Source organism: Trichocoleus sp. FACHB-6 (assembly GCF_014695815.1).
Classification (GTDB): domain Bacteria; phylum Cyanobacteriota; class Cyanobacteriia; order Cyanobacteriales; family FACHB-T130; genus Funiculus; species Funiculus sociatus.
On the sequence record NZ_JACJOY010000096.1, the window covers coordinates 57,672 to 108,124 of the forward strand.

Annotated in this window: 41 protein-coding genes, 3 pseudogenes and 1 riboswitch (1 of these 45 only partly in view); of the genes and pseudogenes, 23 read left to right on the forward strand and 21 right to left on the reverse strand. The window is 44.6% G+C overall.

All coding sequences use genetic code 11. The features are described 5' to 3' along the window. The 4 genes from H6F66_RS18605 to H6F66_RS18620 all read right to left on the reverse strand — a co-directional run. A protein-coding gene (locus H6F66_RS18605; RefSeq protein WP_190424035.1) for a PAS domain S-box protein crosses the window boundary here: on the reverse strand, positions 1-2,503 show its 5' portion. It extends 1,907 nt beyond the left edge of the window; 2,503 of the gene's 4,410 nt are visible here — the first part of the coding sequence; the start codon lies at positions 2,501-2,503; its stop codon lies off the left edge, out of view. 435 nt (positions 2,504-2,938) lie between these two features. Further along, complete coding sequence (locus tag H6F66_RS18610) at positions 2,939-4,465, reverse strand: HAMP domain-containing sensor histidine kinase (protein ID WP_190424114.1); 1,527 nt, start codon at positions 4,463-4,465, stop codon at positions 2,939-2,941. Positions 4,466-4,621: 156 nt separating this feature from the next. Continuing rightward, positions 4,622-6,115, reverse strand: coding sequence for an ATP-binding protein (locus H6F66_RS18615; RefSeq protein WP_190424037.1), 1,494 nt, complete (start codon positions 6,113-6,115; stop codon positions 4,622-4,624). Between the two features lie 294 nt (positions 6,116-6,409). After that, complete coding sequence (locus H6F66_RS18620) at positions 6,410-7,507, reverse strand: GGDEF domain-containing protein (protein WP_199295268.1); 1,098 nt, start codon at positions 7,505-7,507, stop codon at positions 6,410-6,412. A gap of 292 nt (positions 7,508-7,799) precedes the next feature. Here H6F66_RS18620 and H6F66_RS18625 point away from each other — a divergent pair, with 292 nt between their 5' ends. The 7 genes and pseudogenes from H6F66_RS18625 (at position 7,800) to H6F66_RS18655 (ending at position 15,236) form a co-directional block, all read left to right on the forward strand. Beyond that, complete coding sequence (locus tag H6F66_RS18625) at positions 7,800-8,810, forward strand: permease (protein ID WP_190424039.1); 1,011 nt, start codon at positions 7,800-7,802, stop codon at positions 8,808-8,810. A 97-nt stretch (positions 8,811-8,907) separates the two neighbouring features. After that, a complete protein-coding gene (locus H6F66_RS18630; protein WP_190424041.1) occupies positions 8,908-9,690 on the forward strand; it encodes a TIGR03943 family protein in 783 nt (260 codons plus the stop codon). A gap of 123 nt (positions 9,691-9,813) precedes the next feature. Further along, positions 9,814-11,343 (forward strand): Ig-like domain-containing protein, encoded by a 1,530-nt coding sequence (locus H6F66_RS18635; RefSeq protein ID WP_190424043.1) that lies wholly within the window; start codon positions 9,814-9,816, stop codon positions 11,341-11,343. A gap of 295 nt (positions 11,344-11,638) precedes the next feature. Continuing rightward, a complete protein-coding gene (locus H6F66_RS18640) occupies positions 11,639-13,396 on the forward strand; it encodes a pentapeptide repeat-containing protein (protein WP_190424045.1) in 1,758 nt (585 codons plus the stop codon). Between the two features lie 177 nt (positions 13,397-13,573). After that, the gene (locus tag H6F66_RS18645; protein ID WP_347269405.1) at positions 13,574-14,425 is read left to right on the forward strand and encodes a lysophospholipid acyltransferase family protein; all 852 of its coding nucleotides are present in this window, start codon (positions 13,574-13,576) and stop codon (positions 14,423-14,425) included. 144 nt (positions 14,426-14,569) lie between these two features. Next, positions 14,570-14,874 (forward strand): annotated as a pseudogene (locus H6F66_RS29445) (hypothetical protein). Beyond that, positions 14,871-15,236, forward strand: a complete 366-nt coding sequence (locus tag H6F66_RS18655) for an aspartyl protease (protein ID WP_190424047.1) — start codon at positions 14,871-14,873, stop codon at positions 15,234-15,236. Before H6F66_RS29445 ends, H6F66_RS18655 begins: the two are co-directional and overlap by 4 nt. Before the next feature lie 111 nt (positions 15,237-15,347). Here H6F66_RS18655 and sipA read toward each other — a convergent pair whose 3' ends face one another. Both sipA and H6F66_RS18665 read right to left on the reverse strand, forming a co-directional pair. Then, positions 15,348-15,659, reverse strand: coding sequence for a regulatory protein SipA (gene sipA, locus H6F66_RS18660; RefSeq protein WP_190424049.1), 312 nt, complete (start codon positions 15,657-15,659; stop codon positions 15,348-15,350). An 82-nt stretch (positions 15,660-15,741) separates the two neighbouring features. Then, entirely contained in the window at positions 15,742-16,728 is a 987-nt protein-coding gene (locus H6F66_RS18665) for a sirohydrochlorin chelatase (protein ID WP_190424051.1), read from the reverse strand. Between the two features lie 36 nt (positions 16,729-16,764). After that, a riboswitch (cobalamin riboswitch) is annotated at positions 16,765-16,895 on the reverse strand. 141 nt (positions 16,896-17,036) lie between these two features. Here H6F66_RS18665 and H6F66_RS18670 point away from each other — a divergent pair. Then, positions 17,037-17,678, forward strand: coding sequence for a uracil-DNA glycosylase (locus H6F66_RS18670; RefSeq protein ID WP_190424053.1), 642 nt, complete (start codon positions 17,037-17,039; stop codon positions 17,676-17,678). Between the two features lie 285 nt (positions 17,679-17,963). Here the strand turns inward: H6F66_RS18670 and H6F66_RS18675 are convergent, their stop codons facing one another. Together H6F66_RS18675 and H6F66_RS18680 are read right to left on the reverse strand one after the other, a co-directional pair. Further along, a complete protein-coding gene (locus tag H6F66_RS18675; RefSeq protein WP_190424055.1) occupies positions 17,964-18,386 on the reverse strand; it encodes a P pilus assembly/Cpx signaling pathway, periplasmic inhibitor/zinc-resistance associated protein in 423 nt (140 codons plus the stop codon). A gap of 111 nt (positions 18,387-18,497) precedes the next feature. Next, the gene (locus tag H6F66_RS18680) at positions 18,498-19,223 is read right to left on the reverse strand and encodes a PEP-CTERM sorting domain-containing protein (protein ID WP_190424057.1); all 726 of its coding nucleotides are present in this window, start codon (positions 19,221-19,223) and stop codon (positions 18,498-18,500) included. 399 nt (positions 19,224-19,622) lie between these two features. Between H6F66_RS18680 and H6F66_RS29450 the strand changes: the two are divergent. Further along, positions 19,623-19,814 (forward strand): annotated as a pseudogene (locus tag H6F66_RS29450) (LuxR C-terminal-related transcriptional regulator); the annotation flags it as partial. 9 nt (positions 19,815-19,823) lie between these two features. Here H6F66_RS29450 and H6F66_RS18685 read toward each other — a convergent pair. Then, the gene (locus H6F66_RS18685; protein ID WP_190424059.1) at positions 19,824-20,252 is read right to left on the reverse strand and encodes a nucleoside deaminase; all 429 of its coding nucleotides are present in this window, start codon (positions 20,250-20,252) and stop codon (positions 19,824-19,826) included. A 211-nt stretch (positions 20,253-20,463) separates the two neighbouring features. Between H6F66_RS18685 and H6F66_RS18690 the strand changes: the two genes are divergently transcribed. Next, positions 20,464-21,576 (forward strand): heparan-alpha-glucosaminide N-acetyltransferase domain-containing protein, encoded by a 1,113-nt coding sequence (locus H6F66_RS18690; RefSeq protein WP_190424060.1) that lies wholly within the window; start codon positions 20,464-20,466, stop codon positions 21,574-21,576. A gap of 134 nt (positions 21,577-21,710) precedes the next feature. After that, on the forward strand, positions 21,711-21,920 hold the full coding sequence (locus H6F66_RS18695; protein ID WP_199295270.1) for a hypothetical protein: 210 nt from the start codon (positions 21,711-21,713) through the stop codon (positions 21,918-21,920). A 412-nt stretch (positions 21,921-22,332) separates the two neighbouring features. On the opposite strand, the gene H6F66_RS18700 is transcribed toward H6F66_RS18695, so the two are convergent. Continuing rightward, the gene (locus H6F66_RS18700) at positions 22,333-23,913 is read right to left on the reverse strand and encodes a response regulator (RefSeq protein ID WP_190424062.1); all 1,581 of its coding nucleotides are present in this window, start codon (positions 23,911-23,913) and stop codon (positions 22,333-22,335) included. Beyond that, positions 23,910-29,927 carry a hybrid sensor histidine kinase/response regulator gene (locus H6F66_RS18705; protein ID WP_190424064.1) on the reverse strand — a complete coding sequence of 2,006 codons (6,018 nt, stop codon included), beginning with the start codon at positions 29,925-29,927 and terminating at the stop codon, positions 23,910-23,912. The genes H6F66_RS18700 and H6F66_RS18705 overlap by 4 nt, the downstream gene beginning before the upstream one ends. A 1,004-nt stretch (positions 29,928-30,931) precedes the next feature. Here H6F66_RS18705 and H6F66_RS18710 point away from each other — a divergent pair. Both H6F66_RS18710 and H6F66_RS18715 read left to right on the forward strand, forming a co-directional pair. Next, on the forward strand, positions 30,932-33,976 hold the full coding sequence (locus H6F66_RS18710) for a valine--tRNA ligase (RefSeq protein ID WP_190424066.1): 3,045 nt from the start codon (positions 30,932-30,934) through the stop codon (positions 33,974-33,976). A gap of 141 nt (positions 33,977-34,117) precedes the next feature. Beyond that, positions 34,118-34,576 carry a hypothetical protein gene (locus H6F66_RS18715; RefSeq protein ID WP_190424068.1) on the forward strand — a complete coding sequence of 153 codons (459 nt, stop codon included), beginning with the start codon at positions 34,118-34,120 and terminating at the stop codon, positions 34,574-34,576. Here the strand turns inward: H6F66_RS18715 and H6F66_RS18720 are convergent. From H6F66_RS18720 to H6F66_RS18750, 7 genes are all read right to left on the reverse strand, one after another. Further along, positions 34,573-34,818, reverse strand: coding sequence for a hypothetical protein (locus tag H6F66_RS18720; RefSeq protein WP_190424070.1), 246 nt, complete (start codon positions 34,816-34,818; stop codon positions 34,573-34,575). The genes H6F66_RS18715 and H6F66_RS18720 overlap by 4 nt on opposite strands. A gap of 19 nt (positions 34,819-34,837) precedes the next feature. Then, a complete protein-coding gene (locus H6F66_RS18725; protein WP_190424072.1) occupies positions 34,838-36,976 on the reverse strand; it encodes a cation:proton antiporter in 2,139 nt (712 codons plus the stop codon). Positions 36,977-37,191: 215 nt separating this feature from the next. Next, entirely contained in the window at positions 37,192-37,860 is a 669-nt protein-coding gene (locus H6F66_RS18730) for an HAS-barrel domain-containing protein (protein WP_190424074.1), read from the reverse strand. Positions 37,861-37,933: 73 nt separating this feature from the next. Continuing rightward, positions 37,934-38,131: an NAD(P)H dehydrogenase subunit NdhS gene (locus H6F66_RS18735; protein WP_190424076.1), complete on the reverse strand. Its 198-nt coding sequence runs from the start codon at positions 38,129-38,131 to the stop codon at positions 37,934-37,936. Between the two features lie 212 nt (positions 38,132-38,343). Continuing rightward, complete coding sequence (rodA, locus tag H6F66_RS18740) at positions 38,344-39,597, reverse strand: rod shape-determining protein RodA (protein ID WP_190424078.1); 1,254 nt, start codon at positions 39,595-39,597, stop codon at positions 38,344-38,346. A 76-nt stretch (positions 39,598-39,673) separates the two neighbouring features. Further along, entirely contained in the window at positions 39,674-40,738 is a 1,065-nt protein-coding gene (locus tag H6F66_RS18745) for an Mrp/NBP35 family ATP-binding protein (protein ID WP_190424080.1), read from the reverse strand. Positions 40,739-40,907: 169 nt separating this feature from the next. Beyond that, on the reverse strand, positions 40,908-41,399 hold the full coding sequence (locus H6F66_RS18750; protein ID WP_190424082.1) for an SRPBCC family protein: 492 nt from the start codon (positions 41,397-41,399) through the stop codon (positions 40,908-40,910). A 396-nt stretch (positions 41,400-41,795) separates the two neighbouring features. Here H6F66_RS18750 and H6F66_RS18760 point away from each other — a divergent pair, with 396 nt between their 5' ends. Further along, positions 41,796-42,509: a hypothetical protein gene (locus tag H6F66_RS18760; protein WP_190424083.1), complete on the forward strand. Its 714-nt coding sequence runs from the start codon at positions 41,796-41,798 to the stop codon at positions 42,507-42,509. 103 nt (positions 42,510-42,612) lie between these two features. Here the strand turns inward: H6F66_RS18760 and H6F66_RS18765 are convergent, their stop codons facing one another. After that, entirely contained in the window at positions 42,613-42,825 is a 213-nt protein-coding gene (locus H6F66_RS18765; protein ID WP_190424086.1) for a hypothetical protein, read from the reverse strand. A gap of 15 nt (positions 42,826-42,840) precedes the next feature. Between H6F66_RS18765 and hemF the strand changes: the two genes are divergently transcribed. The 3 genes from hemF to H6F66_RS18780 all read left to right on the forward strand — a co-directional run bounded on the left by hemF (position 42,841) and on the right by H6F66_RS18780 (position 44,987). Then, a complete protein-coding gene (hemF, locus tag H6F66_RS18770; RefSeq protein ID WP_190424088.1) occupies positions 42,841-43,884 on the forward strand; it encodes an oxygen-dependent coproporphyrinogen oxidase in 1,044 nt (347 codons plus the stop codon). 72 nt (positions 43,885-43,956) lie between these two features. After that, positions 43,957-44,376, forward strand: a complete 420-nt coding sequence (locus tag H6F66_RS18775) for an anti-sigma factor antagonist (RefSeq protein ID WP_190424090.1) — start codon at positions 43,957-43,959, stop codon at positions 44,374-44,376. Between the two features lie 242 nt (positions 44,377-44,618). After that, positions 44,619-44,987: an STAS domain-containing protein gene (locus tag H6F66_RS18780; RefSeq protein ID WP_190411700.1), complete on the forward strand. Its 369-nt coding sequence runs from the start codon at positions 44,619-44,621 to the stop codon at positions 44,985-44,987. 108 nt (positions 44,988-45,095) lie between these two features. Here the strand turns inward: H6F66_RS18780 and H6F66_RS18785 are convergent, their stop codons facing one another. Then, the gene (locus tag H6F66_RS18785; RefSeq protein WP_190424092.1) at positions 45,096-45,707 is read right to left on the reverse strand and encodes a chromophore lyase CpcT/CpeT; all 612 of its coding nucleotides are present in this window, start codon (positions 45,705-45,707) and stop codon (positions 45,096-45,098) included. Positions 45,708-45,877: 170 nt separating this feature from the next. On the opposite strand from H6F66_RS18785, the gene psb29 reads away from it, so the two are divergent. Continuing rightward, on the forward strand, positions 45,878-46,582 hold the full coding sequence (psb29, locus tag H6F66_RS18790; RefSeq protein ID WP_190424094.1) for a photosystem II biogenesis protein Psp29: 705 nt from the start codon (positions 45,878-45,880) through the stop codon (positions 46,580-46,582). Between the two features lie 326 nt (positions 46,583-46,908). Here psb29 and trxA read toward each other — a convergent pair whose 3' ends face one another. After that, entirely contained in the window at positions 46,909-47,226 is a 318-nt protein-coding gene (gene trxA, locus H6F66_RS18795) for a thioredoxin (RefSeq protein WP_190424097.1), read from the reverse strand. Positions 47,227-47,374: 148 nt separating this feature from the next. On the opposite strand from trxA, the gene fabG reads away from it, so the two are divergent. The 5 genes and pseudogenes from fabG to H6F66_RS29460 all read left to right on the forward strand — a co-directional run bounded on the left by fabG (position 47,375) and on the right by H6F66_RS29460 (position 50,391). Next, positions 47,375-48,142, forward strand: coding sequence for a 3-oxoacyl-[acyl-carrier-protein] reductase (gene fabG / locus H6F66_RS18800; RefSeq protein ID WP_347269404.1), 768 nt, complete (start codon positions 47,375-47,377; stop codon positions 48,140-48,142). Between the two features lie 249 nt (positions 48,143-48,391). Beyond that, positions 48,392-48,901 carry a hypothetical protein gene (locus tag H6F66_RS18805; RefSeq protein WP_199295271.1) on the forward strand — a complete coding sequence of 170 codons (510 nt, stop codon included), beginning with the start codon at positions 48,392-48,394 and terminating at the stop codon, positions 48,899-48,901. A gap of 29 nt (positions 48,902-48,930) precedes the next feature. Further along, positions 48,931-49,632 (forward strand): hypothetical protein, encoded by a 702-nt coding sequence (locus H6F66_RS18810; protein WP_190424099.1) that lies wholly within the window; start codon positions 48,931-48,933, stop codon positions 49,630-49,632. Positions 49,633-49,833: 201 nt separating this feature from the next. Continuing rightward, a pseudogene (locus H6F66_RS29455) lies at positions 49,834-50,129 on the forward strand (BrnT family toxin). Continuing rightward, positions 50,119-50,391 carry a hypothetical protein gene (locus H6F66_RS29460; protein ID WP_190424101.1) on the forward strand — a complete coding sequence of 91 codons (273 nt, stop codon included), beginning with the start codon at positions 50,119-50,121 and terminating at the stop codon, positions 50,389-50,391. Before H6F66_RS29455 ends, H6F66_RS29460 begins: the two are co-directional and overlap by 11 nt. Positions 50,392-50,453: the final 62 nt, after the last annotated feature.

Consider the following 50,453-nt stretch of genomic DNA (forward strand, 5'->3'; position numbering starts at 1 on the left):
GTTGTTTATCAAACCGGGTAATAATATCAGGGGCGTTTTCAGCTAACGCTCTAAATTCTTGTTCGCGTCGGTGTAACGCTTCTTCTACTTGCTTACGTTCGGTGATATCGCGGATAATAGCTAAAACTTCCTCTTCCCGACCTTGAGAACAGGTGACGATTCTAGCTTCACATTCGCGCACGCTGTCGTTAATGATAATCTGACATTCCCAAGTTTGAATTTCGCCAGACGAGAGCGATCGCTCTATATAAGTCATCCCTTCTTGTGCTACCTCTGGCGGCAAAAAATCCCACAGGGTTCTACCAACCAATGCCTCTGGAACGACTAACATAAAAATGTCTTTCGCTGCTTTGCATTCCAAAATTTGGCCTTTCTTACTAACGCGCATCATTAAATCTGGTAGAGCATCGAGAAGGGCGCGATTTTTAGCTTCGCTTGCTCTCAAGAATTCTTCTACTTGCTTGCGTTCCGTGATGTCAAAACACGAGCCAATATAACCCTCGAAGCTTCCATCTCTCCTAAAGCGAGGAACACCTTTATCCACAACCCAACGATACTTTCCATCTGCACGTTTTATGCGGTATTCTATCTGGAAGCACTGACGTGCAGCAAAAGCTGACAGGTACGTATCCAGCCGAATTTCTCTATCTTCCGGATGTACGTTTAGAACCCAATTATTGCCTAGTTCCTGTTCCAGGGTGCGTCCAGTAAACTCCAGCCAACCTTCATTGAAAAAGTCACACAATCCATTGGTGTCAGATGTCCACAATAACAAAGGCGCGCTATTGAGAAGCGATCGCAAGCGCTCTTCACTTTCCCGCAAAGCCTGCTCCATAGCTTTGCGCTCGGTGATGTCAGAATAGGCGATAGCAACTCCATAATTTTTTAGAATAATAGGAGTAGCCGTAACATTGATCCAGGTGATTTCTTTATTATTTTTTACAACCCCCATTTCTATATTTTCAACAGTTCGATTTTCAGTTAATGCTTTCACAATAGCAAATTCGTTTGTTGGCATTGGCGTACCATCAGGACGAACAATTTTCCATTCTTCGCAGTCATAAGTTCGATTGGTATGTTCTACAGAAGATATACATAAAATCTTTTCAGATGCTTTATTGGCTTCAATAATATTTCCAGCTTTATCTGTAATGGAAATTCCCAGAGGAAATGTCTGAAACAGAACTTTGTATTTTTCTTCGCTTTCTTTTAATGCTTCTTCAGTTTGCTTGCGCTCGGTAATATCTCGTCCTACTGACTGGAACTCTACCAATCCCTGCTGGTCAAATATGGCGCGATCGCTCCACTGGTGAGTGCGAATTTCACCATTAGAAAGTATGACTTTATGTTCAATCATCGCCACCGGGTTTTCTCGACTCAAAGCGGCGAAATGCTTTGCTACCCTTTCTCTGTCTTCTTCTAAAATGTATTGCATAAAGTCATCGCCAATTATTTCCTGGCGCGGCTTGCCCAAATAGCGACAGCAAGCCTCGTTGACGAAGGTAAACTTTCCTTCAGGTGAAAGCCTGACAATTAGTTCAGTTTGATCCTCAACAATGTTGCGGTAGCGAACTTCGCTCTCCCGTAGCGCTAACTCAGTTCGCTGGCGATCGCATTCTTCAATTGCCAGAACCACCATTTGCGCGATCGCGCAAGCAAAATTCTGCTCATCTAACGCCCACTCCCGAACCGTCCCCGTCTGTTCATAGCAGATTACCCCATATCCAGAAATCGGCGCATCCAACATGGACGTAATGCCCAGCTCCAGATACGATCCCAACTCAGATGTACGCCGATCGTTACGAGCATCGCTAGCTGCAATCACGCGCTTTTGTTTGATCGCAGCGAAGTAATTAGGATAGTCCGCCGCCGCCAATTTCATCCCGTTTGAATGGCAGTTATTCCCCAATTCATACAAGTCAGCACAGCAAATCTGGGAACAGTCTTGATTGTAAAACCAAACGCTCACCCGCTCTACACCAAGAGTCCGCGCTGCCACCTCTGTAATTTCCCGCAACGCCACTTGTAGTTCCCCATATTTCCGACTTGCCAGTTCCAAAAGTGCTGTCTGTTGGCGTAGGAGCCGATGTTCGCACTCTTGAGAAGCTTGTTCTGCAAGCTTGGCGCGAGTAATGTCGCTTCCATTCACCAATAGCTTTTGGCGACTGCCATCTGGGTTGAAAAGCGGGGTTTTTTTGATATCAAATACCTTTATCTCCCCATCGCCATCTTGAATCACTTGTTCGCTATGGCTGACAGTTCCTTCACGCCAAACTGTCTCATCGCAGGCAGCACAAGCTAAAATAGCGGCCCGACTTTTGTCATCAGTGTATGCAGCTAGTTCTAAGCTTGTCTTACCTTGATAATCTACTCCTAATAACCGAAATAGCTTTATTGTGTAGTTATTTGCCATCAACCAGCGTCCCTGGTTATCTTTAACGACAATAAAGCCGGAAGCAGCGTTAATTAGGTTATAAAGCAAGATGTCTTGGGTTGGCTGCATATATGCCTTATTTTTGATTGATAATGTCTTAAATTGGCAAAGTTTTACCTCTAGTTTTGTCTACTGCCAATATCCAGAAGTAATTAATTTTAAGCAAGTTATTTGCCTGAGTGGAAAAATTGAGATTTATTACAATGACTTCCCAAAAGCCAGAAAAAACTTATAATATAAGCGCCGAAAACTGTAGTTGTTTATTTATATTTTAGTATTAGGATAATTCAGAAAAACTACTACAAGTATAGTTTATGTAATAAATTAAAATAATTGTAGGTGTGGTTGTAGCTTGCTTGGGCGTAGTGGTATGACAGCGCAACCCAACAAATGATTATAGTTGCTGAGTAAGGTTTAGTTAAAATGGTAGAGTACGGAAGCCTCAAACGCCACGCACTACGGGCGCGGTAAACAAAGCAGCACCAGGTAGTCCAACCTACGAAGTTACACTAAGGGCAGCAGAATCTCAAATTCAGTACCGCTGCTTACAGGGGATTCTATGCTTTCATTTCCGGATACTTGTGATTCAGCTTCGTATAGGCGATCGCTAACGGTAGGCGATTTTTCTTGGGAGACCCTGCGCGAACGCATTTTAAATTCTCCGCCGTGCTTTGCTGTCACGATTTCATAACTTAGCGATAAACTGGTTTCTTTAGTAGCACGTTTTTGCACAGAAAAAGATTCAAGAATTTGCTGCTGTAATTCCGGAGACATTCCCGGCCCATTATCAGCAATCAGAATAGAAACCCAGCGAAGATCGCAGATTCCCGGATTAGGATTAGTAAAAGTCCGAGAAAACACCTTTGTAGTGATTTCAATACGAGGCTTTTGTATGGCATCTGCTGCTGGCATTCCCCCTTTAAACTCTTGGGAATACTTCTCTCGCACTGCCTGCTCAATCAACGCATCAATGGCATTTGTGAGAATATTCATAAAAACCTGGTTCAGTTGCCCAATGTAACATTGGACTGGAGGTAAATGTCCATAATTTCTGATAATCTCAATCTCGCTGGTCAGACGACTTTTTAACAACAAAAGAATACTATCTAAATTAGCGTGTAAATCAGCAGGCTTAGGATAAACATCATCAATATGGCAAAAGTTTTGCAACCCAGATACCAATTTTTTTAAGCGTTCTGCTCCTGAGCGGATGCTGCCAATTGCTCTGGGAAAATCTTGTTGGATAAAATCTAACTCAATATCTTCTTTTAGGTCAGCAATTTCTTCAGGCGGAACAGTAAGATACGCTGCATAAGCAGACAGCAATTCTAGTAAATTATCGCTGTAGGTTGAGACATAAGTTAAGTTTCCCCAAATAAAGCTTACTGGATCTAAAATTTCGTGTACTAATCCATCCACCAAACGCCCCAAACTAGCCATTTTTTCACTTTGGATCATCTGCGCTTGGATGCGTTCGTATCGTACTTGAGTTTCTATTCCTCTAATTTGCCAGGAAACAAGGTTCAATTCCTGAACATCTAACAAACGATAGTCAGATGCTCCCACTTGTACCACGATTGGTTCTGCTCGCAGTTCAGGCGATCGCTTCAGTGCCTGCTGCGTTGCTGTCAGAATTGGCGTACTATCGGGAAGCACTAAAACCTCAGAGCGATCATACCTGTAGATAACTTGCAGGGGTTTGTGCAAAAATAACTCTAGCCGATGAGGACGAAGCAGGCACTCCAAGAGCCGTCGCCGCGAAACCATACCTGCAAACTTACCCTGTTCTATCAGGATTGCTCCAGGTAGCAGGGGATGCTTCTCAAAAATGCGGGCGACATCTACACCCTGGCAGGTGGTTTTAACTTGAAAATTGTACAGGGGTAACTCTCTCAGGGCTGATTGTGTAGAGAGATCGCGATCGCTCCCCTGAGACAAGGATGGAGGTGAGATAAATCCATTTGATACCAACACACAACGCCCAAAATGCAGTAGAGAAGCTGGATTCAGCTTATTAACATAGATTATCATCTCCCGCAGCCTTTCACCTGTACTTTGGGCTGATTCCAACTACTTTCGGGAAATATTTTCTCTACAATTATTTTTTGGTACGTTAGTTCTAACCTGGGGCGTTGCATGAGGCCAGGCTTATATGCCTGCGTTACATATAGTTGGCGCTACTGCCGATTAAACAAGCGGCAGCAGGATCTCAAATTCCGTGCCGAAGCTTGGTTGTGAATCTTCCATGCCGATTGCGCTGTTTAGATGCTCTAAGGTCGCTATCTTTGCAGCCACTTTGCTAAGGCCCTCCCCTACAGTATGGGAGGAGACGCTATTAGCAGCGTACAACCGAGACGGGGAGGGGCTATTAGCCGCATTCCAGCGAGGCGATCGCACAAATAATTTACCTCCATGCTTTTGCGTAACAATTTGATTACTTATAGCCAACCCCAGCCCTGTCCCCTTACCTACTGGCTTTGTGGTAAAAAACGTCTCGAAAATCCGCTTTTGAATCTCCGGCTCAATTCCAGGCCCATTATCCGAAATCTTAATTACTACCCATTCAGAATCTTTGGTTTCTAAAACTTCAGTTGTAATTTGGATCTGGGGTTGCCAATCTTTTGCTGGGAGGAAATTGGGATGAGCGTTTTCCTTACTTTTTGCTTCCCCTAAAGCATCAATTGCATTGCTGATAATATTCATAAACACCTGGCTCAGTTGTCCTGAGTAACAACTTACAAGCGGCAAATCCCCATAATTTTTAATCACTTCAATGCCATTTTTTAGGGGATTATTTAAAATTATTAGGGTACTTTCAATACATTCGTGCAAATCAACGGTTTGACGCTTATTTTCATCCAAGTGAGAAAAGTTTTGTAGACCGCTAACGATTTTCGTCAATCGCTCCGCGCTCACTTTCATACTTTCTATTAACTTTGGCAAATCTTCCAAAAGGAAATCTAGTTCAATTTCTTCTTTTATATCAGCAATTTTAGCTGATCTATTTGGTTCTGTTTCATAAGCTGCCACTAACTGCATCAAGTCTTGACAGTAAGTTGACATAAATGCGGAATTACCATTAATGCAGTTAACCGGATTTTTAATTTCATGGGCAATTTCAGCAACCATCCGCCCCAAAGTCGCCATTTTTTCTGCTTGCAACATTTGGGTTTTGGTTTGCTCATCCAAAAGCTGAGTTGTCAGTTCGTGAATCTGAGACTGAGCTACCAGTAATTGATGTACGTCTAATAACCGATACACTCCCGCCAACTCTACTACAATCGGTTCATTTAGTAACTCAGGTGGACGCTGCAAAGACAATTTTGCTGCCGTCACAATTAACGTATCGCCTGGTAGTTTTAAAAAATTTGTTCCTGCAAATTCATATAGCGATTTTAGAGAGCGTTTTAAAAATAGTTCCAGCCCATAAGGGCGGCTCATTTGTTCTAAAAATCGCCCCCGCGAAATCATCCCCATAAATTTATTTTCTGTGGTTAAAATGACTCCCGGCAACAGCTTGTTAACTTCAAACCTCTGAGCAACTTCTTTGCCCTGGCATGAGGCTTCTATTTGAAAATCGTATAGTAACAGCTCTTGAAGGGTTGACTCCAAACTCAGCTTTTTGGTAGCCAATTCCGGTAATATTGATAATTCAGGCTTGGACTTTTGCGAACTAACCATAAGATACCTGAGTTAGTTATTTCAATTTTTTTAATAATATCGTATTTTTACGATAGCACTCAATTTTGCTGATTTGTATTATAAAAATTCTTCTGACAATATTTATTCACTTTTAATGTAGTCTAAAATTTTTCTTAATTAAATCTTAACTTGTAAATCAATTTTATTTTCTGTAGATTAAAATATAAAGTTTTTTCTGAATAAAATTCAAGTCTAACTATCTATATAGTTATTAAATAAAATATTTTTTTGCATTTAATAAATTGGCGATGGCTTAAATAACGCCTGGAAATACTAAAAGCTGCATACGCTAACGCGATCGCGTCCAGTCTGCTTTGCTTTGTACAGCATCTCGTCAGCTGCCGTAACCAGCATTGATGGTGAGAAAGCTGGACTGGGAAAACCGATGGCAACACCTAAACTGACGGTGACGTACTCGCTAACCTCTGAACAAGCATGGGGAATTTTCAAAGCTTTGACTGCCTGTTGAATAGATTCTGCAACATGAACCGCACCAGCAAGCGGCGTGTGCGGCACAATTATGGCAAATTCTTCCCCGCCATAACGTGCTACCAAATCTTCAGGATGCTTCACCGTTTGCTCAATGGCAGCAGCTACCTGCCGTAAACAGTCATCACCTGCTTGATGACCGTAGGTATCGTTATACTTTTTGAAAAAGTCAACATCGCACAGAATCAGGCATAGCCCAGAACTATTTTCCTGCATCTGTTGCCAGCAAGAAAGGAAATACTCATCAAAACGGCGACGGTTGGCAACCCCAGTTAAGCTATCAGAACTTGCCAGGTGTAGTAACTGTTGGTTTGTAATTGCCAGCTGGTTGTAGAGTTGAGTCACCAGCTGGGTTGCCAATTCATGAATTTGCGCCTGAGCTAGCAGTAATTGATGTACATCCAATAAACGGTAAACTTGCGGTGCGACCTCTACCACAATCGGTTCATCAAGTAACTCAGGGCGTCGATCTAAAGACCGACGGGCCGCCGTCACGATCGGTGTTTCCCCTGGAAAAGTTAACATCTCCGTTTGAGCAGCTCGGTATAAACACTCAATCGGTCGCTGAGAAAACAATTCTAACCCGTAGGGACGACTCATGAATTCTAAAAATCGCCGCCGGGAAATCATCCCAGCCAAACGACCTTGCTGGTTTAAGATGATGCCTGGAAGGAGAGGATTAGCTTTGAAAGCCCCAGCCACCTCCCTGCCGATTTTATCGGTTTCAACCTGACCATCGTGCAGTGATAGTTCCTGAAGCGTGGATTGTAAGGATAAATAGCGATCGCTTACCTGGAGTGACAAGGGCGGTGCTCCAAGGGCATTCATGTCAGGTTGCGCTACATAACTGATATCCAGTCTTAAAGCTTGAGCCTGATTCATAAATGTTTTATAAATATCTTACTGTCTTGAGTAAATTTACAGTGTAATCAGAAATACATCATCAGCAAAAATGCTGAAATTACTCAAAATTACCTATAAATTTGTAATCTAGAGAACCAGCATTTCTCTTTGTTTGAGGAAAATACTTATACGTTTGGGATGTTGAAAGAAACAATTGAAACAATTGCAACAATACCTCGTCGAATACCACATTCATCAAATCAACAGTAATTACCGCTAAAATGGCTTGGCAGCCGCAAAAAGCTAGAAAAGGCTACTCACGACCAACAGCATGAATCAACTGCACAACGCTTTCACCTTGTTTTTAAGTTTGCTAGTAGAGGCAATGCCTTTCTTGCTAGTGGGGGTTTTGCTCTCCGGTATACTGCTGTTGTTTATCGATGAGCGGAAGCTGATTGGTGCCATGCCGAAGAACCCAATTTTAGGGGCTTTTGTGGGCAGCTGTGTAGGCTTCTTGTTTCCAGTGTGCGAGTGCGGTAATGTGCCAGTAGCGCGGCGGTTGCTGATGCAAGGGGTGCCATCACCAGTAGCGATTGGGTTTTTGCTGGCAGCGCCAACAATCAATCCGATTGTGATCTGGTCTACCTGGGTGGCATTTCGAGATCAGCCGGAAATTGTCGTGTTGCGGGTAGTATTTTCGTTAGCGATCGCAACCATCATTGCTTCCGTATTCAGCATTCAGAGTAATTTGAAACCAATCCTGCAACCAGCGATCGCTTGCGCCATACCCCGTCCCCAATCAAAATCAAGACAGGAAGATAACACCCCCACCTTGCTACAATCGGGAACGTTTTGGCTGGGACAGTCTGGGCCGGTGCAAATGGATGCCGTTGCTCTTGGCAACACAATGGCGGGTAATATAAGCACAAAACCGCTACCCTACAAGCTGCGGATGTTGCTAGATAATACAGTGCAGGAGCTGCGGGAACTGGGAGGCGTGTTAATTTTGGGAAGTGCGATCGCAGCGGCTATTCAAGTACTCGCACCCCGCGAACTTATCCTAAGTCTTGGTCAAGGGCCAATTACCTCCATCGTCGCCATGATGGTATTGGCTGCACTGGTGTCGATTTGTTCAACCGTAGATTCCTTTTTTGCCCTCTCCTTTGCCTCAGCTTTTACCAGTGGATCTTTACTAGCTTTTCTGGTATTTGGCCCGATGATTGACCTCAAAGGCATCGGATTGATGTTATCAATTCTTAAACCCAGAGCAGTATTCTATCTCTTTGGACTCGCTGCCCAACTGACTTTCATCTTTACCTTGTTGTATACCTACTTTTTCTGATGTCAGGGGGCTGGTTGTACTGGTTGTACTGGCTAAGAGTGCTTCCAACTCCCAATCCCCAATCCCCAATCCCCAATCCCTAGTCCCCCCTTGACCAATGACCAATCAACCAAAGCTTATTTCCCAAAAATTTATCATCCCTAGCTTGGATGTCTTGGCACTCTTGGCGTGGGGAATATTGCTGCTAAAATACCGGATCACAGGGGAATTATACTTACTGATTCACGAAGATTATTTCTGGCTGGTGATTGTAACTGGTATATCTTTGTTAATCTTGGCGGTATTGAAAGCTGTACAACTGCTCCAAGAACTGTTTAATGGTAGGGAGCGAAATCGGACTGTAGCGGTTCTTCAGCATATCACCTTGTTTCCCCCTGGATGGAGTAGCATTTTGCTGCTAGTGACAGCCATATTGGGTTTAGTAATTGCCCCCCGCGTGTTTACCTCTACAACAGCACTAGAACGGGGTGTTACTGAATCAATTAGCTTTACCAGATCGCATCCCAAAGCATTTACTTCCTCAGTACGACCGGAACAGCGATCGCTAATTGACTGGGTTCGGACGCTGAACTTCAACCCCGAACCCGACGCCTACACAGGTCAGAAAGCCAAAGTTCAAGGATTCGTGGTTCATCCACCAGAACTACCGCCAGAATACCTGTTAATATCCCGATTTATAATTACCTGCTGTGCAGCAGATGCTTATCCAGTAGGGTTGCCCGTAAAATTGATTGAAAATCGCAATGCCTATATCCCCGACACTTGGTTAGAAGTCGAAGGTGAGATGATTACCGAAACCTTCCAAGGTAAACGCCAACTCACCATCAAAGCAAATTCACTTAAAAAAATAGACCCACCAAAGAATCCCTATGATTATTAACTATTTGGATTGTTTGTTGTCTATTGGCGTTTGAACGTTATCAGGTTACAAAGCGGCTAGAACCTGATAACGTTTCAACTTGATAACTGGACAACTCTTAAGATGACAACTGACAACTGACCAATGACTTCCAAACAATTTCTTCAACCAATTGATCGCCTTGCCTTAGCGCTAATGCTAGTGCTGAGTCTGGTAATAGGGCTAATGTTGTGGGGTGGCAATGCCTGCGGCAGTGGCACCAATTGCCTTTTAGTCACCGGGCCTCGTGTGCGAGATTTCAGCTGGCAGAGAAAACAAGTAGGTGCTGATGATCCTTCCTTCATCCTCACCTTTAGCCGCCCAATGGATCGTGGCAGTGTGGAAGCAAATCTGCGTATTGAGCCATCTTTGCCGGGAAAATTCAGCTGGGCAGGACGGAAAATGTCTTATACCTTAACTTCCCCAGCGCCTTATGACACAGCTTATAAAGTAAGCTTAGAGGGGGCAACCGAGCGCATAGGAACGAGTCGTGTAGGAAGGGAAATGCAACCGTTTACGGGAGAGTTTCGCACCCGTGATCGCGCTATGGTTTATCTGGGAATTGAGAAGGAAGAACAAGGGCAATTAATCCTCTACAACTTTACTCAAAATAAAAAAATAGTTCTGACACCTAAAGACCTGGTAGTAATGGACTTTAAGCCTTACCCAGATGGCGAAAAAATATTGTTTTCTGCCACCGATTCGAGGAATAATAAACCAGGCTTGTCGGAACAACAAATTTACAACGTAACCACGGGAATAAGTTCTGATTCCGGAAAATCCAACGAAGACTCACCGCCAGCAGGCAGACTGAACGTAGTTTTAGATAACAAAGATTACCAAAATCTCAAATTTGACTTGTCTGCGGATGGGGAAACAATTGTTGTGCAGCGCGTGAACAGCAAAAATCCCGCAGAATTCGGACTGTGGGTAGTGCGAAAAGATGCTCCACCACAACCTTTGAAAAACCAACCGGGAGGAGAATTTTTGATAGCGCCAGATAGTGAGACAGTCGCGATCGCTCAAGGAGAAGGTATCGCCATTCTGCCACTCACCCCAGCCGCAAAGCCGTTGGATTTTCTGCCGAAATTTGGTTTAGTGCTAGGGTTCGCCAGAGATGGATCGGCAGGCACTTTCGTTAAATTCAACACAGATTACACGCGATCGCTTTTTCTGGTCACTAACTCTGGCGTACAGAAAGAACTCCTGCGGACAAACGGCTCAATTCTGGGTTGCGAATTTGCTCCCCAAAAGGAGATACTCTACTGTCTGCTAACACAGCTACTCACTGGAATAGATTACCAAGAACAGCCTTACATTGCCGCAATTGACATCAAAAATTCCACAAATCCTCTGGATGCAAATGCCGTGAAGCCGCTGTTGCTATTGCCCACCCAGCGCGACATTCACATGAGTTTGTCACCAGATGGGTTAGCGCTGCTATTCGATCAAGTTGTCACCTCCCCCGGAATACCCCCCACAGCGGATGGTTTGAGAACAGATGAAGGGCAAGCGATCGCTACCAGTAACCTCTGGCTGCTTCCCCTAACCTCCTCAAAACCAGGGGAACCCCGCACCCAGATGCAACCCGAACAGCTACCTTTACCAGGCTTACAGCCCCGATGGTTGCCGTAAAAGGGACTGGGGGCTAGGGACTAGGGGCTGGGGACAAGGAGAAATTTTTTCTCGCCATATCCTTGTTCCCAGGCTGCAATCACAAAGAACGCTTGCACTATCGGTGAGGCTCTTCGCCCCACTCTTAACATTCCCTGGCCGCAGCCCAGGAACTAAAAAATTGCCATGAGCGGGTAACAGCCTTCATTCTGTGTTTAGCTGTATCTGGGTAGACTGAGGAATAATTAACCACAGGCGCTTTAAGTGGAGTTGTTAGCTTATTCCTAGCGGCTAATCGCTTTCTGGCAACCGCCCCATGCAATTACATAATTTTCTCGACCGATATAAACAAGGAGAGCGCGATTTTTCCCATGTTGACCTCAGTGGAGCTAGCCTCAGTGGGGTCAATCTGCGCGATATCGACTTGACTGGGGCTGACTTGACTGGTGCTAACCTCAGCTGGGCAACTTTAAGTAACGCCAAACTCATCGGGGCAAGTCTGCGCCAAGCTGATATGCGTAGCGCTATCCTCAACGCTGCCAATCTCAATTCTGCAACTTTGAGCCGTGCAAAATTGGGCAAAGTAGACTTGCGTTTAGCAACCTTGCAAGAAGCAGACCTCAACTGGGCAGTTCTCCAAGAGGCAGACTTGAGCGGTGCTAACCTGGAGAGGGCTAAGCTGGATCAGATTAATCTAGAATCCGCCAAACTCAACAGCACTATTTTAATTGGGGCGGAGTTGATGGAGGCAAATCTGCGTCGCGCTAGTTTAATTAGCGCTAACCTCAGCAGCGCAAATCTCCGGGAAGCTCATCTGGAAGAAGCCAATTTACGAGAGGCGAAGTTGGTTGGCACCAATTTAACGGAAGCTGACCTTACCGCCGCTTACCTGCGAGGGGCAAATTTGAGTGACGCAAACTTGCATCGGTCAATTCTGGCGGGGGCAGATTTGAGCGAAGCAATTCTTAACGGTGCTGATTTGAGTCGGGTTAATCTGACTGGGGCTTATTTACTCAAGGCAACTTTAAGAAAAGCTTATTTATTACGAGCTATCTTGCAGGATGTGTATCTGTTACGTGCCGATTTGAGCGAGGCAAATTTACGCTCTGCGGATCTGCAACGGGCAGATTTGAGCGGTGCTTATTTGAGTGATGCCACTTTAAGTGAGGCTAATTTGGTCGATGCCTGTCTTTTGGAGAGTCATTTAATTCGCACCAATCTCGACCAGGCGCACATGACTGGCTGTTGCATCAGTAATTGGCACATTGAGGATGTAGATTTTTCCAAGGTTGATTGCCGTTATGTTTTTACTCGGTTCAATTACGCTACTAAAAAACCAAGCGATCGCTTTCCTGTGGGTCGCGATTTTCAGCCGGGGGAACTAGGCAAGCAAGATCCCGAACATGGCAAAAATGATCCTAATGCCTCGACCACAATAGAAGTTTTTTTGCAAGAATCTCCTAACTGGGAAGCGCTAGTCTTTACGCTGGCTCAGGTACAACTAGATTGCCCTGACTTAGAACTGAGTATTAAGTCTTACGAACAATTAGAGGCTCGGTATCTGCTGCGGCTGGTATCCAGCCATTTCGTGAATGCCAAAACTCTTGCTCAACGGGTTAGCGAGTTGTACCCGGAAATGCTTAGGCGGGTCACTTCTTCCCGCCAAGCCATGCTGGATCTGCTGCAAATCAAGCCTCGCTCAGAAAATGTGATAGAAACAGTACAGCCACCACAACCAACGCCACCGCCACCCTCACCAGATCAGCGGCTGCGGATGTATCAAGAAGTGGTCAAGCAAATCCAAATGATTATCCTCTCCCAAACGCCAGACCAGTTTGTGGACAGCGTACAGCGGCTTTTGAATTTCCTTAAAACTCAGGGGATCTCGACAGAGGAAATCCAAAAGTCAGTTATTAGTCAGGCAATTGTGAAGCGGGCGCGTCTTGACCCGATGTTTCAGCAGCAGTTGCTACGGTGGGAGGAAACGGCGGCGAAGGCAGCTCGTTTTTCGATGGTGGGAGAATCAGTACGGCTAGCGATCGCTCTCCTTTGGCCCGACCTTCCGCGAAAATGAAGGAATTGGGAATTGAAGATTGGGGATTAGGGATTGGGAATTGGGGATTGGGAAGAATCTTACCCAGTCCCTAGTCCGCAGCCCCCAGTCCCCAGCCTCCAGTCCCCAATCCCCACTCCCTATGTTTAAGGCGGTTGAGAACCATTGTTTGATTATTTTGAAACTTTTACAAACATTTTGCTGAATAAGGGTAAAGCATCTCACCATCAATTTGATGGTTGGTCTTTAGAAGAGCGAAATCCCGATGCAATTAAATCTTGGATGCCGATTTGGGAATGGTTTTACCGCTACTATTTTCGGGTTGAAACTGATGGCTGGCATCACATGCCCCAGTCGGGAAAAATGCTGATTGTGGGTTCCCATAATGGCGGCTTGGCTTCACCCGATACGTCTATGTTCATGTATGACTGGTTTCGCCGGTTTGGTTACGATCGCCTGATTTACGGGCTAATGCACCCGGCGGCTTGGAAGTCTCCTATTTTCGCCATCCCTGGCTCTATGGTAGGGGCAGTTATTGCTCATCCGAAGATGGCGATCGCTGCCCTTCAGCGAGATGCTTCTGTTCTGGTCTATCCCGGAGGTGCTGAAGATTTGTTTCGTCCCTACTATATGCGCGATCGCATTCATTTTGCAGGGCGTAAGGGATTTATTAAATTGGCGCTACGGGAAGAGGTGCCAATTGTACCAATTATTTCTTATGGCGCTCACGATACTCTGATTGTTTTGGCAGATTTTTATGACCAGGTACGCCAAGTACATGAATGGGGGTTTCCCTGGAAATTAGATTTGGATACGGGTGTTTTTCCGATTTATTTAGGGTTGCCTTGGGGTTTGGGAATTGGCCCTTTACCAAATTTTCCTCTACCAATACAAATTCATACTCGCGTATGTGCGCCAATTGTATTTGAGCGTTATGGTCGTGACGCGGCGCTTTGTCGTGATTATGTAAATGATTGCTATGAAAAAGTTTGTTTTCATATGCAGTTGGAACTCGATAGTTTAATTCTCAGTGTTAGGGCAAGTAGCTAAAATAAATTAGCCACAAAGACGCAAATTCCAGGAAGAAAAGAAAGCGATTGCCCTCTTTTCTTCCTGGAATTTCTCAATCCATAACCATAGGGGTTCAATTTTTTTTGCCTAAAAGAAAAGCAACTGCAACAGATGTTTAACACTATGACTGAAGCAACTCCAAAAAAATACGCCCGTAACGGTCGAGTATTTCCAGAACGCACGTTATCGCCAGACACAAAGCTGAAAATGAAGCTTTTTATAAGCGTTGTCGGATAATTCTTGAGCGAGTGCGCCCCAATTTAATCGAGGAACACTATGGCTGGTATATTGCCGTTGAACCAGACAGTGGTGATTATTTCATTGATGCTAATAAAATGATGGCTCATCAAAAGGTAAATGATAAGCACCTAAATTCTATCCACTGTATCTTTTGTTTGAATGAGACGGGAGCCACAGGCAGAATATGATTCAGGCTACTTTTGGCAGCAGGGGTCAGCTATATTTTGAAATAGATTTGATTACTGCTGCTGGCATAAATCTGACGGTAGATGTGCTATTGGATACAGGTTTTACAGGCTTCGTGGCAATGAACAAACAAGATTTAGATGGTCTTGATTGGGCTTTTATGCGTAGGGAAGAACTGCGTACAGCACAGGGAGAAGCATCTTTTGATATTTATTTGGGTAAGGTGCTATTGAATGGACAAGAGTTTGAAATCCCAGTTTTTTCAGGGGAAGAAATAACAGAAATATTGTTAGGTTCGCAGTGGTTAATGAATCTGCCTCTAGTGGTGAATTTTCGGGAGGGATTATTGACTTTGGGGGAATGAGCGATCGCACTCTACCAAAAAACGAACCGTCATCGCACAGAACGCTACAAAAAATAGAGTGCGAGTAGCTGGCTATAGCAGTATACAAGGAGTGCGATCGCATCCTTCTACTCAGCTGGGGTCAACAAAATACTTTTGTTCAGGTGATGTGGTGTGCGCTGTCCTATCCGTCACCTCTACCCCTGACTGGATTGATTCAGTTGTCACGGACACAGCCTCAATATACTGGCTATCCATCAAAAAAGCTCCCGTGGAAAACCGGACACCCCAATATCCCCCCGGACGACGATCCATAACAATGCCTTCTTCCCCAAGCTGAATCACATCAGGAGGACGCAGCATTGGCATCGGTTCCGCTGTTTTGACGTATGGTGGCAATGCTACCACCCGGACTCGCTCACCAATTGAAAATTCTTTAGACATAAGTTTTAGGTAAACGGTAATGAGTAATTGGTAGGAACATCTAGCCCTATTACCTATTACCTACTACCTATTACCCATTTGTTCAAGGCGCTTGCCAAATCTTCTCATGGTAACGCTCTAAATTCGCATAGGGATCGGCGGCGGCGTGGGAATGGTCGTGACTGTGGTCATGGTGGTGGTGGTGATGATCGTGAGTGTGTCCGTTACCGTTCCCAACTGCTGCTAGTCGGAATTTGCACATTTCACAATTCATCTGGACTTGTCCCAGCTGGGTTTCGATTTCCCGTTCTCGCAATACAGACAACAACTGCGGGTGAATGCCCATTTCTGGCAGACAAGTCATGGAGATGTCGGGATATTGTTCTTGCTGCTGGGCAGTAATTTCAAATATCTTTTTAACCAGGACTCCTGTAAACAGAAAATACGGCAGGACAATAATTCGTTTAGGCTGGTAGAGTCTGGCGCGACGGAAACCTTCTTCTAGACGTGGGTGGGTAATGCCGATAAAGCAAGTTTCCACAGTCTGATAACCGCTACCTTCCCACACAATCCGGGCAAGTTTATAAACGTCGCCGTTAGCATCGGGATCGCTGGAACCGCGACCGACAAATAGCAGTACGGTGTCTGAACGGTTCCATTGAGGTTGGTCTAGTTCAGCAAGACGCGATCGCCACAAATCCAAAATCCCAGGCGTAATCCCAAAATGTCGCCCGTAGTAAAACTTTAACTGGGGATGTCTAGCCCTTGCCCGGTCTAACTCATTGGTCACATCAAACTTATTGTGTCGCGCCGCAAATAGCAAAATCGGCAACACCGAAATTTCCGTGTAACCCTCCTCCACACACCGATCTACCCCCTCCTGAATTGTCGGGCCAGTGAGTTCTAGAAAACAAGGAAGAACAGGTCTAGAGGTGTCTAAAGCTTGATATGCTGCCGCAAAATCCAGCAAACTTTGCCGTCCGTCATTATCTTTTGTACCATGACCAATCATCAATAACGGGCGGTGTAGCGGTAGTGGTGATAATTCCAAGGACTGAGTAATTAGAGTGGTTGAATTGATAGTAGGCATGGATTTACAACTTTTTTCCTGTGCAACGCAGGAAATAGAATGCGCCTCGCAACAGGTAGGCATTCTGGCTAACGATTCGTCATACCCAAGGACAAAAATCGCTTACAGCTGCGGCACAGCCCCGGAATTACACCGGAGTTTCCCTACCCTGTTACGGTTCACGTTTGCCTTGCTATCTTAGCTGATTCGACTACACTTAGAATGCGGGGGGAGGGGTTGACTACCAAAGTTACTATAGGTTGCTTCCGATTTCTTCTCTCTTTTTTCTCTTGAAATCTGATGCTACTTCTTTGATAACGCCCAAGGAAATGAACGATAAATTTCACAAATTTATCAAAGAGCTATCTAATTTTAAATCTAGCAATAATGTGTTTAATCAGTATTCTTACGACCTTTTGGTAAATGAGGTCAGAAGAGAAAACTTATTTTTATACTTGAAACATCTAGCAGAAAGAAACAGCCAAATTTTGTTAGTTGGAGAAGCTCCAGGGCATAGAGGATGTCGTTTAACAGGTGTTCCTTTTACCAGTGAATTTATTCTATTAAATGGATTTGATGAAATTAGATTATTTGGCGAATCCAGGGGCTACCGGAAAACTAATGAGTTTGATCGAGTTTATAAAGAGCAGAGTGCAACCATTGTTTGGGAAGCCTTGCTAAAGTATCAGCAAATCCCTTTACTTTGGAATGCCTTCCCTTTTCATCCTTTTAAAGTTGGAAATCAGCAATCTAATCGAACGCCCACTAAAGAAGAAATAAATATTGGGGAGTATTTTTTAAAAGACTTAATTATATTATTTGATATAAATATTGTTGTAGCTGTCGGAAACGAAGCTGAAAAAACTCTCGCAAAAATGGGATTGGCTTTTCAGAAAGTTCGACACCCCGCTAATGGGGGAAAAAATAAATTTAATAATGGCATTAAAAATGTGATGAACACCCTAATATAAAATACTTGATGGCTGCTGAGGCAGACACAATGGCTGCCCCGCATTTGCATCTAATTCAACGCCAGATAAGGCTTGCACATTGCCCAAAGTCAGCTTCCCCAGTAATGGTTGCACAGGTGATGGGAGTCAAGAAAATCAGCTAAGGTGCAACCAAAAGAGGTTTCTGGAAGCGATCGCAATTTCCACAATTTGCAGAACATTCTGCCCCAGCATATTGAATCTGAGGGAAAAGATTGACTCTAACAACAGACAAGTTCATCATCTTTTATTTGATGCTGATGAAACTTATTTCGGGTTTTGTTGCGGCTGCTGACGCGATCGCATATTCTCCATAATTGTCTGCCGCTGTTCTTGAGTAAGCGTTGCGGAAAACTGCGATGCTGCCGACTGAAAAATACCTTGCAGTTGAGTTTTCTGCTGGTCAGATAAATTCATCGCCGCGAAAGCCCTACGCATATCCTGACCTTGGCCCACAGCAGCTTTAAATTTATTTTTTTGCTCTGCCGTTAGAATATTTTCAATTTGGGATCGAGTATTACTGCGAATCTGTTCGATTTTAGTTTTTTGTTGCGGAGTTAATTCGATACCCATCAATCCGCTAGATGCCGGGGCGCTTGGCGAATTGGTTTGGGCAAAAGCTGCACTTGAAGTGAAGGGAACGAAAAATACAACCGCTCCAGCTAACATCGAAATCAGTTTGAGTTTCACCGTGTTCTATCCTTTTTCCGGTTCGTTCTCTCTATAGTAAACAAAAAATATTCTCGATTGCATCCGAGGAAAGTCCTAAACCCAACCATGACTTTCGTCACGGATAATCTTTTACAAAATGCCCTTGCGTTGGCGACGAAGTACAGCTAACGCCAGAAAACTAGCAAAAACAATAGAGGCGATGCTGGAAGGCTCAGGGATAGAAGCGGGTACTACGTTTAATTGAACTCTCCGATAATTTTGCATCGCCAGCGAAATAGTTGACGATTTGGACGACGATGAATACGCTTTCCATGCGTTCAACCCTCTGTACCAGCCAGTGAATTGCACCTTCATTTCCCAGTTGCCATCCAGGGAACCTATAGCTAAACCATCAGTGCAGCAGGGCGACCAGGCGTGATCTGCGATGAAGACAGTGCCATCAGCAGATGCGATCGCTTCCCCCGGATCGTCTACCATCTTTAATGAGGCGGTATCCCCCGACAAATCGAAACGCATTTTTGCTGCGCCACCAATTACATTACCCGGCTTATCATGCACAGTGAATAGTGACAGCCCATCGGCAGCATCTACAAAGAAAAGGTGAGATTGCTTAGCAGTTAAATCCAGTGAGGCATCATTAGACAATCCACCGTAGTAGTGCGAACTGTACTTATAGTACTCGGCTGCTGTCTTGGTGGTACTGAAGGCTTTGATATATCCTAAAATGTTGCTGTTAAAGTCCCCTACTCCTGCCCTTGATTCTTGGGAAACCTTAATCATAGTGGCTGCTTCCGCTTTCGCGTGAAATAGCGGAATAAAGAGCGTTAAAGCTGCTAATGTCAAGAGTTTTTTCATGGGTTTTTCCTTTCTATCTCAACTGATAATAAAAGCAAAAATCAAAGCTTTCATTAAAGTTATAGTAAAGCTATATTAATTACATATGAATTTATTAATTAATACATCTTTATTCCGGGTAACTACGAATTGACTTAGTAATATAAAAGCCGTAAAGGTTGCCGATTTTTCTACTTTATTTGTGCTAGATAAGCACAAATAAAGTCAATCGCATCTCTAACAATCTGTTTGTAAGCAAAGATGTAGATCCCGGACTTCAGGCTTTTGACGCGGTTCCCTGCTTTTTAAGGAGGATTAGGGAGGATCTAGCCACAGAGAGTAGTTCAGGCATCTTAAATTTTATTTACAAACAGCTTGCAACAACTAACAACCGACTAATGGCTCCCCTTTCTTTGGGATGAACGAACACCCAGAGAAAGGGAAGTTTTGCGTTTAATTGGCGCTGGTGCCAATTATTGAAAAATTGCCCAAACTTTTTATATTTCTGAAGGAAAAGTGAAAAAGCACGTAACCAATATTTTAAGCAGCTTAAGTTTGCGCGATCGCACTCGACCCGCAATTTTTGCCAATTTAATTTTTACCCCAGCTTGATGAGCCGAATTAACTCTTAAATAATTGCAGAGATTCGTCCTTTAAAAGACCTTTGGTAACTTTTATTTTCTTAAAGCCCTTCGCAATAATTTCTTCACTGCTGAGATTTATTTGAGAAACACCAGCATCAATCAAGTCTTGAATCGAAGCCCCAATTACTATTTCAGATATTCCTGCCCAAATACAAGTCGCCGTACACATTGGGCATGGTTCGCAAGTTGTATATAACGTATAACCTTCTAAAGAAGGATTCTTAATTTTGGTTGTTAAACCGCGAATCGCGTTAACTTCTGCGTGGGCAGTTGGATCGCTATCCGTCTTTACAGTATTGTGGGCTTGAATGACTATTTGATTATCTTTAACGATAACTGCACCGTAAGGAGCATCTCCAATCTTTGCTTCTTCCAGCGCTATTTTCATAAAATCTTCTGGATTCATATTAATCCTCTAAAAAGGCAAAAAATTTCTGCTTACTCTGTGGTTGAAGGGCAAGAACTAGCATTGCACTCTGTTTACTTTAATATTAATCGTTTTGATTTTCTACCCCGCGATGCTAACTTAATCATCACAGTGATTGTCCTATTCCTACAGAGGGATGAAAATTCCTCAACCTTTCGTGCAGCAACTGGAACACTTCTGTAAATTAACTATGCGTTTAACTTCACTCGATGTATTTCGCGGGATAGCGATCGCAGGCATGATCCTCGTCAATAAAGCGGGAGTCGCCGACCAAGTTTATCCGTTTTTGGAACACGCCAAATGGCACGGTTGCACGGCGACAGACTTAGTTTTTCCCTTCTTCTTATTTATAGTTGGTGTGGCAATGATCTTTTCCCTTTCCAAGTACAACGAAGGGAACCGTCCCACCGCCGCCGTGTACAGGCGAATTTTCCGCCGAGTGGCAATTCTGTTTGTCCTCGGTTTGTTGCTGAATGGTTTCTGGACTTACAACTGGGACACCATCCGGATCATGGGAGTGTTGCAGCGCATCAGCTTAGCTTACCTATTTGCCGCCTTGATAGTTATCAACGTACCGCGAAAAGGACAGTGGGCGATCGCGCTACTATTACTCATCGGGTACTGGGTAGCGATGTCTCTTATTCCCGTTCCCGATTATGGCGCTGGAAACTTATCATCGCCGGAAGGAAACTTCGCCTCTTATATCGATCGCTTGATAATTGGTACAAAGCATCTGCATCCAGGCGACGCTTTTAAAACGATGGGAGATCCCGAAGGTTTATTCAGCACTCTCCCAGCAATTGTCACCGTCCTCATTGGCTACTTTACAGGTGACTGGTTACGTGTCCAACCCGTCCAAAGGCGCACCAGTATCGGTTTGGTACTGTTTGGCATCGGTTGCTTGGGTGTAGGTTGGGCGTGGGGTTTGGTATTTCCCATCAACAAGAGGTTGTGGACGAGTTCCTACGTCCTCTTCAGTTCTGGTTGGGCGTTGCTATTACTAGCAGCCTGTTATGAATTAATTGAAGTCCGAAATCGTCGCTGGGGGAAACCGTTTGAAGTGATGGGGTTGAATGCTATCTTCGTCTTCGTCGCTTCGGTTCTGCTGATTAAAATTCTCGTCAAAACTAAAATCGGAACTGGTGAAAACGCACCCAGCACCTATACCTGGATCTACGAACATTTATTCTTGCCTTGGGCAAGTCCGATGAATGCTTCCCTGGTGTTTGCCGTACTAACATTGTTGTTCTGGTGGGCGATTTGCTACGCGATGTATCGCCAACGGTGGTTTGTCAAAATTTGAGGCATCGCTTAGGTTTTCACTCGCGCAATGACAGGGATCACAGAGTTGTTAGAGCTTTGTCACCTGATTTTATAGATTGCGATCGCTTAGGATTCTACGGAAAAAGTTGAAATTGGTAATATCAAATTTCTTCTATGATTATGCCGATTGAGTTTTTTCCTATCGAAGTCACTATTGAAGATATCGTTGCTCAGATATTTGTCTCGCGGCGGATTACTCGTATTAACCAGTATCAGCTGAAGTATGTCCTACTAGCTAAGGATTGGCTGGACGAACAAGAACAAACATTACTAAATCGGCTGTTTTATGGTGTCCGGCATGGATTACTGCGAATAGGCGAGTGAGTCGCGGCAGCGATCGCGTACCTTATACCTTAGATCGCGACATCCTCTTGGCTATTCGTCTGTTACAAATTATACATTTAAACTAGAAAAAAATTATTTATTAGTCTTAGCCGATAATGCAAAAGCTGGAGAACGAAAAATAATTCTGGCTCTTGATTACCTAATATGCCAAAAAAGTAGTTGAATAGGTAAAAAAGGTAAGGAAATGCTGCTTATAAGCAAAGCTAAAGCCTGGTGTGTATTGGAGTTCGGGGAATCCCCAGAAACCAGGTCGTCAGTCTTTTGTGCAAAAATCTGACCAAGTTAGCGATAAGAACAAAGCTAAAAAGCTCTGGGATCTGAGCGCAAAGTTACTTGAAATTGCGTAATTTTCTGCGGGGCTTTAGCCCCGCAGATTTCGGTAGACAGACACTTACCGGACACTAGCCGAAATTATGCTTTTTTTTTCCAACTTACTTAATTGGCAAGCCGATTCCAGAGGCTGTCGTCGAATCGGAATTTTAATTATGAACTCGGCTCCCTGTCCCGGCGCTGAAATACACATTATCTGACCACCGTGTTTGGAGGCGACAATTTGGTAGCTAATAGACAAGCCCAAACCAGTACCTCTACCTGGGGGTTTCGTTGTAAAGAACGGGTCGAATAGGCGATCGCGTACTTCAGGTGCTATACCAGGGCCATTATCCCCAATCCGAATAGTCACGAAGTTACTATCGGTTACTTCCGTGCGAATCCGAATTAAGCTCAGGGAACAGTAAACATCTTCGGGCGATCGATTTTTGTCATAGTCCTCCAACGCATCAATTGCATTGGCAATCAAATTCATAAACACCTGGTTGAGCTGCCCTGCATAACACTCTACTGGTGGCAGCTTGCCATATTCTTTGACAAGCTGAATACCTGGATGGTTAGCACTAGGTTTAAACCGATTGTGCAAAATCAACAGCGTGCTATCCAGCCCAGCATGAATATCCACTGGCTTCATTTGGGCTTCATCCACACGGGAGAAATGTCGCAACGATTGAATAATCTCGCGGATGCGATCGGCTCCCACCTTCATCGAAGCTAGCAATTTGGGCAAATCTTCAATCAAAAACTCCAAATCTATAGCCTCAACGTACTCCTGAATCTCCGGCGGCGGTGATGGAAGATACTTAATATAGAGCTTCAAGAGTCCGAGAATGTCTTGGCTATAATGATGTGCGTGGGTAAGATTGCCGTAGATAAAGTTGACAGGATTATTAATTTCATGTGCCACACCTGCAACCAATTGTCCCAAGCTGGACATTTTTTCACTGTGAACTAATTGGCTTTGAGCTTCTTGAAGTTTGCGAAAGGCAAGTTCTAGCTGATTGGCTTGTTGTCGATAACGTGCTTCTGATTTCTGCAATGCAGTTTCTGTAGCGATGCGTTCTTGGATTTCCTGTTTCAGCTGCTGATTCGATCCCGTCAACAGCTGATTTGATTGGAAAAGTTCAGCCGTTCTTTCTGCCACTCGTATTTCTAACTCCGAGGTGAGCGTTAATAGAGCTGCCTCTACCTTTGCACGCTCTTCAATCTCCTCTTCAAGACGCACGTTTTGATCTTGTAACTTTTTAGTTAGATTTCGCAAGCTTAAATGAACCTTGACACGGGCTAAAACCTCTTCATGCTGAAGTGGTTTAGTAATATAGTCTACGGCTCCAAGACTCAAACCTGTAACTTTATCCACCGTTTCAGAAAGCGCCGTCATAAAAATTACGGGAATTTCTTTCGTTGATTCCTTAGCTTTCAAGTGGCGGCAAGTTTCAAAGCCATCCATACCAGGCATGAGTACATCCAATAAGATGAGGTCTGGCAGTGCATAATCCACCTGCGCGATCGCATCTTCGCCATCCTCAGCTACCAAAACTTTGAAGCCAGAATCAGCCAGAAACTTGAACAGGACTTTTAAATTAGTTGGGTTGTCGTCAACGATTAAAATTACGCCGTTATTAGTATTTGTGCTTTTCATTTATTTATTCCTACATTTTTAAGAAGATCGCGTATTTTCTTAACCTGAAAACCTTTAGCTAATTCCTGTATTTCTCTGGCAAAAGACGCAAACATCACATCTTTTTTTTCCAGGTTAACCGCTCTTTCGACAATACTATTGAGATCGCCCATCATTACTAAATCCAACAAAGCAGCAATCTCTTCTGTAGGAGGGGCTACAAGCGGATGCTGAGTTTTGAGTCTAGTAGCCTGAGAATTTTCTTCTGGGTGCATAGTTGCATTTTCACTATTGCCTTCCTCATAAACCCACTCCAAGTTTAAGTGAACGTTTAACTTATCTAACAGGTCTTCTACTCGAATAGGTTTGGGTAGAAAATCGTTGCAACCCGCCTCCTTGCTTTTGTCCTGATCGAACTCAAAAACGCTGGCGGAAGTGCCAATCACTACCACATCTTTTAGTTCTGGCGATCGCTTAATCCTTCGAGTAGCTTCAAACCCATTTAACTGAGGCATCATCAAGTCCATTAAGATGCAATCAGGATTCAATTCCTCAGCCTTATTGAGACAGTCCTGTCCATCTGTTGCTTCCACTATCTCAAACCCTAAAGGCGATAACATTTTGACCAATAGCGAGCGATTTTCTTTTTTGTCATCTGCTATGATAAGTTTGCGTTTATAGCCTTTGAAACCTTGTATATTTAGTTTGTATTCTTTCCTATTATCGGCCCAGTCAGAGGCTTCCGGCAAGTCTAAATCAAAGAAGAAAATGCTCCCTTTACCCAAGGTACTTTTTACTTTAATTTCGCCACCCATCAACTCAACTAATTGACGGGTAATTGCCAATCCCAATCCAGTTCCTTCAGTTTTGAGGTTGTGGTCTCCGACCTGATGAAAGGGCAAAAATATTTCTTCTAATTGCTCTGGTGCCATCCCCAATCCCGTATCTTCCACTTGAAACCGAATTTTGCCTTCGTGATAACCTACCTTAAAAGCAACTCCGCCAGTTTGAGTGAATTTTACGGCATTTCCTAGCAAGTTAATTAATACTTGCCGCAACCTTTGTTCATCGGCTCGGACTCCGGTAGGAAGCAATGTAATCGGTTCATAAATTAATGAAATGCCTTTTTGCCGCGCCTTAATGCGGCAGATTTCAGCTAGTCCTTCTAGAAATTCTGTAAAATTAAATTCTGTCGGATGGAGTTCCATCTTTCTAGCTTCGATTTTGGATAAATCTAGAATTTCATTAATCAAGTTCAGCAAGTGTTCGCCGCACTGGTGAATGATGTTTAAACCATCTTTTTGCGAGTCAGTTATAGTTTTATCGCGTTTGAGGATTTGAGCATAACCCAATATGCCATTAAGTGGCGTGCGGAGTTCGTGGCTCATACTCGCGAGGAAATCACTTTTGGCACGGTTGGCAGATTGTGCGACTGTTTCTGCTGTTTGCAAGCGCACATTTTTTTCCTGTAACTCTTGGGTTCGTTCTTCTACTTTCGCTTCTAAACTCGCGTTGGCTACTTCTAAATCGGTGTACAAACGAGCATGCTCAATTGAAATTGCCGCCTGCGAGGATAATATTCGTAGAACTTCTATACGTTTCGGCGTAAATGCACCCGCAATTAGATTGTTTTCTAGATAAAGAATGGCAGTTAACTTGCCTTGATAGATGATGGGGACACACAGGAGAGATTTTGGATGATTTTGGATGATGTAAGGATCGGTGTTAAATATTTTCTCCTGAACTGCATCGTTTAAAACGACATCTTTCTGAGTTCTGGTGACGTAGTTTATTACTGAGACAGGTAGCTGGTGGCTGGTTGATACAGGAAGCGATCGCAGCACTTGTACTTGCTCTTTATTTCCGGCTGCTTCTATAAAGAATCGACCCTGCTTTGATAAAATGAGCAAGCCAGTTTCAGCACCTGCATTTTCTATCAATATTTTCATTAATTTTTCTAGCAGGTTTTCTAAGACAATTTCACCGGAAATGGCTTGAGACGCTTTTACTACTGAAGCCATGTCCAGAATTTCTGCCTGGCTACCTGTGGTGGTTAGACTGGTAATTGTTCCAGTTAAGTCGAAGTTAAAGGGGGTTTCTGTGACAAGCGATCGCGCTATTAATTGCGGGTATTTTGACTCTAAATCCTTGACTTTAGCAATAGCCCCCCAACGCATATAGGCATAATAAGCATCGGTCATGTAGGTGCGGGCAATTTTTTCTTTACCCCATGACAGATAAAATTTGGCTGCGAGTTCATAAGCGAGTGCTTCCTCGTTGGTATACTCATTTTCTTTGGCGAGGGCAATGGCGCGATCATAATTCTCTATCGCTTCTACTTTTTCTCCTAAAACTCGATGCTGTTCTGCCTCTACTAAATAGAATTTGTGCAAAAAATTCATTGGGGCATGATGCGCCCATTTCTGCATTTTTTCTTGATTCGCTTGTACCCGTTTAAGAATGTCCTTTTGTTGATACTGCGAGCTATTGGCATAAACTGCTAGCCGTACTAAAGAATCATAAAAATGGAAGAGAGGAACAAGGGGCAATCCTACTACCGCCTCCAAATACTTCTCTGCTAGGGCAGTATTTTCAATTGCTTCTGAATAATTTTCAAACCAGTAACTAAGTAAAAGTTTGTTCCAATATATGTAGGCAACTCCCAATTTATCGTTTGCTTGCTTGTGCAATGGCAACCTGATCTGCTCATCGCATGCTTCACCTTTTAAGCAGCAAGTATTTTCACTTTTTCCGAGCAGATTCAAGGTGGCCTGCCAATAGATTTCGTGATAATTAAGCGCTGTTCCTTGCTTGATTTTATGAATAGCATCTCTGTTTCTTGCCATCTCTCTTTCAAGGATAGTCAGTTCTTTGCCGCTAAAGTAAGCGAAACAGGAGTACATTAGTAGACCATAGGCAGCCCATTCTAAATCTCCCGTCTCCATTCCGCTAGCGTAAGTTGACACAAAAGGTTCTAAGGTTTCTCTAAGATGATCTTTCCAAGGTCGGATAAATATATTTACTATGCCAACTGTCTTGGCTTTGATTTCTTGAGCATTCAACTTTGACACTAGATTTAAAGCCAATTGACCGAACTGATAACCTGAATCAATATCTCCGACAATGCCACAAAGAAGAAGACCATAATTAGCATAAGCAAAGGGAGATACGGAAGCATTACCATATTGGACGGATAAACTTACTTGTTTGCACACTGTCAAGGGCACCAGTTCTGGCGCAGCCATGTATGCAGGAGCAAAGATACTTGATAAAAGTCTCATAACTGCTAATTTATAGGGAGCGGTCATTTGAGGCAGGTCAACTAATTCCTCAATTTGCAAGCTATTCAAAATTGCCGCAGTTTCCCCTAGTGCCTGCCCAATATCTGACGGGTTCGGCTCTTGGGGAAACTCCACCCCTAACAGCTTTAAAACTTGTAGCCCTGTATTCACTGCTTCTAGTAGCTTGTTCTGCGAAACATAAGCTTGAATCTGGACTTCATACACTTTAATTTTCTCTAACAGCGTTTTAGCGGAGTTCTGTACTATCTCAACGAATCTCTGCATTCCTTCAAAATTACCGCCCAAAAAAGCTGCTTCTGCTGCTTCCTCATGCAGTGCTAATGTCAATTCATATTGGCTTTCCCAGCTATCTCTTACCAGAAGAGATAAACCCACCTGCAAATATTTAACGGCGGAATCGTGGGCTGTTGCTGCTTTGGCTCTTTGACCAGCGATAAGATTGAGTTGAGCTAGTTCGTATTTTTCCGATTCAGAAGTTAGTAGGCCAGTACCATAATTGAGCTGGTTAACCAGTGCGAAAATATTTTCTTTTCGTTCTTGAGGCGTTGTATTTTGCAGTAGTAATTGACCAATTTTCAGGTGAGTCTGTTTTTTCTCTTCATCTGGGATTAGAGAATAAGCGGCTTGCTGCACGCGGTCATGTAAAAACTTGTAGTCAACCTTGACATCTGTTAAGGTAATCCCGCCGAATTCCTCCTGATTAAATACCAGAGGGATTTTGTAATCATTGCTTAGGGGTAAAATCAAACCTGCCTGAAGTGCAGACCACAACTGTGCGGCAGTAACTAAGGTGGTTTCTTCATTGACAATGCTCAAAATTTCTAAATTAAAAGTGTTGCCAATACAAGCTGCTAGTTTTAATACTTTCTGTGTCTCATCCGGCAGTTTGCGAATATTTCTACCAATCAACTCAACAACATTATAATCAGTGATACCAATCGCCAGAATTTGCTCAATATTCCACTGCCACTCACTTGAGCGTAAGTTATAACCCAGCAAATCTTCTTGATAAAGAGTTTTGAGGAGTTGAGTTAAAAAGAAAGGATTGCCTTGCGTTTTGTTGAAGAGTAACCGCGCGAAATTCCGTGTTTCTACAGATAGCGATTCCGGAAAAACAAATTCATTTAAAGTATCGGCGATTAATTCTTCAACATGAATGAGTTGTAACGGGCTGAGTACGATATTATTTACCGCCGCACCTGTTTTTTGAATTTTTTCAATTGTCTGGACAGTCGGATGGGTGGGAAAAACTTCGTTATCTCGATACGCGCCAATGAGCAATAAATACTTGCTATCGCTATCAGTTATCAACAGTTCAATTAATTTCAGCGATGCCGAATCCGCCCACTGTAAGTCATCCAGAAACACAACAAGAGGGTGTTTTTCGGTTGTAAACACGCTAATAAATTGTTTAAAAACCCGACTAAAACGGTTTTGAGATTCTGTTGCTCCTAGTTCCGGTACGAGTGGCTGCTTGCCGATAATTAATTCGACTTCAGGGATAACATCGATAATAACTTGTCCGTTATCGCCTAAAGCGGATAGCAATTTTTCTTTCCAAGCTTGGATTTCTATTTCGCCTTCGGTTAGCAGTTGCAGAATTAACGATTGGAAAGCTTGAATTAAAGAAGCATAAGGAATATTCCGTTTAAACTGGTCAAACTTTCCGGCAATAAAATAGCCACGTTGCCGCACAATAGGTTTGTGAACTTCATTCACCAAAACAGTTTTACCAATGCCGGAGTAACCCGATACCAGCATTATTTCCGTCGTGCCAGCAGCAACGCGATCGAATGTTTTCAGAAGGGTAGTAACTTCTGCTTCACGACCATAAAGTTTTTGTGGTATCAGTAATTGAGCTGCTTTATCTGCACTACCGGGTATAAAATTAGAAATCGTTCCAGTAGTTTGCAATTTTAGCAAGCAAGTTTCTAAGTCAAATTTTAATCCCTCCGCACTTTGATAGCGTTCTTCAGCAGTTTTAGCTAATAATTTTATTGCAAGATTTGAAATAGCTTCAGGAATTTGTGAATTGACCTGATGAGGTGGAACTGGAACTTTAGCAATATGGCAATGTACTAATTCCAGCGGTTCAAGCGCTTCAAAAGGCAATTTACCCGTTAGCATTTCATAAAACGTAACGCCCAAGGAATAAAAGTCGGTGCGATAGTCAATTGACCGATTCATTCTGCCAGTTTGCTCTGGCGACATATAGGCGAGTGTGCCTTCTAGTAAGTTCGGGTTGCCAAGCGTTTGATTTTCTCTCTCTAGGCTGGATGCAATGCTGAAGTCGATGAATTTAACTTGCCCAGTTTGCGGGTTAATTACAATATTGTCAGGCTTAATATCTTTATGAATAATTTGGGCTTGATGCAGTTGTGCTAAGGTGGATGCTAGCTGTATGGCTATATTTAGGAATTTAGTTACTTCCAGAGAGCGATCGCTTAAATATTTTTTCAGCGATTCTGCCCCAAAATCTGGCAAAATTAGCGCTAAACCGTTGTTATAATTTTCTAAGGCTAGGGGCTTAACAATTCCTTCTATATCTACTGCATTTTCTAAAATTTTATATTCATGTCTTAACCGACTCAGCTCTTCCAGGGTGGGATACTCTGCTTTAAGAGCTTTAATAATTACGGAAGATTTATCTAACTGTCTGGAAGCGCGATAAATAATTGTAGATATACCTTCATGCAAAACTTGAGTAAGTTCGTAGGCGGGATGAGTAAGCATTATTGTGTAGAAGTAATAGATAGTGTGAACTGACGTAAGAGTAGATGGATGCGTACCGGATTTTACCTAGCTTTATTTATATTTCCCAGCCAATCACCAATTTTTCCAAAGCTAAATAAAGCTAAACATTTAGAAATAGAAGTTAGTATTTGCCAACCAACCACTGCCAAATAGTAAAGTTTTGCTAAAAGTATCAAGACAGCCCTTGACGATATAAGCGATCACGCCTACTAGCATATACAAGCGATCGCATTCATACTGAAGGGGCGTAATCCAGAGCAGTATAACTCCACTTTCTGACTTTATCCGCAGTTTCGCAAAGCGCGGTCAGAAAAATCATCGGAATGGCTTGAGTAGATTCTTTAGCTTTCAACTAGCCGGAAGTGTCAAACCTCTGTCTCCAAGACGCGATCGCATCAAATGAACTAAAATTGTCATTATTGGCTCTTCAGCACCTTATATGCCAAAAAAGTAGTTGAAAGGTAAGTAAATATAGCTTACAAGCAGAGCTAAAACCTTGGTGAAGTTGACCTTAAAGACCGATTCACACTTAAAATATGTTTGGTAAACATATAATTGTTCCGGGTAACTTGACTCATAGCCAAGAAATATGCAACCAAACAAAAGCACAATTGCTAAAATTTGATGGGATAAAAATCAACTCCTATCGCCAACACAAGGGAACAGAAATACTTTTATCAGCAGAGTCATTCTTGTATAACTCTTCGATTTCCAACTGCACCAAAAGCCTCGATATATCCTCAATGATTGACCCTAACTAATTAAGCGTTGAGATTATGAATTTAGAAATTTTGATAATTTCCGAGCTAATAACAAGTCTGGCAATACTACTTAAAAGTCATGGTGCAAAATGGTAAAACCTAAAAGCAAGGATTTTTTGGAGAAATAAACCGCGCAGGCTCCGCCAACGCAGTTCATTCTTCTTACCCCCCCTACCGTATGGCAAAATTTAGTTAAACCCCTCTTCATTTAGTCTTCCCAGCATGACCGCAACAATCCCCACCCTCGCCAGCCAATACGACGCCAAAACCACCGACACCAAGTGGCAAAAATTCTGGGAAGAAAACCACATCTTCCAAGCAGACCCCAATCATTCTGGCGAACCCTACTGCATCGTCATTCCCCCGCCCAACGTCACGGGTAGCTTGCACATGGGACACGCCTTCGAGAGTATCCTGATTGATACCCTCGTCCGCTACCACCGAATGAAAGGGCGCAATACCTTGTGGGTACCGGGAACCGACCACGCGAGTATTGCAGTGCAAACGATTCTGGAAAAGCAACTTAAAAAAGAAGGTAAAACTCGCTTTGAGTTAGGGCGCGAAGCATTCCTCGAAAAAGCTTGGCAGTGGAAAACTGAATCTGGGGGTAAGATTGTTAACCAACTGCGGAGTTTGGGCGTTTCGGTAGATTGGTCGCGGGAACGCTTCACGCTAGATGAAGGCTTATCTAAAGCGGTACTGGAAGCCTTTACCCGAATGTATGAGGAAGGGTTGATCTATCGCGGCAATTACCTGGTGAACTGGTGTCCTGGAACTCAGTCTGCGGTTTCTGACTTGGAGGTGGAAAACAAGGAAGTTAACGGTAATCTGTGGCACTTCCGCTATCCCCTCACGGATGGTTCTGGCTATATGGAGGTGGCGACAACTCGACCGGAGACGATGCTGGGCGATACGGCGGTGGCAGTGAATCCCAATGATGACCGCTACAAAGATTTGATTGGGAAGACGCTGATGCTGCCAATTATGCAGCGGGAAATTCCGATTATTGCCGATGAATTGGTCGATCCTGCCTTTGGGACTGGTTGCGTGAAGGTGACACCAGCCCACGACCCCAACGACTTTGCGATGGGTAAGCGCCACAATTTGCCGTTTATCAACATCATGAATAAGGACGGCACTTTAAACGAAAATGCTGGGGAGTTCCAGGGACAAGACCGCTTTGTTGCCCGGAAAAATGTGGTGCAGCGACTGGAATCAGACGGGTTTTTGGTCAAGATAGAGGATTATAAGCATACGGTTCCTTATAGCGATCGCGGTAAAGTCCCGGTCGAACCCCTCCTCTCTACTCAGTGGTTTGTCAAAATTCGCCCTCTCGCTGACCGGGCGTTACAATTCTTAGACGATAAAAGTTCCCCAGAGTTTATTCCCCAGCGTTGGACTAAGGTTTATCGGGATTGGCTAGTCAAACTACAAGATTGGTGCATCTCTCGCCAACTTTGGTGGGGACACCAAATTCCTGCCTGGTATGCAGTCAGCGAAACTGGGGGCGAAATTACCGACAACACGCCGTTTGTGGTAGCGCAAAACGAGACAGAAGCAAAAGAAAAAGCGGTTGCAAAATTTGGACAAGATGTCAAACTAGAACAAGATCCAGATGTGCTAGATACCTGGTTCTCTTCTGGATTGTGGCCTTTTTCTACTCTAGGTTGGCCGGAACAAACCCAGGATTTGACAACTTACTACCCGACCGCTACCCTCGTTACTGGCTTTGACATCATCTTCTTCTGGGTTGCCAGAATGACGATGATGGCTGGACATTTTACAGGTCAAATGCCCTTCAAGGACGTTTACATCCACGGTTTGGTACTGGATGAGAACGGCAAGAAGATGTCCAAGTCTGCCAACAATGGTATCGATCCGCTGTTGCTGATTGACAAATACGGCACTGATGCCTTGCGCTACTCTCTGATTAAGGAAGTGGTTGGTGCAGGTCAAGATATCCGCCTAGAATACAATCGCAAGAGTGATGAATCTGCATCGGTGGAAGCGTCCCGGAATTTCACTAACAAGCTGTGGAATGCTGCCCGGTTTGTGATGATGAATCTGGATGGTAAAACGCCGCAACAACTGGGGAACCCCGCAACAGAGGCATTGGAATTATGCGATCGCTGGATTCTCTCCCGCTACCATCAAGTAGTGCAGCAAAGTAGTCAATACATCGACAACTACGGACTAGGGGAAGCTGCCAAAGGACTTTACGAATTTATTTGGGGTGACTTCTGCGACTGGTACATTGAACTGGTAAAACCTCGCCTGCGTCCGGAAGCACCAGCAGCATCGCGGCTAGTTGCCCAGCAGACGCTTGCCTATGTGCTGGAAGGGATTCTAAAATTACTCCATCCTTTCATGCCTCACATCACTGAAGAAATTTGGCATACTCTCACTCAAGCTGGTGAAGGCAAAGCTTTGGCGTTACAATCTTATCCCGAAGCAGATCCCGCACTCATCGACCCAGATAAAGAACAGCAATTTGAATTGCTATTCGGCACTATCCGCACCATTCGCAATCTTCGGGCAGAAGCTGACATCAAGCCTGGGGTGAAGGTTCCAGTAATTTTGCAGACCCAAAGCGACAAGGAACGGCATATCCTAAACTTAGGGGAGTCTTATATTCAAGACTTGGCAAAGGTAGAGAAATTAACCATCAAGGGCGCAAAAGATACCCCGTCATCTACCGAAATATTAAAGCCGGATTCATCCGCAGATGTAAAGTCTGCCCTCTCGTCTTCTACCGAACCAAATCTCGCGGCATCTGTCAAGGAAAAATCTAGTGCCAATGCCCCGATTTTGTTACCATTTTTGTTTTTGCTGCCATTTTTATTTGTGGTGCTTCTTTGTCTTTTTGTAGTGTCAAAGGTTACACAAATTATTGCCAAAGGCAAAATTGACAAAAAGGATACAGCATCAAAACAACTTGGCTACGCCCATCCCCCAGAAACCGATTTTAGACCACCAGAACAGGAGAACAGTGAAGAAAGTGCTATGCCAAAAGCGATCGCTGGTGTCGTTGGCACAATCCAAGTTTTAATTCCCCTTGCCGGAGTCGTCGATGTGGACGCACTACGTGCCAAACTAGATAAAAACTTGAGCAAAGTTGAAGCCGAAGCCAAATCCCTTTCCGGGCGTTTAGGCAATGCCAATTTTGTCGAGAAAGCCGCACCTGACGTGGTGCAAAAGGCGCGGGACTCACTAGCCGAAGCTGAGAAACAGGCAGAAATTCTGCGTGAGCGACTGGAGCGGCTCTAAAAGTCTCTAGGGACACAGTGGTGTATCCCGGCTTTAATAACACTTTATTCCCTGCGATATAGGAATAAAAGTGTTATTTACGATATAATACGCCCGTAAACTTAGGGTGCCCAGACGTGTTCGTTTAAAGACAAGATAGCAATGCGATATTTTGCCGAAGTGCAAAAAAATGAATTGTCAGGCGGGGTAGAACTGCGAATCCTTGCCAAACAAACCTCTGAGAATACCTGGGCAGTGATTGATAAAGAATATGTAATTCCCGCCGTCGATATCGAATCCCCGAAGGAAGGTTGGTTAGTTTTAGTAGAGGTAAGTGAAAATCAGCAGATTCATAGTATTGAAAAAGCGAAAGATTGGGTTTTGGAATTAGTGCAGCAGTACCTAACAAGTAGCATTACTCCCACCTTTTTACAGCAGGAAGCCGAACGTGCTGAACACTGGCGGCAAGACCTCACTTTACAAAGTCAGGAATTAGCCCGCAAAAATTTAGAAATGGAAGCGCGTCGGGAACAAATTCAAACATTGGAACAAGACCTAGAGCAGAAAAAAAAGCAACTAGAAGCCTGGGAAGAAGACTTAAAAAGGAGAGGAAATAGTTAAAAAGCGAACAGGCATCCCCATGCTTGTAAAAATGCCTGACGGCTCAAGGCGTGGCTTTCGCGTACCAAGCCTAGAAGAAAGCCGCGCCTATAAAGCGAAAGCCAACGTAGGCTAATAGGAACGCCGCTTTCGTTAGGCTTCGTTTGTGGAGTATTGAGGCGCGGATGTTCTATAGGTGTATATTTGCACTCGACGTGATGCTCCTGAACGCTAAGAGCAGGATGGCTTTTAACAATTCCCAATTAGCCATCCTGACCTTAGTTAAATTGAAATCCGGGGCATGGAAACGCTGGAAGTCCTGGGTAGAACAACACCCGTTTGGGTTCGTTGTGGCTCCCCTAGCAGCACTACAGAGCAATTTAGCTGCTGAACTAACTGTGTAGTAACATCGCTGATTTCTAGACCGCCAGCGGTGCGGCGACGAAGCGATCGCAATACAATCAAATCAACCGACTTAGAAGCATTTAGAATTCCTTGCGCCACATTGTCATTCTTGATAATTTCAACGTTGATGTTGTTACTTCCAGGTGCCCACTTCGAGACTAGCAGAGACAGTTGCGACTGGTTCCACGCTATCTTCGCTGGCGTTGTTCTACTATTGCAGACGTTTAACAACGTCACCTGAGCCTGATTCGCCTCAGCCAGAATTTGGGCAAACCGCAACGGTTGTATCGCTTGCCCCGTCAAGTTTTCCACTGGAACCAAAATCCGCCGAATTTGTGACGGCGGACCCTGCAACCGCGTCACCGCAACTGGACAGTGAGACGACCACAGGACGCTATCAATCACATTGCCGAACAAACGCGCCCTTAAGCCGGTGCGTCTACCCCAGCCCATCACAATTAAACTCGCTTTTTGTTCCCGACTGGCGCGGCTAATTCCCTGAGCAACGTTGTCATCAAGCCGCAGCAATGGTACCGCTGTCACACCTAGTTCAACGGCTAATCCTGTGGCTCTCTCAAGTAGCATCTCACCTTGCTGGAATGCCCCTTCCAACTGCGGTGCGTCCATGTGGGCGTGCGCTGTGGTAATCGCTAACGGTACAATCCTTCCCGCTTCATGCCGCGCCAGTAGCGCTGCCATTTCCATTAAATTCCTCTCGGTTTCCGGATTGTAGACAGGTACAACCACTGTAAAAGGTTGGTCTGGCGATGCAGGTATGCCATCTAGTCCAGTTGTGTTAGTTGCGATCGCTTCCGTTTCCGGTACACTCAACCCAGGCGCTACCCGACTGGTAATCAGCGGGCCTAACGTTGCCGTCACCAGCATCAAAACTAGCACGCTGTTTAAAACACCTTCTGTCAGCAACCTCTCACCCGCCGGATTGAGCGCCCGATAGCCCACCAGCGTCGCTGCCAAAGTAGCAGCAACCTGCGGTAGCGACAGTGACCACATCGTTAGCATCTCGCGCCAGTTGTAGCGGTACGTTAGTTTGGCAAACAAAGCTGCCAAAAACTTACTTCCAATCAAACCCGCCACAATTGCTAGAGTTAACCCGACAGAAGAGAGCGTTTTAATAAAAGCCGGAATATTTATCAGTAGCCCCATATCCACAAAGAAAATCGGGATAAATAAGACGCTACCGACAAAAAGCACCTTTTCCTTTACTGGCCCTTCCCCCAAAACATCATTCACTGCCAGACCAGCTAAAAAGGCTCCGACAATTTTTTCTACCCCAATCAACTGTGCGCCCAACGATGCCAGAAATAGCGCTAACAATACAAATAAAAATTGATTGCCCTGATCATTCCCAGAACGTCGAAAAAAATGTTTTCCAGCCCAATCAAAGCCAAACAAAACCACCGCAGAGTAAACAATTAAGGATGCCAACAGGGTGAACAGCTTAGTAGGCGTAAAGTCACCCGCATGAATTCCCACACAAACGGCTAGTACCAGTAACGCGCCAACATCGGTGAAGATTGTCGCGCCAATGGTGACAGTGACGGCTTCGTTTCCCACAACACCCAGACGACTGATAATTGGATAAGCCAAGAGGGTATGAGAAGCAAATAAAGAGCCAATTAAAATTGAAGCATTCCAGTCAAACTGTCCGACGGTACGCCCCACGATTGTCCCCATAATCAGGGGTATTAGGAAGGTATAGGTACCAAAACCAATCGAGCGATTTTTGGTTTTGCGAAATTGCTCAATATCAACTTCTAGCCCTGCCACAAACATCAAGTAAACTAACCCGATGTCTGAGAGCAGGTTCATCGTCTCTGATTCGGTTTCCAGCAGCTTCAACCCGTTCGGGCCGAGTACAACACCTGCTGCCAACAAACCAACCAATCCTGGCAGCCGCAACCACCGCTCGAACAGCATAGGTACGGTCAAGATGACCACTAGCAAAATTGCAAATGGAACTATCGGTTGCTCTAAAACTTCTGAAATTGATTCCATAGGAGGTAGCTTAGGGATGATTTTTAACCGGCATTCTCAAAAGCAAGCTACAATCCTGCTTAAAGTACAGTTGTATTGCTGGAGTTATCTTACAGAAAAAGGGCTTTTTGCGCCCTATCTCTATAGAAATAGCTAAAAGGCAAAGGCAAAAAAAAATCCTTGACTTTTTCTTCTTTCCTTTTTATTACCGATTAGAAACCCAAAATCTAAACTTCCTAAAGATTAATTTGGCTCAAAATATACCTCAATCTGTCGTAATCGTCTTTGAGAAGAAGGCTCAGAGTGCGTCCTGCTTTTATTAACCAATCGCGATCGCCTTTGCGTAATTGATAAATTTCTCTAATCGCCGCTCCTGCTAGCGCCTCTACGGGCGCACCGTTCACCTGCAATAAGGTTCGCAGAAAATCCAGCTGTTCGCTAAAGTGAATAATTTCTTCCGGTTCGCAGCGATAAACCGCTTGATGTATTTGCGGCGGACGAGGTGGCAGGTATTGATAAGTTATTCCGCCGACACGCTTGTAACCATTATTTCCCTGTCCTTGTGCCTCAAACCCAACTATGGCAGCGCGAAACTCGGTTTTGAGCATGGCGAATATCTGAGGTTGTTGCTCTCGCAGTTCCTCTAGTGACAGCCCTAATGCGCGCGCCCGGTGGATGGAATCAATTGGGCTGGTGGTGGCATGATAAACGATAGCATAGACTAAATTGCCCGATTCTTCATCAGTAGACTTGACCCAGCTGCCAAAAGGGGGCATGACTGGGAAGCTCAAGTCTTCGGGATCGAGACACTGGGCCAGGAATTCAGTCGTTGCCGTCTCAATCACTTCAGCAATATGGTTGGGCGATCGCTCGCCCGCAGCAAATTGGGGTAAGGGAAGACGCATAATCAATTATTCATTACTAATGGCTAATTGGAAAATTGCTATTAGCTATTAGCCATTAGCAATTAGCCATTTACTATTTTGCCTTTTTGCGTCCCGCTGTTGGCTCTAAAATTTCTAATTCTGATAGCTGGAAGGTAATTAGCTTATCCCAATTGCCGCCTTCAAACAGTACCGCTGCTTTATTATCGGTGACTCGTTGAACTAGCCCTTGAAAACCGTAGTAGGTATCGTCGATATTCTTCACTCGTACAGCCGTTCCAGGTAAAATCATAATTCCTTCTCAATTAAGTTTTCATTTATTAGCTTAATACAAGTGTTCATTTAATCATGGACTCATGGCTACTTGTTCTATAGCAATTCAAGGGTTGGGTGCGATACATCTGTAGGGATATGGCATTGCCTGTCCCTACCAAACGTTGATCTACTCCACCCAACTCTTGAAACTCTATATTATCTATTAGCCATAATTCATATGACTAATAACTAAAACTTCAGTCGGTGACGATAATTTGCCACAGATTCTACAATCCCAATAGCCAGGAAGTTCTTCAGCATCGCCGAACGACCGTAACTAACCCAAGGAAGGGGAATACCTGTCACTGGTGCTAATCCCATAGTCATGCCCAAGTTAACCACCACCTGAAACACAATCATCGATAAGACACCAATAGCGAGGAGCGAGCCAAAGTTGTCTTTAGCATTTTGGGCAATAATCACCAAGCGCAGACAGACTAACCAAAAGACCAATAGCAGACAGAAGCCCCCTACCAATCCCAGTTCCTCTCCTATAGCTGAGAAGATGAAGTCGGTATGCTGTTCCGGGATGAAGTTGAGTTGGGTTTGGGTTCCTTTGTGCAATCCTCGTCCCCAAAGTTCACCTGCACCGATGGCGATGCGAGATTGGATCAGGTGATAGCCGCCGCCGAGGGGGTCTTTGTCTGGGTCAAGGAAGAGGATGAGTCGGTCTTTTTGATAGTCTTTTAATAAGCCCCAAAATATCTTTCCTAGTTCGCCGCCGATCAGGTTGACTGCGATCGCTCCAATTGCACCGGACATGGGCCAGGGTAAGGTGCGCCAAGCAATTATCCCCATCAGTGCTGTCCAAACGAACCACCCAGGCATAAACACGTTAAAGAGGATGGCGGACATCACCGGAGAAGCGAGCAACACCAACCAACCTGGATTGGCATTACCCCAATAGAGCATCCCCAGCACGATCGCGCCAAACACCAGGGAGGTTCCCAAGTCTGGCTGCAAAAATACTAAAGCCCAAGGAACCCCAGTTATTGCCAAAGCTCTCAAAACCGCTGGAATGGTATTGGCGGGACGAGCGTGCAGCAGAGCAGCTAGGGTAATAATTACTCCTAATTTGGCAAATTCCGAGGGTTGGATGTTGAAGCTGCCGACAGTAATCCATCGTTGAGCGCCTTTAGCGGTAGTACCGATGATCATCACCCCTATCAGGGAGAGATTGGTGATAGCGTAGATAATCCAGTGCCACTGGAGCAGGTTTTCGTAACGCGATCGCGCAATAAACATCGCCACTACCAAACCAATCGCGCCCATCAGCCAGTGCCACCACCAATCTGTTAGCCCCAGGTGGAGTTCCGCGCTGCGGATCATCACACCCCCAAGAATGGTAAGGCCAACGGTAAGAAACAATAGCAGCCAGTCTACCTCTTGCCAAGGTGCCAGCATCGATCTCCAACGAAAACCAGTCAGTGACTTGTGCAACATTGCTAAAGAAGTAAAAATTTAAAAATTAAAAGGCAAAAGAAAGAATATTTTTTACTTTTGCCTTTTGTCTTTTGCCTTATGCTAGGGCTGCAATGGAGACTTTAGCCGCTATTTGAGATGCGATCGCAAACAGCGCTTTCGCAGATGCTGACTCTGGTTTGTCAACCACAATCGGCACTCCCGCATCGCCTCCTTCCCGCACAGGCATTTCTAACGGTACACAACCCAGTAAGGGTACACCCAGTTCCTGTGCTGTCTTTTCCCCGCCTCCAGAACCAAAGATGTCGTACTTTTTGTCTGGCATATCTGGTGGAATAAAATAGCTCATATTTTCCACCATCCCCAACACTTTTACTCCCAACTGCTGGAACATCTTCAAGCCCTTGCGCGAGTCTAACAAAGCCACTGTCTGCGGTGTAGTGACAATCACCACCCCAGCCATTGGTACCGCCTGCGCTAAAGTCAACTGAGCATCACCAGTACCAGGGGGCATATCGACAATCAGATAATCGAGTTCGCCCCACTCCGCTTGGTAGAGAAACTGGCGAATGATGCCATTAAGCATCGGCCCTCGCCAAATCACAGGCTGATCTTTGTCAATCAAAAACCCCATTGAGACTAATTTGACACCGTAGTTGAAAGCAGGTTCCAGCACCTCGCCAGAGGGGCCTTGCCTTACCGTCATCTGAGCATCCGATAGTCCCAACATTGTTGGGTCATTGGGCCCGTAAATATCCGCATCAATTAAACCAACTTTTGCCCCCATATGTGCTAAAGCCACCGCTACGTTTACCGCAACGGTACTTTTGCCCACACCACCCTTACCGCTGGAAATTGCCACAATATTTTTTACACCAGCAATCCCTGTGCGATCCGGAAGAGATTTTTGTTGGGGGGTTTCGGCAGTGACATCCACCACCACATCTGTTACTTCTGGTAGATTCTTTTTCAACGCCTGTTCGCATTCCTCGACAATGAACTGGCGTAGGGGACAGGCGGGTGTCGTCAGTACCAGAGTAAAGCTGACTTTACCGTTATCAATGGACACATTGCGAATCATGTTCAATTCAACCAAACTCTTGCGGAGTTCGGGATCTTGCACTGGTCGCAATACTTCTAAAACTGAACTAGCATCGAGCATAGGACACTTATATTCCTTATCCCACTTGCAACTGGCAAGCGATCGCCGAAGCGGATTCTCTCACAATAAAGCATCTTAACGGTTGCGAGTGCGCGATCGCGCTATACAGTTGCTCTGTTCCAATTTTGAATTTAAGATTCGGAATTGATAATTCCCCACTCCCCTTGTTTCACCCTTGCGCTTGTAAACTCACCTGTTCAGCTGCGGAGGCTAATTCAGCGGCTACGCGGGCTGAAGAAGACCGAATCATCCACCAAATTAAGGGCGATAACCAACCGCGCAAGGTGACTGAATAAGAAACATACGTACCGCAGACAGTAGATTCCACCTGGTAAGTCACTCGTTTCTCCACCCCTGGAATCGCCAAAACTCTCGCGCTGAGTAACTCGCAGGGACGAACGCGCTCAACAAAAACCCTAATTGGAATTGGCATCAAGCGGGTAACTGCGTTATAGATCAAACCCGGTTTAGCAATCAGCCCCCTAGGAACATTAGTGCTGGTAAGAAGAGGATGCCAAGATACATCGCCTAAGTTAATTAATTTTTCCCATAAGACATCCACGGAGGCGGAACTTACAACGCGATACGTCCGAGCCAGAGAAAAGCGGAAGGAAAAACCTTTTCGACCAACGATGAACTTGAAGGAAAAATTGAGAATCACAACACCCCCGCAGCGAGTCTCCAAGGTAACTTATCATTATAGAATAAATTATTTGTGTCTAGCATCCTTCTGTAGGATATTTCCAGAGCCACCTGTATATTTTTTATGGAAGGACGATGGGTGAGATTGGTCTAAATCAATTCCAGCTAGTTTATAAGTTGCTTACCCATTCTCGATTAGTTAGGGTAACTTTACCCATCACATCTTTTTGCGTGATCACGCCTCCCTAGATTCCGGTCACGTCGAAGAATTATAGGCTGGGTTTGGCAGAAGCTCTAAGCATTTAAATCGCTCTTAGAATAAGGGCATAATTTTTTCCGCTACTTTTAGCCCAGATGGACAGACGCTGGCCCGTGGTAGTGATGATAAGACGATTATGATTTGGCGAGGTTATTAATGAAATGGCTAGTTCTACTGGAGGGTAAAGAATCCCATCTTAGGAGTCTTACCCAATTACTTCGTTCGCCCGAATGGAGTGTGATTAAAGAAGAGGGGAGTTACTACCTAAGTTCTTCACGCTTTGACTTGCTAACAGATGATATTGAGATGTATGCCTGTGCCACTGAACTTTTGACTTTGATAAATGGAGTGGCAATGTTTTATTTTGGAGATTTTAAACCATTTACACTTGATGTCATTGTTCGAGTTGATGAAAACGGAAAGAGGCATCCAGAGGTTTTACTTTCAGCAATTTGGACTATTGAAGGCTTCGGTTTTGATATTGAAGGGGATGAAAGTGAGGACTTTTACCAACACCCTAGCGACTTAGAAACTTGGGCAACAATTGCAGACCAAGACGAGAAAGTAAAAAAAGTTTTTCGTATATGGACTAAGCGTGAACACGACTGGGTTAATCTTTACAAAATTTACGAAGTCGTTCAAGACGACGTTGGTAGCAGAATCACAGAAGATGGCTGGGCTACAAAAAAGAAGACAGAATGCTTCACTCGGACGGCTCAGAGTCCTGATGCGATTGGCGATGATGCACGTCACGGGGTTGAGAAGTCGTCTCAGCCACCGAAGAGTCCTATGTCCTTGCTAGAAGCACAGCGTCTGATCATAGTAATTGTGAGAAAGTGGCTTGGGTGGAAATCCAAAGAACAGAAATAGTCTAGTAGATACAACAACGCGATCGCCAACCCCGTTTTTGCTAGAAGGCGATCGCTCTTAAGAAAATGGATAAAATCAATGGACGCGATCACAACCATTAGTGTCAACTTAACGTTGCTTGGGCGGTTTCAACCGCAGCTACACAGGCTAACTGCATGAAATTCTCATAGTCTCGTGCAACGCGAGACTTGGTTTGTGTCGCCGCGTGGCTCCATTCGTCGGGGCTTAAGTTGACACCGATAGTTTGCTTGGCAACCGGACAGCTTAATATATTTAAGATCCTCGACTTGTACCCAATTGTTCTGTTAAATAACATTAAGATTTTGAAATTATGACAGTTTCGACTACAGAAACAACATCTAGCAACCTTCTCCCCCCAGATGACTCAAAAGCTAGAGTCAGCCAGTTTATGCAACAGCTGCAAGACCAAATTTGTCAGGGTTTGGAACAGCTGGATGGAGGCGGAACTTTTCGACAAGATGCCTGGGAACGAGAAGAAGGCGGCGGCGGTCGTTCTCGCGTAATCCGCGAGGGTGAAGTGTTTGAACAGGGCGGAGTTAATTTTTCTGAAGTCTGGGGACACCAGCTACCGCCATCGATTTTAGTGCAACGTCCAGAAGCTGCGGGACACGGCTTTTATGCTACTGGCACTTCGATGGTGTTGCATCCTCGCAATCCCTACGTCCCCACCGTTCACCTGAATTATCGCTACTTTGAGGCAGGCCCTGTGTGGTGGTTTGGTGGCGGTATCGATTTAACACCTTATTACCCATTTGCGGAAGATGTCGCCCATTTCCACCGCACCATGAAGCAAGCCTGTGATGCCCACCATCCAGAGTATTACCCAACCTTTAAACGGTGGTGCGACGAATATTTTTATCTGAAGCATCGGCAAGAAACGCGGGGAGTAGGTGGTATATTTTTTGACTATCAAGATGGTCAAGGCGTTTTGTATCGCGGCCCGGATGCCCAAGGGCCAGCGGCAGATTATAGCAACAAAGTTGGTACGCCAGAGCCGCGCAACTGGGAAAAGATATTTGCCTTTGTGCAGCAATGCGGTCAGGCATTTCTACCAGCTTATGTTCCCATTGTCGAGCGGCGGCAGTCGATGGAGTATAGCGATCGCCAGCGTAACTTCCAACTATATCGTCGCGGTCGCTACGTAGAATTTAACCTCGTCTATGACCGAGGCACAATTTTTGGACTTCAGACTAACGGACGCACTGAGTCAATTTTGATGTCTTTACCGCCACTGGTACGTTGGGAATATGGCTATCAACCAGAACCGAACACCCCAGAAGCTGAGCTTTATGAAACTTTCTTGAAGCCGCAAGATTGGGCAAACTGGACACCAGATAAAGCGTCCCAGACCTGAGTTAGACTATGGGAAAATATCCACTTAGATAGCACAAGTGGGCTATTTTGGCTATATCTGAGGTAAGGGTCAGTGTTTCACATCAACCAGAAAACACATACGACCCAGGACGGTACTAAAATCATCGTTTTGGCACCCACAGGACGGCTGGACATCAGAACGGCTTTGCAGTTTCGCGTTTATTTGCAGGAGTGTATCTTAAACCTGAGTCGTCATGTGGTCGTGAATCTCCAAGGGGTAGAGTTCATTGATAGCTCTGGACTCACCTCGCTGGTGGCTGGAATGCGATACGCAGATAAAGTGAAAGGAAGTTTCCGCCTTTGTCATCCACTACCAGAAGCCAAGGTGGTGTTTGAAATTACTATGATGGATTCGGTGTTGGAAATCTATGACGATTGCTTAGACTGCTTGGAAAACCCAAATGCCACGCCGAAAATCGGTTCCACCAAAGGAAGCGGCCGATTGCTACCCAACACTGAAGGTAAGGAATAAAGATTGGGGATTGGGAATTGGGAATTAGAAGGTTTCTTACCTAGTCCCTAGTCCCTTGTGCCCAGCCCCCAGTCCCCAGTCCCCAGCCACTATTCTCAAAATCATACAAAATAGGCTTTTGCTACCTGTTATATATGAGTTAGAGTTAGACTACTGAAAGTTCAATTCATGCGAGCGATCGCACTATAATGCAGCTCCTCTGTAGGTATTAAAGATGGAGCTTCCGGAGCAAGGAGGTCTTGGTGATTCACATCGATCAGAGAACACATACGACTCAAGACGGAACTACAGTCATCGTCTTGGCACCCACTGGACGCCTAGATATTACAACCGCATGGCAGTTTCGCCTGAAGTTGCAGGAATGTATTTCTAAACTCAGTCGCCACGTCGTTGTTAATCTCGGTCAGGTTAATTTTATCGACAGCTCTGGACTAACGTCGCTGGTGGCAGGGATGCGGGATGCTGATAAAGTCAAAGGTAGTTTCCGCATTTGTAACGTTCATCCAGAAGCCAAGCTGGTGTTTGAAGTCACCATGATGGATTCGGTTTTTGAAATTTTTGAAACTGAAGAAGAGGCTCTTGAAGGAGTACCTCGCAGCATGGTCAGCTGAGGCAGTTATTAGCCACTTTAAGAGTTGGAAAGTTGAAAACTTGAAACGTGGGAACGTTTTGAGAATTTTCAAACTTTCATATTTTTAAATGCCTACTGACAACGGACTTCAGCTCGGTAGCTCAGTAGAAAAATCTTGCCGCTTGCTGAAAATGTAGGGGCCAAGGAGCGCCCCCCAGATGGCTTTGCCTGTTTGGGGGTCTATCCCTTTGTCAAAGCTTCTAAATTCCTTCTGAGTTGCCTCAAATCCCAGAGCAACTTGGTAAGTTTGCCCTAGATAGGTAAAGCAGCACCGGGTATCAGGTGCAGGTACAGCGGAAAATTTATAACTATTTTGGGTTAAGTGTTGCTGAGTGACAGTTAGGGTGCAGCCTGGTAAAAAATCCATTTGCTCCGGTGTAAGTGTCTTCAGCAACGATGGATTCTGTCCAGCACCCCTGATGCGATCTGGATCTTTGAGCATATAATATTGCACCACACACCCTTCTGAGGTGTCGCTTTGGCACAGGCGCAGAATCCGCGGACGATAGGGTTGATCCAGTTTAAGGATGTTGGCTTGCTCTGCAAATAGGGTGAGGCTGTCTTCTGTAAATAAGTGTACTGGTCGCAGCCAAAGGCGTAGGTGTACATACCACGCAGGATCTTTTATCGCTTGTTCTCGATTATCAAATTCCCCAGCCAGGTAGCTAGCGAGGAGAGTTAGTTCCGGGGAGAAGGTCATAATAAAATGGCTAATGGCTAATGGCTAATGGCTAATGACAATAAACAATTAGCCATTAGTGATCCCAGCGATCCCGCATTTTAGCTTGCCCAGTGGATCTGTAAAACATGAGCTTGGCAAACGTGTCCTTAAGGGAGACAATAGGGTTAAGTTTCCCTTAAAAATTCCCGGTGAATAACGTCCGCACTGTATCAGACACTAAAAGAACTTTTTATAGTCTCCACACCCGCCCCATAAACTCCATCTATCGGCGGGTTGTGGAAGAGTTGATGGTGGAAATGCACTTGCTTTCAGTCAATGTGGACTTTCGCTATGACCCCATATATGGACTGGGGGTGGTAACGTCCTTTAACCGCTTCATGCAAGGCTATCGACCAGAAAGGGATAAAGAACCCATTTTTGATGCCTTGTGTCAGGCAGTAGGGGACAAGACGGAACAGTACAAGCAAGATGCCCAGCGGCTGGAGGAATTAGCTAAGCGGCTTCCAGGTAAAGAAATAGTTGCTTGGTTAAACCCAACGGCGGATACTAGGGGTGCTTCAGAGTTACACGATGCAGCTGTAAAGGCGATCACTAACCATACTCAATTTAAGTACAGCCGTTTGTTTGCGATTGGTCTATATACGCTGCTGGAATTGGCAGACCCAGATCTGGTTAAAGACGAAAAACAGCGAATTGAGGCACTTAGGCACATTTGTCTGGGCTTGAGCCTCCCAGAAGACAAATTGCTCAAAGATTTGGAGTTTTACCGCAGCAATCTGGAAAAAATGGCCCAGATGCGTCTGGTCATGGAAGATACCCTCGTAGCGGAACGAAAAAAACGGGAACGTTCCGCAGATAAAGGCGTTGTGGCGGCTCCTCCAAATAGTCCTTAAGACTCAATTCGAGGCGGAAGTCTCGAAAAGTCTCCTTACCAGGCAAGAGCCTGGTAAAAAGGATTGATAGGCTCTAACCTCCCTGATTGTAGGGGAACTCAATTTTTACTTTTTAGAGCCATATTTCTAACATCAGACAAATTTAACCTTCTACCCACCAAAGGGTAGGAGGTTAAGTTTTGTGTTTAATTCAAATGAGAACCGCTATGGTTTCCTGCAAAAATCCCAAATCTCCGAATTTTTGCGATCGCAAATTGCCAAACTCAGATAATGGCGATCGCGCTATAGGGTATGCGGCTTCAGATTCGGCAGTTTGTGATGTAGTCTTAAACGAAAGGGGCTAAGCGTTGAATCAGCTGTTCGGCTGGCAGCACACCCTCAATGCGATCCACTTGCTGACCATTTTTAAAGAGTACCAGCGTCGGCAGGGCGTGAACCTGATAGTTAGTAGCCAAATCTGGATAGTTATCCGTATCAACTTTTACAACTTGCACGCGATCGCTCATGCGGGTGTTCACCTGATCCAAAATCGAAGCCATCATCTGACAGGGGCCGCACCAGGTAGCATAAAAATCTACTAATATCAGCTTTTGGGAACTAGACAGTAATTCTTGGAAACTGCTGAACTGCTTTTTGGTCGCCATATTACAAAATCAGTTTTCTACTCTTTCACGATTATCGTAATCTTTAAAAAGATTAATTCGGTCATTCCGAAGTACGAATCAACATAAGATAATTAGCGCGGTTGCACAATCGCGATCGTGTAAGCCGACGCAGCAAGAGGAATTATTGATGGAAGCATTACTAAACTACCAGCAACGATTGCAGGGAAAAGTTGCCATCGTCACAGGCGCTTCACGGGGAATTGGTCGAGCGATCGCCCTCGCATTAGCATCTGAGGGAGCCGACGTAGTTGTTAATTATGCCAGTTCTAGTGGCGCAGCCGAAAAGGTGGTGGAGGAAATTACAGCCAAGGGCGTAGGGAGTGCGATCGCAGTAGCTGCCGATGTCTCCAAAGCTGACCAAGTAGACACCCTCCTCAACACCGTAATGGAGAAGTGGAACCGCGTCGATGTGCTAGTGAACAATGCTGGCATTACCCGCGACACTCTGCTACTACGGATGAAGCCGGAGGATTGGCAAGCAGTGATAGACCTCAACCTAACTGGTGTCTTTTTGTGTACGCGAGTCGTCAGTAAAGTGATGCTCAAGCAACGCTCTGGGCGCATTATTAATATTGCCTCAGTTGCAGGTCAGATGGGCAACCCTGGTCAGGCAAATTACAGCGCCGCTAAAGCTGGTGTAATTGGCTTTACCAAAACGGTTGCTAAAGAGTTAGCCAGTCGCGGCATTACGGTAAATGCCGTTGCGCCCGGCTTTATCTCCACTGATATGACCAGCAATCTCAAGTCAGAGGAAATCTTGAAATTCATTCCTCTAGGGCGCTACGGTGAGGCAGAGGAAGTCGCTGGTTTGGTACGTTTTCTAGCCGCGGACGCTGCTGCTGGCTATATTACTGGTCAAACGCTTAATGTAGATGGCGGCATGGTGATGGCATAGAACCGTATCTCCGGTAGAGACGTATACAACGTCTCTACATTCTGCCCGCTTAATTCTATAAGCTCAAAGCAAAAGCTGAAATCTCCAGTTAGGGCGTAATTGAGAGATTAGGATTGGGGTGTGCTTGCACTAATAAGGTTAAAAAGTGTGGACTTCAGGTAATTTCACTTAGGTGCTGTCCTGACATCTGTGCCAGACTTAATCCAGACTTAATTAGTAGAAGTTGCGTGGCAGCAAGTATTAGGAGCAATGATGGACAATCAAAATTTATCCACAGCACAAGCAAATTTAAAGCTTGCACTTTGGAATGTAGAAGCCGAGTCAGTAAAAAGTAGTGAAGTATACGCGCAACTTCAAGAGCTTGGGCTTCCCGAAGAAGTTGTCAGTCGCTTGCATGAACTAATTACTTTTACAAAAAAGGTTACGGGTAAAGTCTTTGCTGTCGGAAAAATTGTGCTATTAAAAATTCTTCAGTTCGTCAAAGCTCATCCATTTTTAGTGGTGGGGGTTGGAATAGGTGCTGTAATTGGGGCTGCTATTGCAGGTTTAATAACTTCGATACCATTTTTAGGACAATTTTTAGCTCCATTGGCAGCAGCATTGGGAAGAACTGTTACTGTAATTGGTGCAGTCGTTGGACATAGACTAGACAAGCAATTTCAAGGTGTAGGTGAAGACATTGCTGAAATTGTTCAACAGTTCTTTTCTCTTCTTGTGGACGTATTTAATACTGTGTTTCGTGGCGTTGTTACTGCTTAATCTCTAGATTGAAATACCAGAGGCTTAAAATGTCTGAACAACAAAATTTGACTAAAGAACAACTGATCAAGGTAATTGAACAACTAGAGAAGAATCCGAATGACAGAAGCGGAATTCTTGGGGATGTTGGAGTGACTGCATTAGGGGCTGCTGGAGCCGGAGTAGCAGCAGCATTTTTTGGTGCAACAACAGCTTACATACCCATCATCGGTGTTACTTTGGCTGTAGCTGCTGCTCCTGTTACACTCGTTGCGGGTGCTGCTGTAGCTGGCGGAGCTGCTGTATATGGTGTATCGAGATTAATCAAAGATGGTGGCTTTAATGAAGGTAAACGCAAGCAGTTATTGAATGAATATAAAGAAAAGTTGAGGGAAGTTGAAGCTAAAGAGAGACAGTCTAACTTTGATGAACATGATAAGACAAGATTTTATTCATTTTTGAAAGAACCGCTCAAACATAATTTGATTAGCCCTGACGATGCTCAACAATTGATGCAGGCTGTAGAAAAGGGTCATATCCCCCTTAGTGAAGCTTATAAACTTGTAGGGCAAGTTCTTTCAGATAGTCAAACAGCAGGGCAATTTCTTTCAGATAGCCAAACAAGGGAGCCTGAAAAAGTAATTACTCCTTGCCCAAATTGCTCTCAAAAGCTACGCGCTCCAAGTCATTTAGGACAAGTGAATTTGACCTGCCCCAAATGCAAGCATAGTTGGTTGTGGGTTCCAAAGTAATATTTACAGATTCTTTTGTTCTTACAATTCTGTAAGCGATCGCAGCGGTCTAATAAGCCCCTGCACCGGAACTCCCAAAAATAATGGTCGCCGAGGTACTTCAAACGTGTCGGTGAGCGTTTGAGATTGAGCCAAATTGCAGCCACCGTTTTTTATAATACGTATTTACAATATAAATACATTTTGCCTACACTGTGAGGTATGGATGTCTATTTCGTGCTTAATGATGTCACCTTTGTCTGGAACGAGGAGAAGGCACGGGTAAATCCCAGTAACCATGACGCCGTAACCTTTCAGCAAGCCGCAGAAGCATTCTTCGACCCTTTTCTAGTTGTAGTTGATGCCAGCCGCAATAATGAGGAACGAGATGCGATCATTGGTTTAGATCGGCGTGGAATCTTTTGTACGTTGTCTACATTGAGCGTGAAAACGACACGATTCGGATCATTTCAGCTCGCAAAGCGACACGCAAGGAACGTGAATATTATGAAAGCTGAGGCATTAAAAAAGCGATTAAATAAAAATCGTCCGATGACGACAATTACCATTCGCATTCCTGAAGATGTCATTGAAGATTTGAAGCGAGTAGCGCCATTACTAGGATTTTCTGGCTATCAGCCTTTAGTTCGCGCTTATATTGGTCAGGGACTTCGAGCCGATCTTGAGCGATTAGAGGGTGATACTGTCTCTGCACTGATTGCTAGTCTAAGAGGATGTTTGAAAAGTGGTGAGGGGTTAAATATTATGCCAACCGCCTGACCATGATACGGATCATTGCCAGATAAATAAAAGTCTCCGATGTTTCTGGCAATAACTCATAA

Coding starts and splice junctions, on each gene's coding strand:
- H6F66_RS18610 (WP_190424114.1), bottom strand. CDS start 4,465: ATGATAATCTATGTTAATAAGCTGAATCCAGCTTCTCTACTGCATTTT.
- H6F66_RS18615 (WP_190424037.1), bottom strand. CDS start 6,115: ATGGTTAGTTCGCAAAAGTCCAAGCCTGAATTATCAATATTACCGGAA.
- H6F66_RS18620 (WP_199295268.1), bottom strand. CDS start 7,507: ATGAATCAGGCTCAAGCTTTAAGACTGGATATCAGTTATGTAGCGCAA.
- H6F66_RS18625 (WP_190424039.1), top strand. CDS start 7,800: ATGAATCAACTGCACAACGCTTTCACCTTGTTTTTAAGTTTGCTAGTA.
- H6F66_RS18630 (WP_190424041.1), top strand. CDS start 8,908: ATGACCAATCAACCAAAGCTTATTTCCCAAAAATTTATCATCCCTAGC.
- H6F66_RS18635 (WP_190424043.1), top strand. CDS start 9,814: ATGACTTCCAAACAATTTCTTCAACCAATTGATCGCCTTGCCTTAGCG.
- H6F66_RS18640 (WP_190424045.1), top strand. CDS start 11,639: ATGCAATTACATAATTTTCTCGACCGATATAAACAAGGAGAGCGCGAT.
- H6F66_RS18655 (WP_190424047.1), top strand. CDS start 14,871: ATGATTCAGGCTACTTTTGGCAGCAGGGGTCAGCTATATTTTGAAATA.
- sipA (WP_190424049.1), bottom strand. CDS start 15,659: ATGTCTAAAGAATTTTCAATTGGTGAGCGAGTCCGGGTGGTAGCATTG.
- H6F66_RS18665 (WP_190424051.1), bottom strand. CDS start 16,728: ATGCCTACTATCAATTCAACCACTCTAATTACTCAGTCCTTGGAATTA.
- H6F66_RS18670 (WP_190424053.1), top strand. CDS start 17,037: ATGAACGATAAATTTCACAAATTTATCAAAGAGCTATCTAATTTTAAA.
- H6F66_RS18680 (WP_190424057.1), bottom strand. CDS start 19,223: ATGAAAAAACTCTTGACATTAGCAGCTTTAACGCTCTTTATTCCGCTA.
- H6F66_RS18685 (WP_190424059.1), bottom strand. CDS start 20,252: ATGAATCCAGAAGATTTTATGAAAATAGCGCTGGAAGAAGCAAAGATT.
- H6F66_RS18690 (WP_190424060.1), top strand. CDS start 20,464: ATGCGTTTAACTTCACTCGATGTATTTCGCGGGATAGCGATCGCAGGC.
- H6F66_RS18695 (WP_199295270.1), top strand. CDS start 21,711: ATGATTATGCCGATTGAGTTTTTTCCTATCGAAGTCACTATTGAAGAT.
- H6F66_RS18700 (WP_190424062.1), bottom strand. CDS start 23,913: ATGAAAAGCACAAATACTAATAACGGCGTAATTTTAATCGTTGACGAC.
- H6F66_RS18705 (WP_190424064.1), bottom strand. CDS start 29,927: ATGCTTACTCATCCCGCCTACGAACTTACTCAAGTTTTGCATGAAGGT.
- H6F66_RS18710 (WP_190424066.1), top strand. CDS start 30,932: ATGACCGCAACAATCCCCACCCTCGCCAGCCAATACGACGCCAAAACC.
- H6F66_RS18715 (WP_190424068.1), top strand. CDS start 34,118: ATGCGATATTTTGCCGAAGTGCAAAAAAATGAATTGTCAGGCGGGGTA.
- H6F66_RS18725 (WP_190424072.1), bottom strand. CDS start 36,976: ATGGAATCAATTTCAGAAGTTTTAGAGCAACCGATAGTTCCATTTGCA.
- H6F66_RS18730 (WP_190424074.1), bottom strand. CDS start 37,860: ATGCGTCTTCCCTTACCCCAATTTGCTGCGGGCGAGCGATCGCCCAAC.
- H6F66_RS18735 (WP_190424076.1), bottom strand. CDS start 38,131: ATGATTTTACCTGGAACGGCTGTACGAGTGAAGAATATCGACGATACC.
- rodA (WP_190424078.1), bottom strand. CDS start 39,597: ATGTTGCACAAGTCACTGACTGGTTTTCGTTGGAGATCGATGCTGGCA.
- H6F66_RS18745 (WP_190424080.1), bottom strand. CDS start 40,738: ATGCTCGATGCTAGTTCAGTTTTAGAAGTATTGCGACCAGTGCAAGAT.
- H6F66_RS18760 (WP_190424083.1), top strand. CDS start 41,796: ATGAAATGGCTAGTTCTACTGGAGGGTAAAGAATCCCATCTTAGGAGT.
- H6F66_RS18765 (WP_190424086.1), bottom strand. CDS start 42,825: ATGTTATTTAACAGAACAATTGGGTACAAGTCGAGGATCTTAAATATA.
- hemF (WP_190424088.1), top strand. CDS start 42,841: ATGACAGTTTCGACTACAGAAACAACATCTAGCAACCTTCTCCCCCCA.
- H6F66_RS18785 (WP_190424092.1), bottom strand. CDS start 45,707: ATGACCTTCTCCCCGGAACTAACTCTCCTCGCTAGCTACCTGGCTGGG.
- trxA (WP_190424097.1), bottom strand. CDS start 47,226: ATGGCGACCAAAAAGCAGTTCAGCAGTTTCCAAGAATTACTGTCTAGT.
- fabG (WP_347269404.1), top strand. CDS start 47,375: ATGGAAGCATTACTAAACTACCAGCAACGATTGCAGGGAAAAGTTGCC.
- H6F66_RS18805 (WP_199295271.1), top strand. CDS start 48,392: ATGATGGACAATCAAAATTTATCCACAGCACAAGCAAATTTAAAGCTT.
- H6F66_RS18810 (WP_190424099.1), top strand. CDS start 48,931: ATGTCTGAACAACAAAATTTGACTAAAGAACAACTGATCAAGGTAATT.
- H6F66_RS29460 (WP_190424101.1), top strand. CDS start 50,119: ATGAAAGCTGAGGCATTAAAAAAGCGATTAAATAAAAATCGTCCGATG.